The sequence below is a fragment of the Alteromonas sp. ABH4_452 genome, assembly GCF_056311825.1.
On the sequence record NZ_CM149973.1, the window covers coordinates 2,186,099 to 2,243,769 of the forward strand.

General features: G+C 43.3%; 42 protein-coding genes and 1 tRNA gene (1 of these 43 cut by a window edge). 14 read left to right on the forward strand and 29 right to left on the reverse strand.

What is annotated here, in order from left to right:
* Window positions 1-50 precede the first annotated feature (50 nt).
* The 3 genes from ACYX4N_RS09330 to gloB all read right to left on the reverse strand — a co-directional run bounded on the left by ACYX4N_RS09330 (window position 51) and on the right by gloB (window position 3,688).
* A complete protein-coding gene (locus tag ACYX4N_RS09330; RefSeq protein WP_476056358.1) occupies window positions 51-1,088 on the reverse strand; it encodes an ion transporter in 1,038 nt (345 codons plus the stop codon).
* 79 nt (window positions 1,089-1,167) lie between these two features.
* Window positions 1,168-2,832 carry a LysM peptidoglycan-binding domain-containing protein gene (locus tag ACYX4N_RS09335; protein WP_476056359.1) on the reverse strand — a complete coding sequence of 555 codons (1,665 nt, stop codon included), beginning with the start codon at window positions 2,830-2,832 and terminating at the stop codon, window positions 1,168-1,170.
* A 64-nt stretch (window positions 2,833-2,896) separates the two neighbouring features.
* On the reverse strand, window positions 2,897-3,688 hold the full coding sequence (gene gloB / locus ACYX4N_RS09340) for a hydroxyacylglutathione hydrolase (protein ID WP_476056360.1): 792 nt from the start codon (window positions 3,686-3,688) through the stop codon (window positions 2,897-2,899).
* A gap of 84 nt (window positions 3,689-3,772) precedes the next feature.
* On the opposite strand from gloB, the gene ACYX4N_RS09345 reads away from it, so the two are divergent.
* The gene (locus tag ACYX4N_RS09345; protein ID WP_476056433.1) at window positions 3,773-4,630 is read left to right on the forward strand and encodes a class I SAM-dependent methyltransferase; all 858 of its coding nucleotides are present in this window, start codon (window positions 3,773-3,775) and stop codon (window positions 4,628-4,630) included.
* A 185-nt stretch (window positions 4,631-4,815) separates the two neighbouring features.
* Here ACYX4N_RS09345 and ACYX4N_RS09350 read toward each other — a convergent pair whose 3' ends face one another.
* Both ACYX4N_RS09350 and metG read right to left on the reverse strand, forming a co-directional pair.
* Window positions 4,816-5,655: a mechanosensitive ion channel family protein gene (locus tag ACYX4N_RS09350; protein ID WP_476056361.1), complete on the reverse strand. Its 840-nt coding sequence runs from the start codon at window positions 5,653-5,655 to the stop codon at window positions 4,816-4,818.
* A gap of 382 nt (window positions 5,656-6,037) precedes the next feature.
* Complete coding sequence (gene metG / locus ACYX4N_RS09355) at window positions 6,038-8,065, reverse strand: methionine--tRNA ligase (RefSeq protein ID WP_476056362.1); 2,028 nt, start codon at window positions 8,063-8,065, stop codon at window positions 6,038-6,040.
* A gap of 108 nt (window positions 8,066-8,173) precedes the next feature.
* On the opposite strand from metG, the gene apbC reads away from it, so the two are divergent.
* The 4 genes from apbC to ACYX4N_RS09375 all read left to right on the forward strand — a co-directional run bounded on the left by apbC (window position 8,174) and on the right by ACYX4N_RS09375 (window position 11,895).
* The gene (apbC, locus tag ACYX4N_RS09360; protein WP_476056363.1) at window positions 8,174-9,280 is read left to right on the forward strand and encodes an iron-sulfur cluster carrier protein ApbC; all 1,107 of its coding nucleotides are present in this window, start codon (window positions 8,174-8,176) and stop codon (window positions 9,278-9,280) included.
* A gap of 233 nt (window positions 9,281-9,513) precedes the next feature.
* A complete protein-coding gene (gene dcd / locus ACYX4N_RS09365; RefSeq protein ID WP_476056364.1) occupies window positions 9,514-10,107 on the forward strand; it encodes a dCTP deaminase in 594 nt (197 codons plus the stop codon).
* A gap of 138 nt (window positions 10,108-10,245) precedes the next feature.
* Window positions 10,246-11,682 (forward strand): SLC13 family permease, encoded by a 1,437-nt coding sequence (locus tag ACYX4N_RS09370; protein ID WP_476056365.1) that lies wholly within the window; start codon window positions 10,246-10,248, stop codon window positions 11,680-11,682.
* Between the two features lie 136 nt (window positions 11,683-11,818).
* Window positions 11,819-11,895, forward strand: a tRNA-Pro gene (locus tag ACYX4N_RS09375).
* Window positions 11,896-12,820: 925 nt separating this feature from the next.
* Here the strand turns inward: ACYX4N_RS09375 and ACYX4N_RS09380 are convergent.
* The 15 genes from ACYX4N_RS09380 to ACYX4N_RS09450 all read right to left on the reverse strand — a co-directional run bounded on the left by ACYX4N_RS09380 (window position 12,821) and on the right by ACYX4N_RS09450 (window position 30,909).
* Window positions 12,821-14,407, reverse strand: a complete 1,587-nt coding sequence (locus ACYX4N_RS09380; protein ID WP_476056366.1) for an RNA-directed DNA polymerase — start codon at window positions 14,405-14,407, stop codon at window positions 12,821-12,823.
* Between the two features lie 25 nt (window positions 14,408-14,432).
* Complete coding sequence (locus ACYX4N_RS09385) at window positions 14,433-15,140, reverse strand: hypothetical protein (RefSeq protein WP_476056367.1); 708 nt, start codon at window positions 15,138-15,140, stop codon at window positions 14,433-14,435.
* A 171-nt stretch (window positions 15,141-15,311) separates the two neighbouring features.
* Window positions 15,312-16,112, reverse strand: a complete 801-nt coding sequence (locus ACYX4N_RS09390) for a hypothetical protein (RefSeq protein ID WP_476056368.1) — start codon at window positions 16,110-16,112, stop codon at window positions 15,312-15,314.
* On the reverse strand, window positions 16,109-17,503 hold the full coding sequence (locus ACYX4N_RS09395) for a hypothetical protein (RefSeq protein ID WP_476056369.1): 1,395 nt from the start codon (window positions 17,501-17,503) through the stop codon (window positions 16,109-16,111). The genes ACYX4N_RS09390 and ACYX4N_RS09395 overlap by 4 nt, the downstream gene beginning before the upstream one ends.
* 264 nt (window positions 17,504-17,767) lie before the next feature.
* Window positions 17,768-18,322: a recombinase family protein gene (locus ACYX4N_RS09400; protein ID WP_476056370.1), complete on the reverse strand. Its 555-nt coding sequence runs from the start codon at window positions 18,320-18,322 to the stop codon at window positions 17,768-17,770.
* A 165-nt stretch (window positions 18,323-18,487) separates the two neighbouring features.
* Complete coding sequence (locus ACYX4N_RS09405; protein WP_476056371.1) at window positions 18,488-19,492, reverse strand: helix-turn-helix domain-containing protein; 1,005 nt, start codon at window positions 19,490-19,492, stop codon at window positions 18,488-18,490.
* A gap of 222 nt (window positions 19,493-19,714) precedes the next feature.
* A complete protein-coding gene (locus tag ACYX4N_RS09410) occupies window positions 19,715-20,065 on the reverse strand; it encodes a nucleotide pyrophosphohydrolase (protein WP_476056372.1) in 351 nt (116 codons plus the stop codon).
* Complete coding sequence (locus tag ACYX4N_RS09415) at window positions 20,058-20,888, reverse strand: HNH endonuclease (RefSeq protein WP_476056373.1); 831 nt, start codon at window positions 20,886-20,888, stop codon at window positions 20,058-20,060. Before ACYX4N_RS09415 ends, ACYX4N_RS09410 begins: the two co-directional genes overlap by 8 nt.
* Window positions 20,889-20,926: 38 nt before the next feature.
* Window positions 20,927-21,961 carry a DUF3427 domain-containing protein gene (locus ACYX4N_RS09420; protein ID WP_476056374.1) on the reverse strand — a complete coding sequence of 345 codons (1,035 nt, stop codon included), beginning with the start codon at window positions 21,959-21,961 and terminating at the stop codon, window positions 20,927-20,929.
* Window positions 21,962-22,368: 407 nt separating this feature from the next.
* Window positions 22,369-23,916: a hypothetical protein gene (locus ACYX4N_RS09425; RefSeq protein WP_476056375.1), complete on the reverse strand. Its 1,548-nt coding sequence runs from the start codon at window positions 23,914-23,916 to the stop codon at window positions 22,369-22,371.
* Window positions 23,917-24,204: 288 nt separating this feature from the next.
* Window positions 24,205-25,101, reverse strand: a complete 897-nt coding sequence (locus ACYX4N_RS09430; RefSeq protein ID WP_476056376.1) for a site-specific integrase — start codon at window positions 25,099-25,101, stop codon at window positions 24,205-24,207.
* A gap of 187 nt (window positions 25,102-25,288) precedes the next feature.
* Window positions 25,289-26,143 (reverse strand): alpha/beta fold hydrolase, encoded by an 855-nt coding sequence (locus ACYX4N_RS09435; RefSeq protein ID WP_476056434.1) that lies wholly within the window; start codon window positions 26,141-26,143, stop codon window positions 25,289-25,291.
* 141 nt (window positions 26,144-26,284) lie between these two features.
* Window positions 26,285-27,637, reverse strand: a complete 1,353-nt coding sequence (locus tag ACYX4N_RS09440) for a sensor histidine kinase (protein WP_476056377.1) — start codon at window positions 27,635-27,637, stop codon at window positions 26,285-26,287.
* Window positions 27,634-29,163, reverse strand: coding sequence for a DUF3369 domain-containing protein (locus tag ACYX4N_RS09445; protein ID WP_476056378.1), 1,530 nt, complete (start codon window positions 29,161-29,163; stop codon window positions 27,634-27,636). Before ACYX4N_RS09445 ends, ACYX4N_RS09440 begins: the two co-directional genes overlap by 4 nt.
* Window positions 29,164-29,406: 243 nt before the next feature.
* Window positions 29,407-30,909 carry a catalase gene (locus tag ACYX4N_RS09450; RefSeq protein WP_476056379.1) on the reverse strand — a complete coding sequence of 501 codons (1,503 nt, stop codon included), beginning with the start codon at window positions 30,907-30,909 and terminating at the stop codon, window positions 29,407-29,409.
* A 229-nt stretch (window positions 30,910-31,138) separates the two neighbouring features.
* On the opposite strand from ACYX4N_RS09450, the gene ACYX4N_RS09455 reads away from it, so the two are divergent.
* Window positions 31,139-31,810: a nitroreductase gene (locus ACYX4N_RS09455; RefSeq protein ID WP_476056380.1), complete on the forward strand. Its 672-nt coding sequence runs from the start codon at window positions 31,139-31,141 to the stop codon at window positions 31,808-31,810.
* Between the two features lie 95 nt (window positions 31,811-31,905).
* Here the strand turns inward: ACYX4N_RS09455 and ACYX4N_RS09460 are convergent, their stop codons facing one another.
* The 4 genes from ACYX4N_RS09460 to ACYX4N_RS09475 form a co-directional block, all read right to left on the reverse strand.
* Window positions 31,906-33,792, reverse strand: a complete 1,887-nt coding sequence (locus ACYX4N_RS09460; protein ID WP_476056381.1) for a putative bifunctional diguanylate cyclase/phosphodiesterase — start codon at window positions 33,790-33,792, stop codon at window positions 31,906-31,908.
* A 158-nt stretch (window positions 33,793-33,950) separates the two neighbouring features.
* Window positions 33,951-35,057 (reverse strand): NADH:flavin oxidoreductase/NADH oxidase, encoded by a 1,107-nt coding sequence (locus ACYX4N_RS09465; RefSeq protein ID WP_476056382.1) that lies wholly within the window; start codon window positions 35,055-35,057, stop codon window positions 33,951-33,953.
* Between the two features lie 99 nt (window positions 35,058-35,156).
* Complete coding sequence (locus tag ACYX4N_RS09470) at window positions 35,157-36,311, reverse strand: iron-containing alcohol dehydrogenase (protein ID WP_476056383.1); 1,155 nt, start codon at window positions 36,309-36,311, stop codon at window positions 35,157-35,159.
* A 14-nt stretch (window positions 36,312-36,325) separates the two neighbouring features.
* Window positions 36,326-37,192, reverse strand: a complete 867-nt coding sequence (locus ACYX4N_RS09475; RefSeq protein WP_476056384.1) for a type 1 glutamine amidotransferase domain-containing protein — start codon at window positions 37,190-37,192, stop codon at window positions 36,326-36,328.
* A 109-nt stretch (window positions 37,193-37,301) separates the two neighbouring features.
* On the opposite strand from ACYX4N_RS09475, the gene ACYX4N_RS09480 reads away from it, so the two are divergent.
* Complete coding sequence (locus ACYX4N_RS09480; RefSeq protein WP_476056385.1) at window positions 37,302-38,210, forward strand: LysR family transcriptional regulator; 909 nt, start codon at window positions 37,302-37,304, stop codon at window positions 38,208-38,210.
* 75 nt (window positions 38,211-38,285) lie between these two features.
* Here ACYX4N_RS09480 and ACYX4N_RS09485 read toward each other — a convergent pair whose 3' ends face one another.
* Window positions 38,286-38,690 carry a type 2 periplasmic-binding domain-containing protein gene (locus ACYX4N_RS09485; RefSeq protein ID WP_474806144.1) on the reverse strand — a complete coding sequence of 135 codons (405 nt, stop codon included), beginning with the start codon at window positions 38,688-38,690 and terminating at the stop codon, window positions 38,286-38,288.
* A 169-nt stretch (window positions 38,691-38,859) separates the two neighbouring features.
* Here ACYX4N_RS09485 and ACYX4N_RS09490 point away from each other — a divergent pair, with 169 nt between their 5' ends.
* From ACYX4N_RS09490 to ACYX4N_RS09510, 5 genes are all read left to right on the forward strand, one after another.
* Complete coding sequence (locus ACYX4N_RS09490; RefSeq protein WP_474806145.1) at window positions 38,860-39,111, forward strand: hypothetical protein; 252 nt, start codon at window positions 38,860-38,862, stop codon at window positions 39,109-39,111.
* Between the two features lie 239 nt (window positions 39,112-39,350).
* Window positions 39,351-41,270: a methyl-accepting chemotaxis protein gene (locus ACYX4N_RS09495; RefSeq protein ID WP_476056386.1), complete on the forward strand. Its 1,920-nt coding sequence runs from the start codon at window positions 39,351-39,353 to the stop codon at window positions 41,268-41,270.
* A gap of 417 nt (window positions 41,271-41,687) precedes the next feature.
* The gene (locus ACYX4N_RS09500) at window positions 41,688-45,686 is read left to right on the forward strand and encodes an ExeM/NucH family extracellular endonuclease (protein ID WP_476056435.1); all 3,999 of its coding nucleotides are present in this window, start codon (window positions 41,688-41,690) and stop codon (window positions 45,684-45,686) included.
* 12 nt (window positions 45,687-45,698) lie between these two features.
* Window positions 45,699-46,334: a PEP-CTERM sorting domain-containing protein gene (locus ACYX4N_RS09505; protein WP_476056387.1), complete on the forward strand. Its 636-nt coding sequence runs from the start codon at window positions 45,699-45,701 to the stop codon at window positions 46,332-46,334.
* 115 nt (window positions 46,335-46,449) lie between these two features.
* Window positions 46,450-47,337 carry a WYL domain-containing protein gene (locus tag ACYX4N_RS09510; protein ID WP_476056388.1) on the forward strand — a complete coding sequence of 296 codons (888 nt, stop codon included), beginning with the start codon at window positions 46,450-46,452 and terminating at the stop codon, window positions 47,335-47,337.
* A 65-nt stretch (window positions 47,338-47,402) separates the two neighbouring features.
* Here the strand turns inward: ACYX4N_RS09510 and ACYX4N_RS09515 are convergent, their stop codons facing one another.
* The 4 genes from ACYX4N_RS09515 to ACYX4N_RS09530 form a co-directional block, all read right to left on the reverse strand.
* Entirely contained in the window at window positions 47,403-49,526 is a 2,124-nt protein-coding gene (locus ACYX4N_RS09515) for a response regulator (protein ID WP_476056389.1), read from the reverse strand.
* 89 nt (window positions 49,527-49,615) lie between these two features.
* The gene (locus ACYX4N_RS09520) at window positions 49,616-50,806 is read right to left on the reverse strand and encodes a pectinesterase family protein (RefSeq protein ID WP_476056390.1); all 1,191 of its coding nucleotides are present in this window, start codon (window positions 50,804-50,806) and stop codon (window positions 49,616-49,618) included.
* Window positions 50,807-50,816: 10 nt separating this feature from the next.
* Window positions 50,817-52,283 (reverse strand): glycoside hydrolase family 28 protein, encoded by a 1,467-nt coding sequence (locus tag ACYX4N_RS09525; protein WP_476056391.1) that lies wholly within the window; start codon window positions 52,281-52,283, stop codon window positions 50,817-50,819.
* Window positions 52,284-52,315: 32 nt separating this feature from the next.
* A complete protein-coding gene (locus tag ACYX4N_RS09530; RefSeq protein WP_476056392.1) occupies window positions 52,316-53,521 on the reverse strand; it encodes a glycoside hydrolase family 88/105 protein in 1,206 nt (401 codons plus the stop codon).
* Between the two features lie 678 nt (window positions 53,522-54,199).
* On the opposite strand from ACYX4N_RS09530, the gene ACYX4N_RS09535 reads away from it, so the two are divergent.
* Window positions 54,200-56,899 carry a TonB-dependent receptor gene (locus tag ACYX4N_RS09535; RefSeq protein WP_476056393.1) on the forward strand — a complete coding sequence of 900 codons (2,700 nt, stop codon included), beginning with the start codon at window positions 54,200-54,202 and terminating at the stop codon, window positions 56,897-56,899.
* 202 nt (window positions 56,900-57,101) lie between these two features.
* Window positions 57,102-57,671 carry the 5' portion of a rhamnogalacturonan acetylesterase gene (locus tag ACYX4N_RS09540; protein WP_476056394.1) on the forward strand. The gene runs 366 nt beyond the window's last position, so only the first 570 of its 936 coding nucleotides appear in the window; it begins with the start codon at window positions 57,102-57,104; its stop codon lies off the right edge, out of view.

Sequence of the window (57,671 nt, forward strand, 5' to 3'; positions counted from 1 at the left end):
TGATAATAGTTATTGTTAACTATTGAGGTTGTTGTTAATAATCGCCTAATCTATTGATTTACATCTGGCTTACTAGTGGGTATCGTCGACTCTTTTTCAGTTAAATGTGACTTCCAGCGCTGCTGTGCAACGTGCGCTTTTACAAGCTCTAAGCATTCATTTACAACGCTAAGCACTTCTTTATCTAGTGCGTCCGCAGTAGGAGTATAGTCGTGCATACCGACAGAGATGAAATGGTCGATGCGCTCTGCATCCAAGTCGCTTAACAGGTTTACTAGCGATGTGGTAACAATGTCGGTAACTGACTCTTCTAATGTATTTTCAATGGTTTTGCCGATAACAGGAAGGTAATGCAGCGAGGATACTTGTGCATTGCTTCTCACCGCTTTCCCCACGCTTTTTCGTACATGCTCTCGAATTACCTCGCCATGTTCTTCGCTTTGAATAGATTGGCCTAAATGGTTGATGACACCAGCCATCCACTGCGTTATGACGGGTCGACGAGGCGCTAGTACCTGTGCATTGATATCGTCTAATAAAGGCGAACCTGCTGAGATGTCTTTTTGCGCATCGCTTAGCACTTTAACAACAATCCGGTCGCTAAGTTCTTCAACAAACACGTCGTAATAAAAGGCAAAAAAGCGAAAGACGGCGGTTTGATTTAAATCGATAATTTCGAACTTGTGCAAGCGGTGTAGTATGGAGAATATTCGCAAGAAGCGGAATAGACGAGTAGGGCCCGTTGGGATTAAGCCAATAATGTCGTACCAGTGCAAAAACGGAAAGAAGTACCAGCGTAAATGCTCTTTACGAACAATAGCAACGGCCCAACGAAAGCAGAACTCGGTAAAGAATATGGCAATAAAAACTAAATCGACCAACAAAAAGTTGGCGTGAATAGGATCGTAAGCGTTAAGAAAGGCGGGGAAATATGTACCCAAAAGACCGTATACAAAATCGGTAGCATAAAGCGCATCGAAAATAAGCCACGCTAGATTTACAAACAGTATACCTAGCATGACTAAATCTAAAATTAACCAAGGCGTTTCGTGACTATTTCGCAGATTTTCTCGGTTAATTCTTAGCATTTCCATATCCTTTTCGTGATTTAACGTATGATATGACCGTTTAAAGGAAAACGCGTTAATGCTAATCTAGGCCGAGTCACTAGCTCGATGCGTTCAACCTTGTCACGTCTACATACAGTTTAAGTCTTTGACCGGGTTGCAGATAGCGCTTAGTGTTTAGCGAATTCCACTTGCCAATGTCACTTACCTTAACTTTGAACTTGCTGGCGATACGTGATAACGAGTCACCGTTTCTTACCGTGTAGGTTAGTTTTTTAGTAACCCCGGCTTGCGCTTTTCCTTTCTGCCAAATAACCAGAGCTTTTCCTGGTCGAAGCGTATCACCCGGTGCCATACCATTCCATTTAGCTAACTGCTTAGTACTTACTTTGTACTTACGCGCAATATCCCATAGCGTATCACCAGATTTAACGGTGTGACGCACTTTTTGCTGAGACGAGCTGCTATTTTGCAGACTGGCTAAACGTTCCTCTTGCGATAAGGTATAGCTGTCTAACTCTTGAAGCGCTACAGGTACCATTATCGCTTGACCGATTCTGATCATTGATGAGTCTAACTCATTTATTCTTTTCAGCACTTTCACTGTGGTGTGATATTGCTTTGCAATTTTACCTAAGCTATCGCCAGACTTAACGGTGTGACGTACCCAATTAAGACGCTCTTTTTGATCAATCTTAGCAAGGGCTTGCGAAAACGCAGCCGCTTTATCAAGGGGAAGTACTAAGCGGTGCGGACCATCTGGAGATGTGGCCCAGCGGTTGAACCCAGGGTTTAAACCGTGAAGTTCTTTTAAAGACATGCCAGCAAGTTCCGCCGCAAACGCTAAATCGACCTGAGAGCCAATATCGACCACCTCAATAACGGCTACGTTTTCTACCTCTGGCCAAGAGTACGCATATTCATCTTTGTTTTTAAGAATATCAGCAAGGGCTAATAACTTGGGCACATACGCACGGGTTTCTTTAGGTAAGTTTAAGTTCCAGAAGTCGGTAGGTTTTCCTGCACGTTTGTTGGCTTTAACCGCTCGTTGAACACGGCCTTCACCGCTGTTGTAGGCCGCTAATGCGTGCAGCCAATTACCGTCAAACATCTCATTTAAATAGGTAAGATAATCCAGTGCACCTTGTGTTGACGCAACAACGTCGCGGCGCCCGTCGTACCACCAGTTTTGGTCCATCCCAAACCGCTTACCGGTGCCTGGGATAAATTGCCACATACCGGCTGCTCGACCATGAGAATAGGCGAAAGGGTCGAATGCGCTTTCTACGATAGGCAAGAGAATTAGCTCCATCGGCATGTCACGCTTTTCAATTTCTTCTGCAATGTAATAAAGAAAGGGCTTGGCACGCTTAACCACGCGAGCCATATATTCTGGGTGCTTTAAATACCACTTTCTTTGGGCGTTCAGGCGTTTATTGTCAGGTATGGGTAAAGCAAAATTTGCGCTAGCACGTTCCCACACGTCAGTTACAACAGCCTGCGTATGCATGTCAGGTGTCGCGGTAAGTTCGACACCTTCTTCTAGCGTATCGTCATTTGGGTGCACGACTTCAACAACGCCATCTCTTGCTAACTCACAATCAGAAATAGCTTCTTCATTGCTATGAATGTCACTGCACGCTTCTAGCGAAGCATTTTCGTTACTTTCTAATTGTGCATTGTCACTATTATTATCTGTTATCTGACAACCCGTTAAACCTATCGCCAACAATAACGGCGATAGAGGGAAAAACTTCAACTGCATATATGAAGAAACCTCTTGGAGCACTGCAAACCGGCAATATTACGATAATCGGCTTACTTTTGCATCAAAACTCATCTTTCCAGCGGCGAACTGCAGCAAATACCGCTACATCGTCAGCCAGGTTATTTTCGCAATAGGCTTCGGCAGCAGTTTTCACAGAAAGTTCATGAGCTCGTAAAAATGGGTTTATGCTTTTTTGCTCTTTAAGGGTACTCGGTAAAGTGGGTTGATTCTGTTCTCGCTTAGTATTGACCCAATCTGCGTAGTCGTTTAGTGCCGTATTATCAGGCTCAACAGCAAGAGCAAATGCAACATTTGCTTGCGTATACTCGTGGGCGCCGTACACCTTGGTAGTGTCAGGTAATCGCTTTAACTTATTTAAAGAATGATGCATTTGCTCTGGAGAGCCTTCGAATAAACGCCCGCAGCCAGCGGAAAACAACGTATCACCACAAAATAGTGCGCCATGACCAAAAAACGCGATGTGATCTAGCGTGTGACCCGGCACCTCCATAACTTGCAGTGCCATTCTAAACACAGGAAGTGTTACGGTATCGCCCTGTGCCACCGATTTGGTAATACCTCTTATATGATTGCCTCTTGGCCCTATAACTGGTAAATCCGGTACAGTAGATACTAGCTTAGCAATGCCACCAGTATGATCTCTATGATGATGGGTAATAAGAACCGCACTAAGCAATAATTTATTAGCTTTAAGATAAGCCAATACAGGTTCAGCATCACCCGGGTCAACGACAATAGCGCTGTTACCGTTGTGAATGCACCAAATGTAGTTGTCAGTAAAAGCGGGGATAGGATGAATTGTTACTTCTGAAGGAAGCGTTTCTGCCGTCATAAGAGTACCTGCTTGTGTAGGTAGAATTATGCGTTACTATAGGGACTTGTGAACAGCAGAGCAACCTAAGAGCGCGCAGTGTTAATGAGATCGGCCTTTAGAGCCAAACCGCCTCGCTACCCGACAAGCTGGGACGATTTCCCCGCAGGTGAGTACATCCGCGATGCCGTGAATACCGTGTGTAGCGATTATGCTGAGCGCATATTTGGGTATCACTTTGCTAAGCTAGGCTCTTTAAGTGCCGAGATTAATTTAAACACTAGCCCTATTAGGCACCACATCAATCAAGTGCCCTTTGATAATCAATTTGGCTGCCAGTTAGACGGCAACACTGCATCTATTAACACCTCAGACAATAATGTTGAATCTTCACAGTCACTGGATGAAAGCCGCGAATCAACTATTAGCAGAGAAAATACCATTGTAGGGCAGTCGCATTCCTTACCTTTTTCTGAAAATAGTGTTGATGGCTTTCTATTGGCTAACGAGTTAGATTTCGCTCAAGACCCTCACGAGATATTAAGAGAGGTAGACCGTGTTATTACGCAAAACGGTTATGTCATCATCAGTGGCTTTAACCCATTAAGTCTTGCCGGTATCGCCAAGTTCCTACCCGTTAAGCGCGGAAATATTTTGCACGATGCACGTTTTTTTACATCCTATCGCATTAAAGATTGGCTTCAGTTACTTGGTTTTGAAATTGTTGAGCAGCGCCAAGTGCTTTTTTCTACGCTGTTTTTTCAGCAGCGGTGGAAAGGAGCCGCTAAGCTTCAGCACTATTTAGCATCTTACCTGCCTTGGTGCAGTGCGGTGTATGTAATACTTGCGAAAAAGCGGGTAATCCCAATGACGGCCATAAAACCTAAACGTAACTTAAAACCGCGCTTTTCAGCGGTGGGGGCTAGTGTAAGGACTTCCTCGGTAAATCGTACGCTGCGTTAGCGGTTTTAAATATATATGCCATGCGCACGTACAGCGGGCTAGGCTTTTAACTAAAAGGCTGTATCAAGCGTTAACCCTTTTAGAGATTTGCTAACTTGCTGTACCAGAACGCTAGGCTTTAGCGTTCACAAGCGAATTTGAAGGGGAGTGGGAGATAGCTTAGCAGCTATCTCCATATTAAGATTTTAATCGTCGCTTGCTTTATACAAATGCACATCTCGCTGCGGATAAGGGATGCTAATACCTTCTTCATCAAACGCTTTTTTAACCTTTTCCTGCATATCCCAGTAATAAGGCCACAAGTCATCTGTACCGACCCAAGGTCTAAACATCAGGTCGACTGAATTATCACCTAGTCCACCTACACAAATTCTAGGTGCAGGGTCGGTCAATGAGCGTTCGTCCTCTTCAAACAAACGCTGCAAAATATTCTTTGCTTTGTCGATATCGTCATCGTAGCCAATGCCAAAGGTCATGTCGCAGCGGCGTTTATCGTATACGCTAACGTTAGTTAATGTGGCGTTAGATAGGTTCCCGTTGGGAATAACAACACGCCTATTGTCAAAAGTGTTGATTACAGTATAGAGAATTTGTATTTCTGCTACAGACCCTAAATACCCTTCTGCTTCAATGGTGTCACCCACTTTGAAGGGTTTAAAAATCAGTATCAGCACACCGCCAGCAAAATTAGCAAGGCTGCCTTGCAATGCTAAACCAATAGCTAAACCTGCTGCCCCAACTACGGCGATAAATGAGGTGGTTTCAATACCTATCATAGAGGCAACAGAAATCAACAACATGACTTTTAAAACGGCACTAATAAGCCCGCATAAAAATTTGTTTAGTGTAGGGTCCTTTTTACCTATTCGGTGATCTAATAGGTTAACAAAACGATTTACTAACCAAAGACCCACCACCAGAGTAAGGATAGCCAATAGCAATTTGGGGGTGTAAGTCATCACCAGTGATATGGCTTTTTCGGTTAATTCCGATAAATCGATATTAGTCCCGAACAAATCTTCCATAAATACCTCTTTCAATGATTAAACACCGTGACTACGTTATAGAAAGAATGATAGATCGCCTTAAATTACAACGAGTGGAAATGTCCCTTTGATGGTTTGCGGTTGTTAGCTTATTTTGCGATAGGGCGATAGGGCAACATGGAAAAAGGGAAATAACAAGTTACGGAGCAGATTAAAGACTGGGTTAGTAATGATTGAGTTAGATGATGCTGAGGGCGGAACAATGAGCTTGCACGACGATGGAAATGTACCTTCAACCTAACTATACGATTTTGGGCTACATGAATCAGAGAACTCTATTATCAGCTAAACAAAAAAGGTGACATTCCGTCGCTTTAAAGCGCTGAATGTCACCTTTCTTCAATGTTGAACGTTATAAGGTTTACTTAACGCGCATACCAGGCTTTGCACCTTCGTGCGGCTCAAGAATATATAGTTCGTCGCCACCTGGGCCTGCCGCTAACACCATGCCTTCACTTAAACCGAAACGCATCTTACGAGGTGCTAAATTTGCCACCATCACCGTATGCTTACCGATCAGAGCTTCAGGCGAGTAGGCCGACTTAATACCAGCAAAAACTTGCTTAGTTTCGCCGCCCAAATCTAGCTCCAAACGTAAAAGCTTGTCTGCTTTTTCTACGTGTTCTGCGTTAGCAATACGGGCAATACGTAAATCTACTTTCGCGAAATCATCAAACGAGATAGTGTCGCTAATAGGGTCTTTAGCAAGCGGGCTGTCTGGGTCGATAGCTGGCGCTGCTGGCGCTAGGCTTTCTTTTGAATCTTCAACCATGGCGTCGATTTTCTCCATTTCTACACGCTGCATCATCGGCTTAAATTTGTTGATGGCGTGGCCTTTTAATAAGGTTTGCAGTGAATTCCAGTCGAACTTGTCGTTTAGGAATTCTTCTGCTTTTTCTGCAAGTACAGGAAGCACAGGCTTCAAGTAAATCACCAACAGACGGAACATGTTGATACCTAGCGAGCACACATCGTGTGTGAACTGCTGCTTAGTCTCGTCTTTAATGGTTACCCAAGGTGCATTGTTGTCGATGAACTGGTTCGCTTTATCAGCAAGGGCCATAATTTCACGCACAGCTTGGTGGTACTTACGCTTCTCAAATAGTGCAGCAATGTTCTCTGATGCGTTTTGGAACTCAGCAATCAGTTCTGGTTCTATCACGTTTTCAGACAGCTTTCCGTCAAAACGCTTAGTGATAAAGCTTGCACAGCGGCTTGCAATGTTAACCACTTTACCTACTAGGTCTGAATTCACTTTTTGTGCGAAGTCAGTAAAGTTAAGGTCGATGTCGGTAACACCGTCGCCTAACTTAGACGCAAAGTAGTAACGCAGATATTCTGGGTTCAAATGGTCAAGGTAAGTACGGCCTTTAATAAAGGTACCGCGCGACTTTGACATTTTCGCACCGTTTACGGTTACAAAACCGTGTATGTTCACGCCCGTAGGCTTGCGGTATCCCGCGCCTTCTAGCATGGCAGGCCAGAATAGGCAGTGGAAATAAGTAATGTCTTTACCAATAAAGTGGTACAGTTCAGCGTCAGAATCGGCTTTCCAAAAATCGTCAAATTCTAGGTTATTCTGGTCGCAGAAGTTTTTGAAACTAGCCATGTAGCCAACTGGCGCATCTACCCACACGTAGAAGAACTTGTTCGGCGCACCTGGAATTTCAAAACCGAAGTAAGGCGCATCACGGCTGATATCCCACTGCTGAAGACCTTCAGTGAACCACTCTTGTAGCTTGTTTGCCATTTCTTCTTGCAGGGCACCTGAGCGGATCCACTCTTTTAACATGCCTTCAAATTTTGGCAGGTCAAAGAAGAAGTGCTCAGACTCACGTAGTACTGGTGTAGCACCCGATACAACGCTGCGCGGGTTCTTTACTTCTGTTGGGCTATACGTTGCGCCACATAAGTCACAGCTATCGCCGTTTTGATCTTCTGCGCCACAGCTTGGACAAGTACCCTTAACGAAACGATCTGGCAGGAACATTTCTTTTTCAGGGTCGAACAGCTGGTTAATAGTGCGCTTGCTAATGTAACCCGCGTTATCTAAACGTGTGTAAATTTCTTCACACAACGCCTTGTTTTCTGGCGAATGGGTTACATAGTAATTGTCGTAATCAACGTGAAAATCAACAAGGTCTTGATGGTGTTCAGCACGGGTTCTAGCCACCATTTCTTCTGGTGTAATGCCAAGCTCTTGGGCTTTAAGCATAACCGGTGTACCGTGTGCATCGTCGGCGCAAACACTGTAACATTCGTTTCCGCGAAGGCGCTGAAAACGAGTCCAGATGTCGGTTTGAATGTGTTCTAGCAAATGACCTAAATGAATAGAACCATTTGCGTATGGCAACGCACTGGTTACCAGAATTCGGCGTTTTTCTGACATAATGACGTTATTGATTCTTTGCGTTTCAAAATGGCTGCAAATACTAGCGGAAAACCGCGTTTTTTGCATCTCGTAATTCACACAATTCTACCACTAGTAAGGCATTTTATGTTCTTTTCTCGCAAAGCAGAGCCGCTAACGCAAAAGGTTGCTGCTATTTTAGCCAAGTATTTCTCGCTAGACGTAGACGATACCTTGCCTTGGTGTGCTTTTAGTCAGCCAGAAAATGAAGATGCAGGCGTTACAGTTACTTTGCCATTTTGCATTGCTACACAGTTAGACATGCTTAAACAAGAAGCGCTTAATCAGCTTAAGGGTAAGTTAGATGCCGATAAGCTTACTTTTAAGCAAAACGTTGCCAGTGGCGACACTGAAGTTGCCCCTGTTACTAATATCAAAAATATTATTGCGGTAGCCTCGGGTAAAGGTGGTGTGGGCAAATCTACAACCAGTATCAACCTTGCATTTGCACTTATGCAAGAAGGCGCGAAAGTTGGCATTTTAGACGCCGATATTTATGGGCCGTCTATTCCCATTATGTTGGGCAACCCCGATGCACACCCTGAAAGTGAAGACAATAAGCACATGCAGCCGCTTATGGCACATGGGCTGGTAGCAAACTCTATCGGTTATTTAGTACCGCAAGAAGACGCGGCAGTATGGCGCGGCCCCATGGCAAGCAGGGCATTAAAGCAGTTGCTAGATGAAACCCTATGGCCTGTGCTTGATTACTTAATTGTAGATATGCCGCCAGGGACAGGTGATATTCAGCTTACGATGGCGCAACAAGTTCCACTAACCGCTTCTGTGGTAGTGACTACGCCCCAGGACTTAGCGCTAGCCGATGCCCAAAAAGGCATAAGCATGTTTGAAAAGGTCAATGTGCCAGTACTTGGGCTTATCGAGAACATGAGCTATTACCAATGCAGAGCCTGCGGCACCAAAGACTATGTATTTGCAAAAGACGGAGGGGAAGCGCTTGCCGAACGTCATGGGCTTCCGCTTTTAGGTCAGCTACCCCTTGATATTCATATCCGCGAGCATGGTGATGCCGGCATGCCTTTATTAATTTCCTCGCCTGAAAGTGCCTTAAGTGAAAGCTACCGTGAAGCTGCGCGGGCATTGTCTATGCAATTAGCCCTTACCGTTGAACCACGCAAAGGAGCGGTTAAACACATTAAAGGCGACCCAATTGGCATTCTTGGGAAAGATTGAGAAAGAGTAGGGTTTAGTAATAACAGGTAGCGCACAATAGTGATGTACGTTTAGTTTAAAGCCTAGTTAGATGCTGAACCAAAGAAAAATAGAGGCAGGTTTTGGCACTTAAATTCAAAATTAGCTAAAACTTTATAAAAATTGCGCAAAAGCAGATAAAACAAGCCTTTGAGCAGTTGAATGCATGCGGTGACATACGCATAATAGCGGCCTAACGAAATGAGGAATACACCATGCGCTTGTGCGACCGCGATATCTACCAACATCTTCAAGATGGGAAAATAAAAATTGAGCCTACACCTAACTATGATCAGGTTAGCGGTGTAACGGTAGATATCCGCCTTGGTAACAAATTTCGCGTGTTTGAAGACCATCAAGCGCCGTTTATCGATTTAAGTGGCCCAAAAGCACAGGTTCAAGAAGCGCTGGACCACGTAATGAGCGACGAAATTGAACTAGAAGAGGGTAAAGCGTTCTTCTTGCACCCGGGCGAGTTGGCACTAGCTATAACCTACGAATCAGTAACGCTGCCAGACAATATCGTTGGTTGGTTAGACGGGCGTTCTTCACTGGCGCGTTTGGGCTTAATGGTTCACGTAACAGCCCATCGCATCGACCCAGGTTGGTCGGGCAATATCGTTCTTGAGTTTTACAACAGTGGTAAGTTACCGCTGGCGCTTCGCCCTAAAATGAAAATAGGGGCACTTAGCTTTGAGGTGTTATCAGCCCCAGCTGAAAAACCTTACAACGCCAGAGTTGATGCGAAATATAAAGATCAAGCCGGTGCAGTTGCCAGCCGTATTTCGTCAGACGACGAAAGTAAGTAAAACAACTAAAAAATAACTTTTTTGGAAAAGCCTCGTGCGTTTCCCGCTAATTACTGATAGAAAATATAAGAGCAATAATTAGGGCCTATAGCTAAGGCCCTAGCACTTATAATAAAGCGATTAGTAACGGGAAGCGCAATGCACACAAACCCTGAACCTTCTTCAGATATTCAACAACGAAAGCCAACACGTAAGAACAGCATTGTTCTTTTCGCGTTTATCGCCTCTGTTCTTAGCGGTATGGGCCTGTGGGCTATAAATCAGCCTAGCGAAATTATATTTACCGCTGCGATCACTCTTTTTGTGGCCGTACTTTGGGTAACCGAAGCGCTGCCCATTCCCGCTACTTCGCTTCTGCCATTCGCGTTATTTCCATTATTCGGCGTACTGTCACACAGTGAAGCTGCGTCTGCCTTAGGAAGTCATGTCATTATATTGCTAATGGCGGCTTTCATGCTTTCAAAAGGGCTTGAACGTGCCAACTTACACAAGCGATTTGCTATTTACATGCTGCGTGTAACAGGCAGCGGCAGCCCGCTCAAGCTCGTGCTAGGCTTCATGTTAACAACCGCCGTTCTTAGTATGTGGATTAGTAACACCGCCACGGTGTTAATGATGTTGCCAATGGCCATTGCCATTATCAATGCGGTTAATAACCCAAGATTTGGCGTCGCCCTTATTCTGGGTATTGCTTATTCAGCAAGTTTAGGTGGGGTAGGGACGCCTATTGGCACACCGCCGAATATTATCTTCATGAGCGTGTATGAAGAAACGCAGGGTATGGAATACAGCTTTATCGAATGGATGAAAACTGGCGTACCGATAGTCGTTTTAGGTGTGCCTATTATGGCCTTGTGGTTGGCACGCGGAATTAAAGAAGTGGGCAACATCGATTTGCCTGTACCTTGTGCATGGTCAAAAGCAGAAAAGCGTGTACTTGCCATTTTCGGTACGGTAGCAATGGCGTGGATCTTCAGACCTTTTTGGACCGCTTGGATAGGCGTGACCACCATCAGTGATAGCACTATAGCCGTTGCAGGTGTTGCAGCTATGTTTTTCACCAATAGCGGCAATGACAATGGCGAAGTAGACGCTAAAGGTAACAACGACAAGCTGCTCGATTGGAAAACCGCTAACGATATTCCTTGGGGAATGTTACTTTTGTTTGCAGGTGGCATTTGTATTGCGAAAGCGTTTATGTCTTCAGGCTTAAGCGTGCTGATGGGCTCTTGGTTAACAGGGCTCGCTACCTTGCCTGTGTTATTGCTAGTACTGGGTATTTGCTTATTCGTGACTTTCCTAACGGAAATTACTTCTAATACCGCAACATCTACCTTGCTAATGCCAATATTGGCGGCAGCGGGGTTGGCAGTGGGCGTTGACCCTAAGTTACTAATGATTCCTGCGGCAATTAGCGCAAGCTGTGCTTTTATGTTGCCTGTAGCAACAGCGCCTAACGCCATTGCGTACTCAACTGAAAAGTTTGATATTAAAACAATGGCAAGAGAAGGAATAATGCTGAACGTGCTGGTGGCGTTAGTGGTAACTGCGGTGTGCTACGTTACCTTGGCCTGATATAAAATAGCGTGCAACTAGGTGTTTTAATGTAGAATTTTACAAAGATGGTTAGCAATTGAGCGCTTAAACAGGCTTATTGCTAAATTCCGTTGCATTGTGAACAAATTTGAGTAGACTAACTCGCTCTTTCGGTCGGTGTGTAGCGCAGCCTGGTAGCGCACTGTCATGGGGTGTCAGGGGTCGGAGGTTCAAATCCTCTCACACCGACCAACTTCTCTCTTCTAAGTGACACCCAAAGCCTTATCTGGCTTACTCTACAGCAAACCTTAAAGTCAAACTTCAAGACAACACACAGAACTCACATCCACCTTGATATTAGCTAAATTTGTGAACGTTCACAATCTTGTTCACACTTGCGAGTTTGACGTAAATATATTTGAAGTTAAGCAAGCAGCATGGATTAAATAGTCAGGTGAGTGTCAATTAGGGGGAAGTCTAAAATCTCTCTCCAAGAAGAAACCTTTTGTTAGAGTTCCAGAAAACCTGCATTTCATGTTTCTTGTGAGCAGGATTCAACTGTGTCATCTGATTTAAATCATTTCCATGGAGAAGAAAAACTACCGGAGGTCTTGCTGTAGCGTTTATGGATGTATATTTATTCTTACTCTTTCGGACACAAGGTGATTCAATTTCACTCGCTCCATGGTAAATCCTCAATAGCTCAATATGTAGGCTATATACTGTGAACTGTTTGAATTACAGAGCGTTTTAGTCGATATTTCTACTCTGCCGCTCGCCGAGTGCCCTTTAGCGTTAATCAGTCGCTGATGACTGCGCATTGCTTGTAGTTACTACAGCAGAAACTTATTGCTGAATAAACTGAATTTGTTAATCCATATTTCGAAAGCCACTCTTCCGTCGAGGGAGTTACAGTGGCCGTTGGCAATAAACCGAGGTCTACATTTCTGTATTCTATCTTTCCACACTCAAATAAGGGCAAGGTTGATTGTCTTATACAAGAGGGCTACTCTCAATGCTCCTTAATGCCTAATAACTGAGCGCCTCGTACGAATTATGGTGATACAACTTCAAATGAATGGCGGGTTCAAATTGACATAATCTTGTTCTCTTCTTTAGTTCAATAGCATGTGTAGGTTCAAATATCTCTTCCAATTTCTAAGTCAAACAACGAATATCAAAATGATTGATAGCTTGTTGGAATGAAAGAAGAAGGAATTGTCGGCATTGGAACTTGATTATCGCCCCCTGACGATGTTAATGATTCATCGTAGAAGTAGACACCATTTGCTTTCAGGTAACTAAAATTTACATCTGTAGCAACGAAGTCAATGCCGCCTGGATTCGGAAGCCAGCCTTTGTAGTTTGCTTCATATACCAGTAACCAATGTTCATCATAAAGTCCAGATGCGTTCATAAAAGACTCCCAAAGCGTAGTGTCTAATGTTTTGGTTAGTAAGCCTTTTGAGCGGCAGTCGAGGGCTAATAAAGCTATACATGAGTCATCACACTGAGAAATCAGGTCCACGCTTTTATCTGTTATTTTAAGTTGCAGCACTAAACATCCCCAGAGTGCATTTGCAACTTCACTAGAATGCTTTAATGGCGCATGAGTTTCGATAAGACTATTTAATACGTCTTGAATTTCGTTACTTAATGGAGGCATGCCCAAATTTATACGGCTAATTATTTGCTCTAGCGCATATGGTAATGTGGCCGGTTCCGGAGCTATGCATAATAAAATTAGTCTTTGAAATAAATCCCAATTGTTTGAATGTATAGTTACAGAGCGAAGTCTAGCAATGGCAAACTGAAGAACCGGTTCATCTTTGTTCGCTTTGCTTATTTCGAAGACATATGAAAAATAGTCTTCCAAGTCATTTGCTTGACTTTTAACCGACGATCTAAAGGAGAAGTTTTTAAGCTCGCGAACCCAGTTGCTCTCTAGCGCTGAGGGTAGTTCAATTACTTTTGTCTTTTTGGGGTTCAGAGCTAGCTCGTAATCCGATAAACAAGCCTCAAGTTGATGAAACGCTTCTTCTGCTTCTGTTCTAGTTTTGAAACTTAATTCGTAATCGTCGATAAATCTATGGCCTTTTACTGAACTCGATTTCGTAAGTAAAGACTCATCACACTTATTCATTATTAATTCAGCCAAAACTAGAGATGTGTCGGGGCCAATAGGGATTCCAATAGTCTGTCCGTCCTGCCCTTGGCGAACTAGGAAGTCCAACTTGTTCCCTAATAAGTTGAATTTTTTATTTGTCTTTGCTTTGGCTTTTGTATGGAGCGCCCAGGGAATTGAGTGAGTATAAATACTGTGGTAGAAGCGACTGATATCAGTGAACAAGACATAGCGGCTTCCAACTCTTGATTTTACAGCTAATGCTACTCTGTCGTTATGAGAATATTTTCCATCAATTGCTCGGCCTTTTGATTTTTGCACTGGCGAGGTTGCTGCAAGTTTTGACATGTGGGTTGCTGTTTCGAGCACCCTCCAGTTACTTTGAATCTCTCTCGCAAGCAAATAGAAGAGTACGGGATTACATATACTAAGTTTTCGTCTAAGAAGACCACCTCGAGCATGTGAGTATTTGCAGATTTTGGCTTTGGGAATTTTGGTTCTATTTGTAATGTTCTTAGCGAAGTCACCCTCTATTGTTACTGCACTCGAGGTTAAAAGGTTGGAGAATGTCTCGGTAACAAACGGAGCTGGTAGCTCTTTCGGGAAATACCCTCTTTTCAAAATATCCTTTAAAGGCATCTAAATTCCCTCTTTATGTCCCTATTTATAACGGAGTTGCTGTATCTGGTTCGATTGTGCGGGTTAATCTTATTCTGAGCTTTTTCTTTTGATTTTGATAAGAGTTGATGGCCGCAAAGTCATTTACCTTGTTTTTTGGTGGAGTGGGTGACTCGGGCATTTCGTCAACTATTTCTAGTAACCCTTTTTGAATTGTCTCAATATCTTCTTCTGTAGCCAAATTTGAAAGTAGTTTGTCGATTTCTTTATTAGCATCAATTAATTTCTTTACAACATCTGATGCGAGTTGGTTCCCATTCGCTCCCGACTTTATAGTCTCAAGCATATTTATCGCTTTTTGGATAGAGCCAACAATTCCGACTCGGGCTTCGAGGCGAATTACACTTTGTTGCCTTGAGCCTGCGCTAAATACACCTTCAGAAATAATGTAATCGGTAACTCGTTTAGCGTCACTGTATATCAATTGTATACCTTCGCGAAAATCTTTGTAGTTGGATATGCCCTGGAGCAATAAGCTGATGGTTCCAAGAACAGTAACTCGAGCTATCAATGACCCATCTTCAAACTCTACTTCGATTGGAGCATCAGGTGACAAAAAGAAATCAACTCGACTTCGGGCAAAATCGATAATAGAAGACTTGAATTCTTCTAATCTAGTCGAGTCTCCAGCGACATCAGATTCAATATGAATATAAGCTTGGCTTAAGATATTCTTATTTATGTAATCAGCCAATGAAACCTCCTTGTGAAATTAATACACACCCTGAATAAATATAAACAATTGTTTTAACTGAATAACACTACCATACTTTTTTTGAAGTTAATTAAATAGTTTAAGTGGTATGTGAAAGTTTTTAATAACGCATAATTACCGTATTGATAGGCCAAAGTAAGTGCATGTGGCTTAAAAAGGCTCCAGCTCTCCATTCGAGTACTGCCAAAAATATTGGTTTTTTGACATGTCCCACATCAATTTTCGGCCAGCCTCACGTTTCTTCTGAGCTCGTATGCGCTGTCTAGCACTCGCTAAGTGGGCAATTTCACTCTGCGCGTTTTTATTACTCACAATTTGCTTAGCTGTCTTGTTGTTAACTTGTACGAGGACTTCGCGATTAGCCTCCAGTATACCATTGCATGCATCTTCAAGCTTTGTCCCTACCCATCTTGCAAACCGAATGGATAGCTCGCCATAGGGTTTCTCCTTGCCTGTAAATGCGTCCTTGTTGTGAGATGGCAAAGGCTTGATGGTTAATAGTTTTTTAGTGAGGAATATGTATCTGTAATCAGTTGGTTTAAACAGCGATTCGTTCATTTTGCAAGTCCAAAGTAAACCCACCAGTCTGATAGCCAGGTCATTCGAAGTTACATGTAAAGAGTCTAAATGATTAAGGTGCAAAGCCCATAGCTGCTCTCGCGTTAACTCACGTTTATGGCGGTATGGACTTACATGATAGTCCTTGGCTTTCAGAAGTTGGTACTCAAACCATTTTGTAAGCACTGTTAAGTCAGAATGCCGAGCCCAGCGCTCACCGGCCAAGTAGGGCATTCGAATAGCAAGGTCAGAGCGTAGGCTTGGCTGCTTCAACGTAGCGTGTCCATGGCGTTTGTAATGCGTTGCATGGCGTGCGCATAGTTTCGAACGCTGCACGCCGTTACGATCTATACTTGTGCTTCTGGAGCACCCTGAGACTTTACACAGGCTCATTGGTTAACTTCCTGACCATTAAAGCCAGAGATTCCATTAGGGGAGCTCACTTGAATGTCGTGAACCACATTAAATTTAAACATTGTGTAATATGCTTCCTGAATAATTTCAGACAATTCGTGACAATATCTCGTAGAAGTTATGTAACTGTCGTGCACTGGCAAGACTGGGATATCTGCTTCCAGACATTTCTTGAGGATTACTTCAGTTAGCTGGCTATCGGCATACTGAAGTTGCCCCCAGTAGCTATCGAAGAACTTGTGTTGAATAGCTGCGTGTTGACGCATAAAAGCTTGGACATATTGTTTGCTTTGCTCCGAATCTATGCGCCACTTATATGTGAGATTCCTAATGACAAGGCCTTCACTCTCGCTATTAATGAGCAACTGACACAGGTACTTGAAAATATGTCTGTGGCTTTCATCGTAACCGTCGACATAGTAACAATCCTCGGGACACTCTAAGCCCGACATGTTGTAAAGCAGTCTAGGGTGCAAGCATTTAATATCCAGCTCCACGCAGCATTCACCATTAACCGTCATTGTCATGCGCTCGTCTTTACGTAAGCCTTGAGCGGGACAGTAAAATCTACCTCCAGTCCGGAAGTTATTCCGGAAAACTCTCCGGCACTCTAAGTCGCTTTGGAGTAGTGTTCGCCTATGATTTGAGAATACTAAGTAACCACTTTCAAAGTCACATTCACTGTCGATGACAGGGGTATACTCCCAGTGCTGGGCTTGCCTGTGAGCGTTTGTGTCGAGCAAAGTCTGTCTAATGCTATGCGTGGTTTTATTTTCTTCATAATCCAACAGTTCTTTGCTATCTCCATTTAAGACAAGTACTTCACGATTAGCGGTGTTATGAACCAGTGATAAGCGTCCAGCATTTTCAGCCAGCCATACCTTGGCCTTATCAGTTACCAACCAAAGCGTTCTAAGTCCGTGTGTTGAGCGTTTTCCTTTAAATCCTTTATGAACCTTAAGAAAGCCTATGTCAGCTAGTCGCTTGAGCATGTCCACAAAGGTTTTATGTCCGAACTTAACTGCCTTATATCGGGCAATTGGCTCTGAAGATGTATTGCTTGCAGAATGCAGAAACCCATAACGAACTGATGGGTGATGATGTGTCGGTGACATAGCGATGTTAGCCAAGGCCGTTTGTAGCGTGGCGCGAGTGGTTTCACGGTTGCGATTTACTAGTTTGATACCCATCATCTCGATAAGTAAGTCAACTGGCTGACCAGATAGACCAATCTCCATTCTTGGCTCGAAGGTTTTTATAACTATGTCTTGCTGGTGGTGATAGTGGACATACTGTTGCGGTGCCTTGCGAAGACTGCTCGTCCACTGGTGGTTTATCTCTGCTCGTGCAGGAATAACGGATTGATGCATAAAACTTCTTGATTTCCTAAACTACTGGTATATGACTTAAGGGTGACACTGAGATGGCTCAGGCCAGCCGACGCGTCTACTATTAGGTTATTGATGAATAAATTAATTAGGTCACTACTCAAGAGATTCTACTGACTATAGAGTCTGTAAGTTTCTGTTAGTTAAACACTATTCATTGATGAATCACTTACGATATACAATCCAATGATTGAACATCTTAGTCAGTAGCGTACATATCCACTTGATACTCACGCCCATGGTCTCCTATGCGCTGGTGCACAGCTCCTTCTTCACTGTTTGTACTGTAGAAGGGGATATACTTAATTGACGGGCAATCTTTCGAATACTGACCCTTTCAGATAACAACGCGGCAATTCGCTCACGGTCAACGCTTTGTGGCCTGCCTTTGTATTTGCCTTGGCGCTTAGCTATCTCAATGCCTTCACGTTGACGCTCTAGCAACATAGCTCTCTCGAATTGATAAATGCCACCTAGCATTGTCAGCATCAAGTTTTGCATTGCATCAGCCTTGTCTGGAGTGAACGTGAAGTTCTCCTTATGGAATCGCAGAGTCACACCTTTACCTGTAATCGTATCTACGAGCTCAAGCAAGTCAGCAGTGTTTCGAGCCATACGAGATATGTCGTGCACATGAACAATATCGCCAGGTCGAAGAGCTTTGAGCATGCTCTGTAGTTCTGGACGATTCTTGTCCTTGCCTGAACATTTATCTGTGTAGGTTTGTTCGAGTGTCATGCCGTCCAGTTGACGCGCTGTGTTTTGGTCTAGTGTGCTTACTCGAATGTATCCAATTTCCATATTTGTGCTCCCGAATTTGTACCAGTTAAAGTCTTAAACGTTCATAATTTAACCGTGACAATTAATGAAACTGATTTATTTTGATACGAAATTAGCCAAAAAAGTGTACCAATCGACTGCTACATCATGGATATGCCCGACTGGTACAGTCAAACTCTGCCAATGTTAGTTGATTGCTATCAGACTCTTTGTATCGGTCATCAAGTCTGACTCTGGGATTCCCAACTTCTCGCAAATAACCGGTAAAGCGGTTTGCAATTTACGCATTCCAACTAGTAACTCATTCATATAAGTGTCGGGATGAATGGCTCCGGAAAATACGTTTGTGATTGACATTTCAGCGAGCTGACCTAATTCGTATAGAGGTGTGTGTACGAGGTGCATAACTTCTACCTGAAGTGGGACTCGATGGTTGTAAGCAGTCTTTTTGAGCACCCATAAATTCATTGAAAGTTGATGGAGAACTCTTGTCTTGTACAAATCGAAAGACGGGTATTTCAGGCTGTCGATATCCGTTTTGGCCAGTGCTACCTCGAAAAGGTAATCTTCAATGTCTTCTATTTCGGTTGGAAGTTGATAGTCAGTAAGCTTTTCTAGTGCATAAACAGTTTCTTGTATATTGACCTCGTAGAATTCATACACGTCGCAAAGACATTCAAATGCTGCAATAATCGTACTTGCGAGCTCATTGTTATCAATCGCGTGCTTGATATCGTCAAAAACTGACTCGTCCTCAATGATGGATTCTGTTTCAGTAGTAATTCCGACTAGGTCAAGCTCTTTCGGAAATGTATGAGGAATTTGTACCCCGGCCGCGTTTAGGTTACTTAAGACTTCGAATGTAAATTGAGCGACACCAAGTCCCATATCTAGTGGCGCAGGGTGAATGTCAGGCGCAACTGTATTTAATGTATGCTTAGTAAGATAGGATATTAAGTGACACCACTTGTCTGCCTGCTCTTTACTGCCTGTCAATTGGATTAATTCAGGACTTGCCTCTTTATCTAGTCCAATCAAATCCAAAATTTTAACTTCCATATCGCGTGAAATAGTTTCGCCACTTTTCCATTTAGAAATTTGAGCTTTCGACACACCCAGCAAATCAGCTAGTTTTGACTGGTTGCAGGAAAGGGTGCTCATCGCGAGTGTTATCAAAGATTTGGAATTCATATGCCCTCCTTTTGTTAACTAAAATATATTTTCTGTTTACTTAACTTTGGCAATCTTAGAGGAGTAAACTTGCGTGGTCAACAGTTAAGTAAAAATAATTGATAGTTAACTAAACTTTGTGCGCGAATGGAAAATTGGGAGCGCATAGGGTGCAGGGGGGATTTGAGGCCTTCACATTATCGATTTGGCCTCGTAAATTTTTACAGTAAAAGTATTTGGGGATTACTTATTTTTGGATTGTTTTAACGCATTGGAATGGCTGGACTTTACAGAATAAGTTTGTTCGTTTAACTGGATTTTTCGGTTCGCGGCGTCAATTAGGTTGATATCAAGTCTGTCCGCTAAGGTCGTCAGAAATATGAAAATGTCTGCTAACTCTTCTTCAACATTTGCTTGTTGTTCTGTTGTCAGATTGTCAGATTGCTCCTCTGTAAGCCACCGCATTATCTCAGCTAATTCACCACACTCGCTGCATAAAGCCAGAGATAGATTCTTAGGGGAGTGGAAATGCTCCCAGTTACGCGCTGAGTTAAACTCTTTAAGTGTTGCCTTTAGTTTCTCCATGTCATTCATGCTCAATCAACCTTTTCAATTGCTCCACTGTTAACCATTTTTTTGTGCGGTGAATCATTCTGTGGCAATTGGAACATAACAAAGTCAAATCGCTCGGCGATGTTTTTTCATTTTTTTTTCTTTCCGCAAGAGGGTTGTTATGGTGACATTCGATGAATCCTTCACCTAATTCACCGTAGACTTTTTGAAAGTCAAAACCACACGCTTCACAAAATAACTTACCGGCATCCGATGCTAATTTTTTCTTTTTAGCGATGAGCGTCTTATCTCTTTCTCTTAATAGGTGTAGTTTGTAAATTGGCTTACCCTCGAGGGCTTCTGATGCTAGTTCGGAGTCTTGAATAGGCAGATATTCACCATTAAAGTCAATAGCAGCATCTCCAATTGGGACAGCATCACCCTTGGTTAATATAGATTTGAGTAAGTTCTTAACCACCTCATCGCCTTGAAACTCGATTCCTACTGGAACATCCTTCATTGTCTGAATTTCTTCAAAGTCATATCTATATGGGTAGACGTCATCAGGCCAGATTGAGCTAGTGTTCTCGTAAAACCCCTTTGTAACTTTACACACTTTAACTTCACGAGCGAAACCGCCAAGCCTCGCATAATCGACTAACTTTATTCTTAGATTACCTTCTCTTTCGTTACCTTCTGGTGGAGTTAGGCGCTTTATATCGTGGAAAAAATAGACTGTATCTCCTTCCTGGATTTCTCGTAGTCGTGAAGATTTAAATATAGATTTCTGCCCCCAAATGCCATTGTCAAAACCGATCTTGTAATTGAGCTTTGCTTTCTGCCCAACGTATACGCACCATTCCATTTACGCTCTCCTTTTTGAGTATCCAATAAAACTAGAAACTAACTTTTAACTCTTGCTGAATATATCTCGGGCTCTAAATCGAATAATTGGTCTACTGGTCCATTCAGCTTATATACCTGCCAGTTTCCAGTCTTTGCGTTTCTGGAGTGAACCCGATAAATCCAATACTTCTTCCCTAAACCTTTGGAGGTTTCCACTTCATTCTTTGAAATGTAAAAGGCATTACTGGCACTGCCTTTTGTAGTCTTCACTTCTATATAAATTTCGTTCCCGGCATTGTCATACGACCTCACATCGTATCCTGCGTTGGGCTCTTTCAAGGCCACGTGTTCAATTTTATTCGATAAGTGGTTAAGCCCAAGCTTCTTTAAACGGTCTTGTTCATGGGCTATAACCAACTTTTCTCCAATGAGGCCTAGGTTTCTATTTGCTTCATCTTTTGCTGCCCAATCGACCACTTTTGATGTCTTGCCAGCCTTTACTGCTCTCGCTTTGTTACGTTTTGGTGGAGCAGTTTCTATTAAGTTGTTGCCAAGAAGGGAATAGTCATCACTCGGGACTTTATTAGTATCTTCAGGTGTCCATAGATAAAGTTGCTGAAGCTCAGGGGAGGGGGAAGGTACGTAATCATCCACACTGAAAATAACTTCCATGGGTTTGTTAGCTTGTTTAGCATCGAAAAAATACTGATTGCAAGTTAGCTCACCAACATAAATGAAAGGCTGGGTTTTACCTTTAACCTTGCTTTTAACTCTCGCGAAAAGTACCACAGGCTCACGGTTAATAATCATTTGCATGTGAGGCGTTATGGGCGTATTCGTGTTCTGTGATTCCCATTGAAACGACTTCCCATATAGTAGAAACTCATCTTTATACTTATGGTTCACTTCCTTGTCGTCTTTGTTCAGCGTTACGAACAATACTACACAATTACTGAAACGTGTGATGCCAGTGATTTCTCGGCTGTTTGCTGGTGGTGAAACACCTGCTAAAGGTAGCGCTTCCTCGCGCGTGTATGCAGTACCCACAGTTAAGTTCTGATAGGTAAATACTTCAGTAGCTCTCGCTGGCATCTTATTCTCCTTGTGCCTTACTGCGCGTTCAATTCCGTCCAATGATAAAGGTCTACAAGCCCGTAAAAACTGATAATCTGAATTTAAGATGATGATTAGGGTAAATCAATGGAATTCAAAACGCTATTGAAACTCAGAGCGGCGAATAATCGCTTGCCGGACAATTCTTTCTTTGCATACAAGGGGGTTGAAGTGTGGGATTTTGTTTCCGCACCTAAACCAGGTTTGTTACTACGCGATGATAGCTGTCTGCCTATTAACAAAGTTAATTTATCTGAATTCGAATTTTACTTCGACTCGTAACTAAGCGTGATAACTTGTGCGGGCTTGGTTGAAATTTGAACATCTTGAAAGTTTTCTCGATGTAAGTTCAATCCATCATTGGTATTTTAATTTTGAGTCTTCAGTTACTGGACCTCATCAATAAGTGCCTTTTCAACAGACATTGCCTCATTAATAAACTCGTTAAGGCTTTTGTCGATTAATAAATCCTTATTAAAGCATTCAGTCCCCCCACCTAAATAAGAACTTTCATTTAATATATGCATCATGTTTTTCGAGTGCTCGCGATATCGAGTAAGAACATAGTATTCGGTCATACAAGCTTGGTAGTTGGTTTTAGTGATACGATCTTCCCGAACTAACGTTAAGCCTTGCCTTGCCATTTCGAATGGATTGAATCTTACCTTATTCGGTTGTGTGAGACCGATTTTCCAGAATGTGCCTTCATCGATATGATGAAATTCATTAAAGTATAGGTCGCGTGGAGCATTCCATTGATGGGGATTTAGTAATAGGATTTTCCATGAGTGTGTTTCCTCCTTACAGCGACGACAACCTGAAGCAGAGTGACTCCCAAGAAAACTATTTGGGGTTATATAATAGAGTCCATGATGAATGCAATTCAGCGCTGCAGGAGTTTGGTTATTTAAGTAAATATAATCATCGTGCAATGTAATCCCTGGATAAGCCTCTACAGCCTCTTCAAATCTCAATTTTCCTTGTTTCATAGACTCCGCATTTCTGCGTGCTATTCCACAGAGCTGGCATCCATTGTTTCCTGATTTAAGGGTGCTCAAGAAATTACTAGGTTTAACGACAAATTCGCCGTGAACAGCGCAGGTAAGTTTTACGTTGCGTTTGTATCCACTGTAAACATAATCTTTGGAGAATTCGATTCCTTCCAGGCTTGCTATGAAAGTTTCAAATTCCTTCTTTGCGGTATCTTTACGGTGTTGCCCTTTACGGTCATTCCAGCAGCTTGGGCATCTTGTTCCTCGCTTGAAATTGTCGGGTGATGCTCGAAAAATCCCATGTTTCTTACAGATAAAGGTGACTGGAGACCGTGCATCAATATATTTATATTCTGAATGCAGGATAACATCAGGTGTATCGTTGACCTGCAGAATCAGTTCCTGTTCAGAAGCAGTCCTTTTTAATCTCCCACTTGTGGTGTTGCCACATTTTTTGCAGCCATTGTTTCCTTTTTTTCTAGCTTCATTAAATTTGTCACTGCAAGTAATAAACTCGCCATGAATAGCGCAAATTAAACTGACTCTGGTAGATGCATTTTCGTATTTAAAATGAGGTTCTTTGAGTCTTATACTTTCGGTATCGTTGATACGTTTTATGAAAAGCCTATAGCCTTCTTGTCGTTGTAACTCGTGAGTATATTCGTCGCCACATTTCTTGCAGCCGTTACGTAACGCTTTAATGAACGAAGTTGGAGCGACTGATACTTTGCCATGCTTAGCGCAAATCAGCGCAACTTGCTCCCTCGCGTTCTTGTATACGTAACTTTCATGAAATTGAAATCCTCGTTGTACTACTAGATTCTCGAATTTTCGCTGTGCTTCAAGCTTTCGTTTGCCCACTCCTTTCATATTCGCGTGTAGGGTTTTGAACTCGTCTTCGGAAAGCTGATGGACGGTAATGTCTTCAATTACTAATGGCATCTTATACTACGGCCAGAAAAACAAAAAAAGCGTTATAATACTGAACGAAATTATTGGTTCAGTGATTTTTGCTGTCGGTATTTAGTGTATTTCAAACTGGAATTTTAAAGCTCAATCGTTAAAGCGACAAGAAAAAGTGGCCTTTAAATCTACTGTGAGTCTAAAACTTAGTGAAGCCGTTTTAGTTAGGTAACCGTCATTGAAAGAGTCACATTTTGTCTTGTCACTGGTCTACTTATTTCCCCCACTAATAGTTAATTAGTTTTCGAGCTTGTTACTTTACTTATTTCATTCCATTAGGTTTACCACATCATTTATGCCCAAGTGTGTATACCTTTCAAGCATTTCTGTCGAACGATGTCCTGAAATAACTTTTAGCTGATTCACTGAAAGCCCTCTTCGGGCATACTTGGTGATGGCTGAGTGCCGCATAGAATGGAAGGATAAGCCTGATATATTGAGTCGTTTACAAGACCTCCTGAATGCCTTGGAAAGACTCTCCGCTGCTACATTGTAAACTAGCTGCTCTTTCCCACAAGTCCTCAGTCTCTCCTTTAGGACCTTTTCAGCATTGCTGTTTAAAGGTACATATCGTGAATAGCCATTCTTTGCTTCGGGGACATAAAGCCTATTCTGATTGAACTCAATATGGTGTTTCTGAATCTTTACGATTTCACCTCGCCGCATGGCTGTCTCATATGATAGTGCAGCAGCAGACGCGACAAGAGGAGGGAGGTCGGCAATTATCAATTCCAACTCCTGTTCTGTCACAACTCGGTCACGTGGCTGGCATTCAGGTGGATACTTAAAGTCCTTGAACGGAAATGGCCAATCTAACTCGAAGTGCTTAATGCCAAACTTAACAATGCGAGACAGCATCTGTAAGTCTAACCTCGCGGTACTGCTCTTTACTTCTTTGAGTCTTTGCCGTTTAAATGCTTCGATTTCTGGTAGGGTAGGAGGCGACTTAAAGTTTTTCTTCAAGCATCGCACACGGTAGCGCACAGAGTCGCCCATGTGTTCAAGATACTTGTCGCAGACCTCATGAAAGGATAATTCGCTGGAACCCATAAAGGCGAAACGTTCAGCTTCTTGTTGAGTCGGAAAGGTTTTAGAGATTCGCTTGCCTTGCTCACGAATCTGTACGTTCCAGTTACCTGATTTTAGTTGACGGATAGTTGCCATTTCGTTCACTCCAAAGTGCTTAAAAGTTAATGGAAGTGAAATTCTAGAGGCCTTGCCAGTATTGACTTTCGGAGGTGCGTGTAGAGGTGGCAGCGTTATCGCGCAGGTGGGCATGGGGTGTCAGGGGTCGGAGGTTCAAATCCTCTCACACCGACCAACTTCTCTCTTCTAAGTGACACCCACGCACTTAACCTTTAATAAACCCAATAATCGACTCTAAAACCAATTCAGCACTCTCAATCTGCGGATAATGCCCTACATCAGCAAGTTCAACTACGTCAGCATTGGGTATAAGTTTCCTATATCTTTCTACCATATGCGCACCAGAGATGGGGTCTGCCATGCCAGCGGTTAGTCGAACCGGCACGTCGGCATTTTGAAGTGCTCCTACCCAACGCTCTCTGTATTGCTTGCGTTGTTTCATATAGTCCAAAAGCAAGTGCATGTATTTGTGGCCATTGTTTTCAGTAATAAGCGCCCAAAAATCGTTAATGTCTTGGTCTGAAGGGGGTGTATTTGGGCCAAAGATATTGTGCATACTTTTTCGAATGGCGTTTTTGTTTAAAAAAGGAATGAGTAGCCCGCCAATAGGGGAAAGCAGCAGCTTTTGAATAGGTAATGCTTGATGGGTTTCAGGAAAAAGGCCGCCGTTGAGCAAATGCAGCGATTCCATACGAAACGCGAGGTTGCCGTCTAACTGTCGGGCCATTAACTCTTGCGCGACGGTATCACCGTAATCGTGAGACAGCACGTGAGCATGCGTAATTTGAAGGTGCTCCATTAAGGTTTCTATCACCGCGGCTTGTTCTTTTATTTTGTATTTTTGGGGCGCTTTGGTACTAAAACCAAACCCCAGCATATCGAGTGTTATGCAGTGAAATTTCTGAGTAAGTGCAGGCCATAATTTTACCCAATCAAAGCTTGCGGTAGGATATCCATGAATTAACAACAGCACAGGCCCTTCGCCTTGGGTAGTGTAGAAAATTTGCTGACCATTAACGTTTAGAAGTTTGCCTGAGCTACGCCATTGTGAAAGTTGCATCACGAGAAGCCTTATTATGTTTTTACACTCAGCTTGCCCATTGTGAAGCTTTAGGTCTGTCGTAAGCGCGACATTTAAACTATGTCGCGCTTGTTGCGTCAGTTTAAACCCAAACAAATGGGCGATAGGGCGGTAACTGCACTAACTCTCGACAGGTATACAAACCGTTACCGTGGTTCCTTCACCAGGCGACGATACTAAATCAATTTCGCCATTAAATTTTTGGCGAACAAGATTGTACAGTATATTTAGGCCCAAACCGGTGCCGCCTTTATCGCGAGCGGTTGTATAAAAGGGCTCAAACACCTTTTTATGAAATTCTTCAGGAATGCCTTTTCCGTTATCTTGAACGCTTACCACAACGCCCTTGTCGTTTTGGCTACAGCTTACGGCAACTTTATTTACCCCATTATTTACTGATGGGCCAAAAGCATGACGTTGCGCGTTCGATATCAAATTCGTAAGCAACTGGGCGATAATGCCAGGGCAGGTAGTGATAACTAAATCAGGTGTAACATCTATACTAAGCTCTATTTGCTCCTTGCGTAGCATGGGCTTTAATGGATTACAAACCCGCGGTATGTATTCATCCAGCGCGATTTCTTCAATTTCCAGCGATGTTTGGTCGGCAGAGGTTCGCTTAAAGTCTTGAACTAGGTTCGCGGCCCGCATCAGGCTTGTTTCAGCTAACGTTAACCCCTCAGTGCAAATCGCTTCAAAATCTTTAAAACCTTCTTCTGTTAGTTCACCATTTTCGAAATCTCGATAAATCTCTTTGAGTTCTTCTTTGCAGTTACTTACCGAGGTAAGCGCAATGCCTAACGGTGTATTAACTTCGTGTGCAATACCGGCAACAAGGTTACCCAGGGCAGCCATTTTTTCTGATTCAACAAGTTTTTCTTGCGCAGCTTCAAGTTCGGCAGTGCGATCTATGACTTTTTGCTCAAGATTCTGGTTAGCTTCTATAAGCTGTTGCTCATAGTCAGCCCGTTCGTTAGCGCTTACCGCTCGCCCGTAAAGATCGGCAAGCGAAGCCGCAAATACCATTTCATCGTCAAGCCATTCACGAGCCTTACCTTGGTGTTCACAGCAAATTATTCCTATCATCTTACCGCGGTGGCGAATAGGGACATCCAGCATAGAGCTTATGCCCAGAGGCGTAAGATATACTTCGGCAAATTCAAATGTCGCAACATCGGTGAGCGCGTCGTGAGCGGCGATTGTCCTACCTGAATCAAGCGCTTCAAAGTAATGCGGAAAATCCCTTCGAGTTAGCACTAAACTCTCGTTATCAAGATCATTGCCTTTGTCTATAAGCAATGTGCACTGCACTAGAGTTTGGTTTTCATCATATAACCAAATACCTGCTCGAGTAATTTCCAAGCCTTCACACACAGAGTTGATAATCAGTCTTGAGGCAACGTCTAATTCACCTTTATCAATGTCTGGGCTTTGGCTAACGCGTAGTAAAATTAACTCTAGGTTTTCTTTCATTCATCTTCGTCCGGTTCTGTGGCACGGATCTCAAGTATTCTATCGAAGTGCTCTAGCATTATATGGGTTATTAGCGGGTCGAATTGTTTTCCTGCGTTTTCTTCAAGGTAAGCTTTTACCTCATCAACGCTCCATGCAGGTTTGTAACACCGTTTAGAAAGCAGGGCGTCGACTACGTCAACAATCGCCATAATACGCCCTTCAACGGGGATGTTGTCTCCGGCAAGCCCGTCAGGGTAGCCTTTACCGTCCCATCTTTCATGGTGTGTTTTGGCGATGATTGCACCCATCTTGGCAACAATGCGATCAGAGCCGGCAAGCAGTTCATAACCTTTCTGAGCGTGAGTTTTCATAATTTCCCACTCTTCAGGGTCAAGCTTTCCTGGCTTGTGTAGAATAGATTCTGGTATGCTGATTTTACCCACGTCGTGGAGGGCTGCAGAGTAGCGAATGGTATCTATGAACTCTCTGCTCATGTGCAGCTTTTCTGCTAGAAACTCTGTCATTAATATAACGCGTCTAACGTGGCCGCCAGTTTCCTTACTACGCATCTCGATTGCGTCGCTTAGCACCATGATGAGTTCTTTCTGTGTTTTTTGTATATCTTCTTTTTGCGTGAGATTCTGAAAAATAACCGCTACATTGGATGCAAACATTTCCAGTGTTTTTCTTTGCATTGCATCTAAAGGTTGGTCTAGCTTTACATACAAAATATTATGACTGTCTTCACCTGTGGGGTAATAGCCGATAAATACTGTATCGCTTTGATAGTGCGATTTATTCGCCAGTACCTGTTTAACCTCTTCTTCAATGTCTTCTGGTATACGTGTTGAGATACCTGGTTCACATAAACCAACGAGGTCTCCGCTTGCCCCCAATACGGTCATACTCGTATCGCCATACAGATCGGTATGCTGGGTAGACAGGTATAACACAGAGTTGTTTAAATTGAGGAGGGTAAGCGTTTGTTTGAGTACCGCAGTACCGAATTGAGCTAGCGACTGGCTTGCCAGTACAGAGGAAGATGATTTTAATACATCTTCCATACCACGCTTACCTTGCTCTATGGTTTGTATATCACGATAAGAGCGAATAGCGGTATAAACGCATGACTTTAACTTTAATGAAGAAAGCTCCGTCTTGGCTTTATAGTCATTGATGTCATACCGTCTAATAACATCCTCTTCAGGCGCTTGCCCGGGCTGGCCTGTTCGCAGTATTAGTCGAGTAACGTGGTTTTGTAGTTCGTTGCGAATAGCATCTACCAGTTTCAATCCAGCGTCGTCGGTTTCCATCACTACGTCAACAAACGCAAGCGCAATATCAGGGTTAGCTTTGAATAGCGCTAAACCTTCTTCGCCACTATGGGCAGATAAAAACTCTACGCCACGCTTCTCAAAATTGAATTTGCGCAGTGTGAGTTTGGTAACCTCATGAACGCCTTCTTCATCATCAATAATGGCAATTTTCCACGGCGCTAAACGCGGGGTGTTTTGTTCAGTTTTAGACTTTTTGAATAACGACATACACAGTGCAGTGAACGATTAGATACCCTAAACGTAAGCCACAAAATTCAATCTCGCAAATTTGCGAGTTAAGTTTTGTTCTAAAGTTGAATGCCGTTGATTTATTAAGAAAAGTCGAATGCTGCAAATGTAAGCAAGAGGGGAGATACGTTAAAAATTCGTCATCTTTAATAACTAAATTACCCAGTTGGTACCTGCAATAGATACCAACCAGGTAAGAGTGTTAAACAATAACAAGCTAGTTTAACTATCTTCGATAGGGGTGTTCTCTGTAATGGGTACAGTGTTTACGTCAGTATCTAGGCTTTCAACCGCGTTGCGAACACCTGCTGCGTAGTCTGGATGAACCTTTTCTAACACAGCGTACCAGCGTTCTTTTACGCTATCAGAGCATGGGCCCATTGCGGCAGCGTAATTTTTGTACAGCCGTTCCTTTTGATCGTCTGAGAACATTTCGTACAGCTTGCGCGGCTGCACGTAATCGACATCAACATCATCTTGATGATATCTGTCGGCATCGCCATCAATACGAAGCGGCGGCTCTTTCACTGAAAAATCTGCCACTGGGCCTTCGTATTGATTAGGCTCGTAATAGGCATCTGGATTACCAAAGTCGTTGGTAAAGAAGCGCATCGAACCGTCTTTGTGATAGTGATTCACTTTACTGTTTTTTGGCGCATTAGCCGGTAGAGCCTCGTAGTGCGTGCCCAAGCGGTACCTGTGTGCATCAGCATATGAAAAAATACGGGCTTGAAGCATTTTGTCTGGGCTGAAACCAATACCAGGCACGACATTCGACGGGCTAAAAGCTGCGTTTTCAACCAACTGGAAGTAGTTTTCTGGGTTTCTGTTCATCTCCAGTTCGCCTACTTCAATAAGTGGGTAGTCATCGTGTGGCCAAACTTTAGTTAGGTCAAATGGGTTATAGCTTTGCTGGCCAGCTTCTTCTTCAGGCATAGCCTGAATATACATGGTCCATTTTGGGAAGTTACCTTCGTCTATAGCGTTGTACAACTCTTCTTGGTATTTTTCGCGCGTGCTACCAATGATTTTTTCAGATGTTTCATTAGTGTAGTTTTTGATGCCCTGTTGGGTTTTGAAGTGGAATTTCACCCAGTGACGTTTGCCGTCTTTATTCCACATGCTAAAGGTGTGGCTGCCATAACCATTCATGTGCATTGGCGATACAGGAATACCACGGTCTGACATTAAAATAGTGACTTGGTGTACACTTTCTGGTTGGCCAGCCCAAAAGTCAAACATGGCTTCTGGAGAACGCAGGTTAGTTTTAGGGTGACGTTTCTGCGTGCGAATGAAATCTGGGAACTTGTATCCGTCGCGGATAAAGAAGATAGGGGTGTTATTACCTACCATGTCCCAGTTACCTTGCTCTGTGTAAAACTTCAGGCTAAAGCCGCGTACATCACGTTCGGTATCAGCGGCACCAGATTCACCTGCTACAGTTGACCAGCGACTTAGGACTTCTGTTTGTTTACCGACTTCTGAGAACAAGTCGGCACATGTATAGTCGGTAATGTCATGTGTAACAGTAAATGTGCCTTGGGCACCCCAGCCTTTTGCATGGACTACGCGCTCTGGAATGCGTTCACGGTTCTGGTGGGCTAACTTTTCAATGAGCTGATAATCTTGTAAAAGGGCGGGGCCACGCTCTCCGGCCGTTTTAGTGGTTTCGTTACTTACTACAGGGGCGCCTGCCGACGTGGTTAATTGCGGTTTCTTAGCCATTATAAAACTCCTTTCATATGCTTTTTTTTAAAGCCAAACGTCCATAAACATCATGTGTGATTGACTCATGATATGCATTTGCTACGGGGGGCTTTGTGAAAGGGTTTACAAACTTCTATATATATCTATAAAAACAATCAATCTTAATAAGCATGCCTGCCTATTGAAGACATATCTTCTCGTGTTTACTCTAAATTAACAGTTCTAATAACCGCGTTTAAGGAAGTGTATGAATTTTGCGGAGTTTGCAGCATCAAGAAAAAGTGTTCGAGGGTTTACTAAGCAGCCGGTAACTAAGGAAACAGTAGACGCCATTATTAACGCAGCGAAGTGGGCGCCGTCTTCATACAACACGCAAACATGGAAAATACACGCAGTAACAGGCGACGTGTTAGACAAGATTCGCGAGGGCAACACCAAAAACACATTGGAGGGTAAGCCTCACGTTCGAGACTTTCCTTATAAAGAGGACTACGAGGGTATTCATCGTCAGCGTCAAATTGATGTAGCTATACAATTATTCGATGTAATGGGCATAGCCCGTGAAGACAAAGAAAAGCGTATGGATTGGATGATGCGAGGCTTTAGGCAATTTGATGCGCCGGTATCTCTTGTGCTTACTTACGACAAGTCTTTAGAGCCTGCGGGCATAACACAGTTTGGCTTGGGTTCTTTGGCCTACGGTATTGTTCTCGCAGCGTGGGATTTAGGTCTGGGTTGCGTTATCAATGGACAAGGTATTATGCAGTCTGAAGTAGTACATAAGCACGCTAATATTCCAGATGATGAAGCCATTATGATTTGTATTGCGCTAGGTTACCCAGACCCAGATTTCCCCGCAAACGATGTTCGCTCAACTCGTGCTGACAACGAAGAGTTTGTGACGTATCACGGGTTTTAAACAATGAATTTTTCAAATTGATGGTTTTTTAAACGGCTTTTTATTTTTAATGTAAGGCGCTAAGAACAGTGATTGAAGCAAAATGTGGCAAAGCCTTACAAAGCGTAAGATTGCGATGCGATAAGTGCTTCAATCTGTTTTTCGGGAACAGGTTTACTCCAATAGAAACCTTGTCCAACGTCACATCCCATTTCCTCTAATTTTCTGAGCGCTGCTTCATGTTCAATTCCTTCTGCAACAGTCACCATTCCCAAACTTTCCGCAATATTGATAATTGCTGAAACCAAGGGGGCATCGTTTTCGTCAAGACCTAATGTGTTAATAAAAATTCGGTCTATTTTAAGCTTGTTCGCATTGAATTTGCGAAGGTAATTTAAATTGGAGTAACCCGTACCAAAGTCGTCGATAGCAAATTGAACACCAAGATTTTTCATTTTTTCAAGCTGCTCAGGAATACTTCCGTATTCGTCAGCGAGAATTGATTCAGTAAGCTCAAGTTCTAAAAATTTGGGATTAAGTTGTGTTAAATCTAGCGCGCGCTTTACAATGCTGGGAAGGTTTCCGTCTTTAAACTGCGCGAATGATAAGTTAACGGCAACCGATATTTCACTGTGTCCATTGCGATGCAGTTTAGCGCAGAAAAGGCATGCTTGAATTAGCACCCATTCACCTAATGGGTTGATGAGCCCGCTACTTTCTGCCAATGGAATAAACTTATCGGGAAACACTAGTGACCCATCTTCTTGTGGCCAGCGCACTAATGCTTCAACCGAACAAATCTGGCCAGACTTTAAATCAATCAGGGGCTGGTAATACACTTCAAATTGGTTGGCAAGAACAGCAGGTCGTAGCCGCTGAATCAGCGAAAACTTTTCATCGCTTTCTTCGTCAAACTTCACATCGTAAAATTCAAAGCGGTTTCTACCATTTCGCTTGGCCTCATACATGGCTACATCTGCTTTTCTACAGAGCTGTTTGAACTTAGCCCCGTCATTTGGTGCTATTGCTACGCCAATTGAGGCTGAAACCACTATGTTAGTTTGAAATACTTCAAACTCAGAAGAGCACCACTCAATTAAACGCTCACACAAGGTTTCTATGTGCTTGCGGTCGGTAATATTTGCAGCAAGCACAATAAACTCGTCACCACCGAATCGAATAAGACATTCATCGTCAGAAAGCTTCTCATTTATTAATTGCGAAATATGCTGTAAGAAACGGTCTCCAGCGGAGTGACCCAACGCGTCATTTACAGGTTTGAAATTATCTAAGTCAATAAAAGCTAGTGCCAATTGCAATCCATTAGCTTCGCTTTGCGCTAGTTTTTCGTTAAATAAGCGTTCTCCCAAGAGCCTATTGGGTAAGTTTGTAAGTGGGTCATGATGGGCTAAATACTGGATATGCTCTCTATTTTTCTTAACCTTTGTGTATTCAAGTTGTAGAGATGTCATAAGCCGACGAATATCCTGCACAAGTATGAACACACAGAAACCTGTGATCACAAAAATGATCATAATAAAAGTTAAATGAGACCACGTTAGTTTAGGCGTATTGGGCGTAATGACGCCTTTCATAACGAGCCATGTAAGGAAAATACATTGCACTAATACGAGAGATAACACCGTGCCAAAGAGCCCAATGCCGCCGAGTAGAGCCGCAAAAATAATAATGGCTGGATATCCAAGCATCGCGATATCGAAAGTGCCTGCACCTGTTGCTGATAGGGCAAACAGCATAGACGACAGGGCGACTAAAAGTAGGTAACTGCTGGCGACAACAAAATGTTTGTAAGCGAGTATTGCCGCAGTGAACATTGCTGCTAACGCTACGAGCATTATATCGAAGGTGATGTCTCTAGCAGCGAATAATGAGATAAACAGCCCAAAGCATGTCATTGTACTTATTTGAGTAACGCGATGCCTTCTAATTGTTATCAGGTCATCTGTGTCTAAAGATGGGGAAAGTATTTTGCCAGCCTTCATTCGCTAAGTTTTTGAAGTAAGTGAATGTCAACTTTAAACTTAACCTTATAAAAAGCAAGTGTATATAAGTCTATGTATTACGCCGTAAATTAAAGCGAATAATGTATGGAGTTAAAGAAAGACAGTAAAACGTTCTGTTTTACTGCCTGAATTAAGCGCTATCTCTCGTCAGACGGCGCGTAGCGCTCCAACCAGTGTGCGTAAGGCGCAGGCATAACCCATGATGGTTTTTCAACGCCTAACTGTTTTGCTGCAAAGTAGGTCCAATGTGGGTTGGTAAGGTGCATTCTGCCTACCATCACAACGTCAAGCTGTTGGTTTTCGATAGTCTCGTTAGCTAGCTCTGGTGTGTCTACACCCCAAGCCGTTGCAACAGGGATATCAGCTTCGTCTCGTACGCGTTTTGCAACAGGCGCTAAGAAAGCTGGGCCCCACGGAATATTGGCCTCAGGGGTATTGAAGCCCACGCTAACACTTACAAAATCAGCACCAATTTCTTTAAACTGTTTAATGAGTTCGATAGATTCGCTTAGTGTTTGCTCGTCTTCACCATCGTATTCGATAACGCCAAAACGCACTGTTAGCGGTAGGTTTTCTGGCCAAACTTCACGCACTGCGCTTAGTGTTTCAAGCAAGAAGCGTCCGCGACCTTGTGCGTCACCGCCGTATTCATCTGTACGCTTGTTCGCGTGTTTCGAGAAAAAGCTTTGAGCTAAATAACCGTGAGCAAAGTGAAGTTCTAGCCACTCATACCCAGCTTCAAGTGCACGCTCGGCGCCTTTAACAAAGTCGGCCTTAACGCGTTCAATGTCGGCTTTAGTCATTTCGGTAGGTGTTACCGGCAGGTGCGCGCCAAACGCTTCTGCAGAAGGAGCAATAGGCTGCCAACCATTTTCTTTACTTGACTGTATGTGATCGTCGCCTTCCCAAGGACGGTTAGCGCTAGCTTTTCGTCCTGCATGAGCAATTTGAATACCTGCAACCGCGCCGTGACTTTTGATGCGCTCTGCGATGTTTTTAAGGCCACTAACGTGATCGTCTTTCCAAATGCCTAAGCAATTTGGCGTAATACGACCTTCCGGAGAAACCGCTGTAGCTTCAACGATTACAAGCCCTGCGCCACCACGGGCGAACGACTGATAGTTTGCTTCATGCCATTGGTTGGTAAAGCCGTCTTCTGCCGAATATTGGCACATAGGAGGTACAGCAATACGATTGCGAAGCGTGACGTCTTTTAGCGAAAACTGTTCAAATAGTGCAGTCATATTTCTCTCTAAATAGGATAAGAATAAAAAGTACCCAGACTATGCTGGGTACTTAAATGTATAAAAAACATATGCGCGTTGCGTCATATGCAACCAGGCTTATGCTGCGAGGGTTAAAATTTCGCGGGCTTTTGCCAGGTCGATATCGCCATGCTCACCAAGCGCTGTTAATCCGTTGCGCTCTAAGTTGTCGATAAGCCCATCAATTGCAGACTTTTCAATGTCGTAGTCTGATAGGCGGGTTTTTACCTGCATGGTTTCGAAAAAGTCTTGTACAGCCTTAATGGTCAAGTCGATGGCTTTTTCTTTGTCATCTTCTTGAATACCGAAGACGCGCTCGCCTAGCTGCAGTATTTTTTCCTGCTTCTTGTCGCGCTGCACGAATATAAGCGAAGGCAACACAATAGCTAACGTTGCGGCGTGATCTAAACCGTGTAAGGCCGTTAGTTCGTGGCCAATCATGTGAGTACCCCAGTCTTGTGGTACGCCTTTTCCAATAAGGCCATTAAGTGCCATAGTTGCTGACCACATCACATTTGCACGTACGTCGTAGTCTTCAGGTGTTGCTAGGGCCTTTGGACCTTCTTGGATTAAGGTTTGTAAAATACCTTCTGCAAAACGGTCTTGAAGCGGCGCATTCACTGGGTAAGTTAGGTACTGCTCGATTACGTGAACAAATGCATCAACTACACCGTTAGAAACTTGGCGAGGCGGTAGTGAATATGTGAATTCCGGGTCAAGTACAGCAAATACTGGCTGTACCGTTTCCGATGAAAACGCGCGCTTCTGTGAAGTTTCCTTTCTGTTTACTACCGAGTTGCCGTTACTCTCAGAGCCTGTTGCAGGCAGTGTAAGCACTGCGCCAATAGGTAGTGGATTTTCGAAAGATGCACCCTTGATTAATATATCCCATGGGTCTCCTTCAAAGTTTACTGCCGCTGCCACAAATTTTGCGCCGTCGATAACACTTCCGCCGCCTACAGCAAGAATGAAGTTAACGTCATTTTCACGGGCCACATTCACCGCTTTCATCAATGTTTCGAATTCTGGGTTTGGTTCGACGCCTTGAAATTCAATAACGTCAGCGCCTTCCAGCGCGGCATTTACTTTATCGTAAATACCATTTTTCTTAATTGAGCCGCCACCATACAGGAAGAGGACTTTTGCTTGTTCCGGCAAACGTGAAGACACTTCACTTAGTTGACCTTTGCCGAACAAAATTTCGGTTTGATTTTTAAATGTAAAATTAAGCATCGTGTTGCCTGCCCTTAATTAGTTTGTGAATTTAGCTGTTGTAATAGCTTCTCAGCTAGCAGTTCGTCAGAGAATGGGTTTTGGCCAGTAATAAGTTCACGGTCTACTACTACATTTGGCGCCCACATTTCTTTGTATTCCATATTTCCACCCGCTTGCGTCATGGCATCTGCTGGGTAGTATAATAGCTTTGCATCATCTAAAGTGCTTTCAAAATACTCTTCTTCTGGTGTAGAGAAGATTGTCATTTTGTAGCCTTCATAAATCCAATTGTCAGATGTGGCTTGCTCGTCTGTTTTCAATGCCAGCTCAAATGCCTTTGGGTTAGATTGCCCAGAAAGTAAGGCGATTGGGCCATGGCAAATTGCGGCAGTGGGTTTTCCTTCATTGTGAAAGTGAGACAAAATCTCGCCCACTTGAGGGTTGTTTGCTAAATCGATAAGCGGAGCATGCCCACCGGGGATAAATACACCCTCAAACTCATCAAGCCCTTTTGCAATAACTTCATTTAATGACAATGTGTCATTAATTCCATCTATTGATGCAACAAATGTTTGAATATCTCGCATTTGTGATTCGCCGCCATCAAAGTACTGTGGAATAACAGACTTTTTATCTACCGCTGGCGCATTGCCTTTAGGTGTTGCCAATACTAGCTTGTAGCCCGCATCTACTAAAGCCTTAGCTGGCACGCCAAACTCGTTGAGGTAGTAGCCGGTAGGTTCGGTTTTCCCTTCTGCAAGCTGCATTACATTTTCGCTTGAAAGTAGAACAAGCACTTCGCCTTTACTGGCTTTTGATGACTGAGCGTCTGCAGCATATGCCGACTGTGATAACCCAGCGATGATGGCAAGTGATAGAATTGATGATGATGTTTTCATGTGCATTTCCTGTCGCATTTGAAAGTGCGTGCATCTTAGAGTTATTGGTTTAAAAGCAGAAGTCAGATAAATTATGATGAGTCATCAAAAATCTGATGGGTGGAAAGTCATGTCTTACCTAACACAGTTAAAAACCTTTGTAGAAGTTTATCGAAGCGGCAACATCACACGTGCAGCATCGCGGCTTCATATGTCGCAGCCTGCAGTGACTTCACATATTCAGGCAATGGAGCATATTGTCGGTAAAGAGTTGTTTGTACGCAAAGCTCGGGGCGTTGAGCCTACCGCAATTGCCGATGATTTAGCGCTACAAGTAGCCAGTCACATAGATACACTAGAACAAAAAGTAGCATCTATTCGAAGTCGCGCATCTACCGACCACGGTACCTTGCACTTAGCCGGCCCAGCAGAGTATTTAAGCTTTGTTGCGGGCCCTGCGTTGGCCAATTTACTTCAAGCAGATAAAGTAAATTTAGTAATCCATACAGGTAATAAAAATAACACTTATCAACTGTTAGAAGACGACGTCGCTGAACTTGCCATCACCGCATCTGAGCCTACAGAAGCCACGTATGAATATCAGATGTTGGACAAAGAGCGTTTAATTTTAGTGATGAACCGGGTTCAAGGTAAATTAATTGGCGATAAAGAGATTACGGCGTCATTATTGAATCAACACAAGGTAGTAAGCTATGACGAGCAACTACCGCTTATTCGCCGATATTTTTCAGAAGTGTTTAATGCACCATGCGAGTCACCTGTAGCCGCAATATGCCCAGATATTCGCGCCATAAGTAGTATTATAAAGGCTGGTATAGGCTATTCCGTGTTGCCGGATTACCTTTGTAAAGAAGCCATCGCCAAAGGTGAACTTATTCCACTTGGAAAGAGTGGGCCTGAAAACGAGATTTACTTGGTATGGAAGAAAGGTGCGCTGCGACATCCTAGAGTAGACTTTGCGAAAGACGTGATAATGGCATTTGCCAATATTAATTATCTAGCCAGTTACCCAGACTAACTTGGAGATACACAGTGCGACACGCAGAAATGTGTGTTGCACTGTGACTAAAATAAGCTTTTTATAGGGGGCAGTTTAAAACGTGCCAACAACCTTTACTTGGTCGTCAACTTTGCTCTCATCGATAAATCCAATTGTATTTGGATTTGTCGCAACTAATTTCAACATTTCATCTTCCGATGCAATCATCTCAGGTGGTGTACCGCGACCAGTAAAAACTAGCTTCGACCAAAATGCAGAATATTGTGATTCCGATTTTCCTAACACACTGTTATTAAAAGCATCTCTCGCTGCATTACCTTGCTCGAACGTGAGTGGAATGGCGCGGTTGCCATCTGGAAATGCTTTCACCTTTCCCAGGTAAATCTTTTTCACTGTGTCGATATCTATACCTGAATTGTTGTTGGCATTTACAATTACAGCAGTGCCCGCATAAAGTGGTGCCGATAAAATTAAAAACAGGGCTGCAATTATCTTCATTGGTATTACCTTTAGTCCTTTCTCTGTCAGCTAAATTGCTACGTTGATAAACTGCAGAGACATTATTGTGAAAGGGCACATCACCCTTTGAGAAGTATAACCAAGATTTGTAATTTGTCGCACTTCAACAAAAGGTGAAATTTCCAATTTAAGGAGAGAAAAAAACGCTATGGCAAAACCCAATGCAAAAGGGCCGGTGAAAACCGTTCAGATCTTTTGCGCCAAATGTAGATTCCAACTACTTAAATACCGAAAAGGTGGCAAGGGAGCTTTGGTGAAATGCTTTAAAGAGCGGATTGTTGAAGACTACACTAATGAAGAGGGGATCTGCCCATCATGTAATGTTCAGTTTGCCAGAAATACAATGATTCGGGGAACTCCCGCGCTTAAAATAGTGGGCGGTAAAGTGCATATGAAGTGACATTTTGAGATTGTGACAAGGTTTCAAGAAAGGTGTCGTAACGCACAAATAAAGTCATTATTTTTGTTTTTGCGGAAATTTTGAAAAATTAATCATTTGGGCAATTTGCACTGACACAAAAATTGCCTAGATTTATAAAATAACTCGTGAGCCCGCTAAAACGAAAAGGCAAGCGTGTATGGTATGGATTAAAAGTCAAAGGAGTGAGTTATTACCTAACTGTTAACCTGAGATGTTGCATGTCCATTCAAAGAAAATTTCTGTTCTCGGTTTCTGCAGTCATTGCCTTGTTCGCACTGATTGTAGCAATTATCACTGTGGTCACCACCTCGTCGTCTATTTCTGAGCTTGTTAAAGAGCAGAAGAAAAACACTGCCGACCGCTTAGTCAACATTCTAACTGTGACCGACGCCATTATGCTTGAGCGAGTGAAGAGCAGTATGGCGCTACTGAAGCAGCGAGGAGAAGCCTTAGGTGCTCCCAATCAGGGTGACTACATCAATGTAAAAGCAACGCAGGCACTAGAGTTAAGGCTAGGGAATGTTCCGCAAGCAAACGATTTTGAGTTAGTTGATGGGTTGACCAGCGTAATGGGAGGTACAGCAACGCTTTTCAGTAAAACCGGTGATGACTATATACGAGTGAGCACAAACGTCATCAAAAATGGTGAGCGAGCAATAGGCACTAAATTAGCACCGTCGGGGAAAGCGATTCAGAAAATAAATCAGCAGCAAGCTTACTATGGTGCAGTGGATATTCTAGGTAGCCCCTATCTGACAGGTTACGAACCCATGTTTGACGCCAGCGGACAAGTGGTAGGTATATGGTATGTGGGATATTCTGCAGACCTTCATGTTTTAGAGCAAGCGATAAAGCAAAGTCATGTTTTAGAGGATGGATTCGTAGCGCTACGAGATGCAAAGGGTAACATTCGCATGCATTCATCGCATGTTACCGATGCAAACGTAACCCAAGCCTTGAATCAAAATGAAAATTGGATTGTAGAAGTGGTGCCTTTTTCTAAATGGGGCTATGACATCATATTAGCTGCGTCAGCTTCCGAGAAAGCGGCGATGGTTAGCAGATCGGTGATAACTGTAGTGCTCAAAATTGTGCTGGCCAGCGCGGGGGTTTTACTCACTGTTTGGTTATTGGTGAAATATATCGTTGGAAAACCACTCGATGAGTTTATTGGTGTGGTTAATAACCTTTCAACCGGTGAAGGAGATCTTACCTTTCGCTTTGAGGCAAGCCGCAGTGACGAGTTTGGTACCATGGCTAAAGCCTTCAATGGTTTACTTACTCAACTACAACAAACACTTCAAAGCGTGGATGAAGCCACTGATAATATGTTGGCAAAATCAGAAGCGCTAAATACTACTGCAATGAGTTCTAAGGAGACCGTTTCGAAGCTTAGTCAAGAAACCGAATCCATCGACAACGCGATAACGTTGATGCAGCAAAACGCACAAAGTGTTTCTACTACTATAAGAAGCTCGAGTGACGCAGCTAGTGCTGCTGATACGGATACAAGAAACAGCGTGACCGTTTTGTCTGAAACTATCAAAGATATCCAATCGCAAGCGAATGACGTCGACGCATCAGTGCAAGTAATCAATGAACTAGCACAGGCCAGCGAGGAAATCAGTGGCGTTATGGAAGTCATTAGAAACATTGCAGAGCAAACCAATCTGCTTGCACTCAACGCGGCAATTGAAGCGGCCAGAGCAGGCGAACAGGGGCGGGGCTTCGCTGTGGTTGCAGATGAAGTGCGTTCACTAGCTAGTCGTACGCAGGCTTCAACGGAAGAGATCCGCATTATGATAGAAAGGCTACAGCAAGGAAGCCGTATTGCTTCTGAAAAAATGCAACTAAACAAAGAAACCGCGTTTAAGACTGTGGAAACCACAAAGCACGCAGGTGAGTCGTTAAACCAAGCGCTAGAGGCTGTCGCTAGAATCACTGCGCTGAACGAGGATGCCGCTAATTTGGCAGAAGGACAAACTTCAGTTGCTGCCGATGTAAACAGAGGGGTGAGCAGTATCCAGCAGGTAGGCCAAGCCAATACAGACTACGCTAAAGAGGTCGTTGATAATTGTGAAGCACTAGTGCAGCAAATAAAGACCATGCAAATGCAATTGCGCCGCTATCGGTTCTAAATTCCCATTCGAGGGAAAAACCATTATTCAGTGAAAAAGCTGTAAAAACTGTTTTCCTGCAAATCCGTAAGCGACAAAGAGGCATCATTAATAAAAGTAAGTCAGTGCGTCTAATGTCCATCACAGAATTAAAGAGTGCTTTATAGGTGCTCTTTTTTTGTGCATTTAAATTGTAACATGTGCAAGATTACAGCATGGAAATGTTTCAAAACTGAAACAACTTAGTAATGTTACAAATCAGCTTTTCCTGTACCAAAGTTTAGTCGAGTTAATGAATAAGTAAACTTATTTTAAAGCTGTAACTTGTTGATATATATAGCGTGTGACGTTTATATTATTATTTTCATTAAGTGCTTGCTGCGCATACGTATGTATAAGAATTTATACCTTCCTTATACAAATAAAGCGGAAAGCAAAATGGTTAATGAGGGTAACACACAAAAGTATAAGCTGAGTAAATCAGCGAAAGTTGTCAACGCGTTGTTGGCAGGGGCATTGTCACTGGGCGTAGTATCACTTAATGCATCGGCCGACACGGTTTGGCAGGAAGATTTTGAAGCGGCCGAGCTACAAGATAAAGGCGCAACTGGGTCTAATCCAGGCGGAGCAGTTCTAGATCTTGAAGGCGTAGAGCGTTGGTCAATTGACGTTTCCGCAGGCGCATTAACTGCAGCTACAGATTGGTTTCGTGTAGAAAATGGCGCCATGCAAGCCCGCGATGTGGATGGCGAAGTTGTTTGGTTGAGTGAATCAATCGATATTGCTAGTGCCGGTGAAATCACTATTAATGCAGCACTTTCTCAAAGTGGTACGTTTGAAGCGGCAGATTACGTCGACGTATTTTACTCACTAGATGGCGGTGCTTTCGAGCTTATAACGCTTACTGAAGGTACATCCAACACTGTACAAGATGATTTCGGTAGTGCCACGATTAATAAAACAATTGGAAGTGGTAGCTCATTAGTATTAAAAGTTGCCATGTCTAATAACGCTGGCTCAGAATACTTAAATTTGGACAGTATTTCAGTTATCGGCGATGGCGCCACCGGTGGTGGTGACAACGGCGATGGGGGCGATAACCCCGATAATGGTGGTGAACCTTCTAACGAACTCCTTTTCTTAAGCGGTACGTGCTTTAACTGCCCAGATTTAGAAGCAGTTAATATTGCGAGCGATTTTGTGGCGTCGGACTACTATGCCGCTTTAGATGCCGCTATTGCAAACGGCGATAGTGCACAAACCCTTAAAGAAACAACACACAACATCATTGAAAACGGTCATCGCACACTATCATACTCTGAGGTGTGGACTGCACTTACCTATACCGATGAAGACCCTGCAGATACTGACAATGTTATCCTATTTTACAAAGGGATATCACAAGGTAAGTTTACGAACGGAAGCGGTAGCCAAAGCTCTAACCAAGAAAATTGGAACCGCGAACATGTTTGGGCAAAAAGCCACGGTTTTTCAAGTACAAGCTTAACTGCATACAGCGATATTCTTCATCTGCGTCCCACAGATATTTCAGTAAATAGCTCGCGCGGTAATCTAGACTTTGACTTCAGCGATAGCGCACTTGCCGAAGCGCCTGAAAACCGTGTTGATAGCGATTCTTTCGAGCCGCGCGATGCAGTGAAGGGTGACGTAGCTCGCTCTATGCTTTATATGGATGTGCGTTACGACGGTAACACCGCAGGTGATACCGAAGAAGATTTAGTATTGCTAAACCGCTTAACGTCTACCGACGAAGCGGCATTTGGTAAGCTTTGTGTGCTGCTTCAGTGGCACGAGAGCGATCCAGTCGATGAATTTGAGCGCCGCCGTAACGAGCGTGTGTTTGAATTCCAAGGGAACCGTAACCCGTTTATTGATAAGCCCGAACTTGCTTCACTTATTTATAACGACAGTTGCGACGGTACAGGTGGTGATACCGGCGGTGACACAGGCGGCGATACAGGTGGTGACACAGGTGGTGAAACTGGGCCGTCAACCAATAGTGTTTACATTTCAGAGTATATTGAGGGTGGTAGCTTTAATAAAGCGATAGAGCTTTTCAATAGCTCGACTCAACCTGTGAGCTTGTCTGGCTACGAGTTAGTTTTACTTTCAAACGGTGATACTGCCGACGCCGACCGTAAAGTACTGGCGCTTGAGGGTGAAATTCCTGCAGGTGGCGTAGCAACATTCGCTCACGCCGACGCTGATGCCTTACTTACAACTGGCTCTACACTCAGCAGTTTCGTAATGAACTTCAACGGCGACGATTACGTTGAGCTTGTTTACAACGGGCAAGTAGTAGATGCATTAGGTACTTTTGGCGTTAAGACTAATTGGGGTAAAGATGTCACGTTAGTACGTAAGAGTTCAGTAACAGGCGGAAACCCTAATCGAAACCCTGCTTTTACTCTTGATGAGTGGGATAGCTTTGCAAAAGATACGCTAAGTAATTTTGGTTCTCACAACGGTTCAGTAAGTGAGCCAACAGACCCAACCGACCCTACAGACCCAACCGATCCAATTGCTGAAGTAGTACTTATCAGCGCAATTCAAGGCGACGGTGAAGAATCAGCGCTAGTCGGCACGGATGTGTTTGTTGAAGCAGTAGTCACCAAAGTTGTACCTGCCATGAGCGGTTTCTTTGTTCAGGAAGAAGCAAGTGATTCAGACGATAACCCGGCAACTTCTGAAGGTGTGTTCGTTTACGCAGGCTCATTTAATCTGCCAGAAGCAGGGGATGCGGTGCGTTTGCAAGGTACAGTAGGCGAGCGCTTTGGTGTAACCCAATTAACCCTGTCTGCAGAACTCGAGGTTACGGGTGTAGGTAGTAATGTGCTTTACACACCTGTTGCTATGCCATTTAGCCTTGATACTGATTTAGAAGCACTAGAGGGCATGCATATTAATTTTGAGCAAACCCTTAAAGTTTCTGATATCTACAATCTTGGACGTTATGGTCAGTTCAACGTGTCTTCAGAACGCTTATTCATTCCTACTAATCAGTTTGTAGCGGGTTCACAAGAAGCGTTGGCACTAGCCGAAATCAATGCACGAAATACCTTATTGGTTGATGACGGAGAAACATCACAGAATTTGGATGATATTCCTTTCCCTGTAGGTGGTTTGTCGCACAACAACCCTCTACGTTTGGGCAACAGTATCGAAGCTTTGGAAGGTGTTTTACATTACGCCTTTGGTGCTTACAACCTTATTCCTGTTGGTGATATTCAAACCGTAGGCACTAACCCACGAATTGCTGCACCACAGCTCAATGCTATCGGTGATGTAAAAGTGGCTAGCTTTAATGTGCTTAACTACTTCAATGGCCCGGAATTCCCCACATCTCGTGGCGCAGATTCAGTTGCTGAATTCGAGCGTCAGAAAGCGAAAACCATTGCAGCTATTGTAGCTATGAATGCTGACGTACTTGGCCTTGTTGAAATTGAAAACGATGGTTACAGCAGTGAATCGGCGATTGCGACATTGGTTGACAGCGTTAACGCTGAACTCGGCAGCGATGAGTACAGCTATGTTGCATTAGAGTCTCAACTAGGCGGTGATGAAATTGCTGTAGGTATTATCTATAAACCAGCAGTAGTTTCGCTACAGGGTAACCCTGTGACTTCATCTGACGCGCCATTTGACTATGGCAACCGTCAACCTTTACTACAAAGCTTTAATGTAAACAGTAACGGCGAAGACTTTACCTTAGCGATAAACCACTTTAAGTCAAAAGGAAGCTGTGGCAGTGCTACAGGCAATAATGCTGATTTAGGTGACGGTCAAGGCTGTTGGAACGAACTTCGTACCCAAGCAGCACAAGGCCTAATTTCTCTTGTTGAGCAAAACAGTGATGTCTTGTCTGACCGCGTTGTCGTAATGGGTGATTTGAATGCCTATGCGAAAGAGGAACCTATCCTTGCGCTTGAAGAGGCTGGCTACAGTAACTTGGTTAACTTCTTTGATGGCGATAGTGCATATTCGTATAGCTTCGGCGGAGAAGTAGGTTATCTCGATCATGCCTTATCAAGCCCTTCATTAACTGAATATGTGGTAGATGCAACGGTATGGCACATTAATGCCGATGAACCTCGCGTGTTCGACTATAACGTTGAATATAAGACTGAAACCCAGCTTTCTAGTTACTACGGCGCTGATGCGTATCGCTCGTCAGATCACGACCCAGTACTTGTCGTATTGGATTTCCCTGAAGCGAGTGAGCCAGAGCCTGTAGTAGGCGACATGGATGGTGATGCAGATGTAGATTACAACGACATCACTGCTTTATATGGTCTTTTACTAACCAGGCAGGCATCGCTACAGGCTCACGATTTCAACAATGACGGCGTGTTAAATATCTTCGATCTCTATGCACTAATGTCATTGTGTACACGCAACGCTTGTGCAGTTGGTTAATAGGATAAAAAGATGAAAAAGTTATTTTTAATGCTTATAGCAGCGGTAACGCTAAATGCTAATGCTGCAATAATTGAAATATCAACAGACAAAGCCAGCTACGATATTGGTGAAACCATTACGGCCACTATAAGTTTGTCTAGTTTGTCTAATGTTGGGTCATTGCCCACGTTGTTTGATGTATACAATACTGTATTTAGTTTTGATACATCATTACTGAGTTATGTTGCGGGTAGTGCAGCGTCTCAAGGCCCATTTGGTGTACTTGGGCAAATCGCTGATCCGTTTGGGTTACCTATGCCATCACCAGTGATAGAGTTATTTCTTCCACTGATTGAGGGTAACATAGCGACGGTAGGCTCTTTTGCTGTCCAAGGGCCTGGCATCGATATAGGGTATCAGTTTCAAAACGTGATAAACGACCTGTACACAGTGCAGTTTATCGCAAATGCAGTAGGGAGAGCATCATTTAGTCCGCTTTCAGCTTCGCTTGGCTTTGGCGGAACGCTAGGTGGGGGCATTCCTCAAGATATCGAATTTAAAGGGGCGAACTTTGATATTACCCAAGTACCTGCACCAGGTACCTTTGTGCTATCGCTACTGGCGTTAGGTGGTATGTTTTTCGCTCGTAAGCGTGCGAAGTCATAAACCATAAATGCTAAAAGTTTAAGCCCAGCCAAGTGCTGGGCTTTTTTATGTCTTTTGCTATTTACATGCGGCTTTAAATGAACCACACTGAATAAAAATACAATAAGTGCGCACCATGTTAGAAACCATTTCTTTTTCTCAACGCCAACGACTGGCGTATATCGATTTCTGCCTTTTGTTTAAAGGGGCTATTCATCGCCAGGATTTAATAAATCGTTTTGAGGTAGGGCTATCGGCAGGCTCTCGTGACTTTACTCTGTATAAAGAGCTCGCGCCCGATAACTTAATCTACGATCCAAGGGAAAAGCGTTATTTTCAAACAGAAAGCTTCGTTCCGGTTTTTGAACACGATGCAAAACGTACATTGGTAAAGCTTGCTAACGATATATCGGACGGTTTCGATGCTATTGGCGATGTACATTTCCCCGTAGAAAGTGCGTCTTCGCTGAACGTACCTGATATTTTTGTGGTAGCGAAAGTAGTACAAGCCATAGTCAACAAAAAGGCGATGAGCGTTATTTACACATCGCTGTCTAGTGGCAGTGGCGCACGTGAACTCGTGCCTCATAGTATTGTTGATAACGGTCAGCGCTGGCATGTGCGCGCCTTCGATAGAAAATCACAAAGTTTTCGCGATTTTGTGCTCACAAGAATTAGTAAGGTTACAGTTAAAACTGAGCCTGAAACTCGTGAATGCATTGAACACGATGAAGAGTGGGGAAGACTTATTTCTCTTGAAATAGTGCCTCACCCGAAGAATATTAAATATTCTACTGCGATAGAGCTCGACTACGCCATGGAAGAGGGAGTACTCAAATTAGAGGTACGTGCGGCTATGGCAGGGTATTTGTTAAGGCGTTGGAATGTTGACTGTACAAAGCATGCCAGTTTACGCACCGGTGAATACCAGCTTTGGCTTAGAAATCAGCAGAGCCTAGCAGACACTGATAACCTTGCTATTGCCCCAGGATATATAGGGGAACAAGAAGCCTACACTGTGTAGCAGTCGATTGCTTGAGTTAAGACTAACGGCTAAACATAACTAAGCCCGGAGTATTATTGTGTACGTCACCCAATATATTTTTTAACGGTAGTTAATAGGGTGTCTTTATCCAATGGTTTTGCTAGGAAGTCATCCATGCCTGCGGCCAAGCATTCTTCTTTGTCCTCGGCAAATGCGTTAGCGGTTAGTGCTATGATGGGGGTGTTGGACTCTAAGGTTTTTCTCAAAATAATTGAGGCTTCAATACCGCCCATAATCGGCATGTTACAATCCATAAGTATCAGGTCGAAGTTGTGTCGTTTACATATTTCAACGGCATCTTGGCCGTTCTTAACATGCAGATATTTGTACCCTTCAGTCTGCAATATAGCTTTGACAATCTCAGCGTTAATTTCGTTATCTTCAGCCAATAGTATCCGTTTCTTTTTATTGAGTTCTTGAATCTCTTGGCGGCTAACAGGCTTTGTTTCAATCAACTTACTTAAATCATTTTCCAGTTCACGTCGGTTGATTGGTTTTGCATGAGTCTTCCAAATACTTTCGAGTATTTCGTGTTCGTCTTCCAATCTTTCTAGCTCAGCCGAAATTAATATTACTTTAGGAAATTTGGGCGGTTTTAAATTTTTAAGATGATGAAGTAAATCTACGCCGCTCATTCCTGGCATAGAAAGGTCAAGAATTATGACATCAAAATTAAACGGTTTGTCATCTAAAAATGCTTTCGCACTTTCATAGCTACAGGGCTTAATCGACATAGACGCAACGATGTGCTCAAAGTATTCGCGACTGGTTTGTAGGTCGTCAATGATTGCACAACGCAAGTTAACGCTAGGCACAATATCGATTTCTGGGAGCTGTGCTTCTCTTGTCAGCATTGTGAAGGTAAATGTACTGCCTTGACCTGAGAATGAGACCACATTTATGTCGCCACCCATTAAGTTAGCTAGCTGTTTTGCGATACTTAGCCCTAGCCCTGTGCCACCAAATTCTCGTGTTGTAGATTGGTCAGCTTGTTCAAATTTTTTAAAAATGTTCTCTAGCTTAGAAGAGGGAATGCCAATGCCTGTATCGATAACATCAAAGATAAGGCGATTGCCATTTTCATGTTTAGCGTGTGTCACTTTTAGCGTTACCGAGCCTTCGGCCGTAAACTTAATCGCGTTGCTTAGCAGGTTGTGTAAGATTTGCGCTATTCGCGTTATATCACCTTGAATAACATGGGGAAGATTAGCGTCTTTTAAATAGTGAAATTCGAGCCCTTTACGCTGGCAATAAACCCGTTGTAACGACACCACATCGTCTAGTATTTGTAATAAATCAACAGGGGCTTGTTCTATCTTGATTTTGCCAGCCTCTATCTTAGATATGTCGAGAATGTCATTAATCAAAACTAATAGCTGCCGGCCGGCTGTTTTAGCCTTTTTTAAGTACAAGTTACTTTTTTCCGGATTATCGATCGCCAGCTCTATCATGCCAAATAAACCATTCATAGGCGTACGTAACTCATGGCTCATGCTTGAAAGGAATTCTGATTTTGCTTTACTGGCTTTCTCGGCTTTTTCTGCGGCATTTTGTGCTAATTCTTTCGAGTGCTCTAGCGCGTTAATAGAGCGTTTAACCTGACGCTCCATAGGAAAGAAAATAAGCGCGGCTTCTATAACCAGTAGAGCAAGTGCTGCAAGCCACAGGTACATTTCAATAGTAAGGACGGTATCTACACGTGATGTTGCGTCCTGTTCGAATTGGTTCACAACATTGTCTAGCTGCTGTAGAAGCGACGTAAGCTCTTCAACCGGCATAAGGGAAGTCGTTTCGCAACGTGCATTTGTTAACAAGGTCTCAGCTCTATCGACGAAGTTTTTAACTTTTGCATCTAGCTGTCCTTGCTGAAAATAAGTATTAAAGATTTGAATTGGCAGATGTTCTAAAGAGGTAAGATACTTATGATTTTGTTCAAATTTAGCAAGGTCTTGCTTTAAATAGCCTAATTCTTGGCTGTTTCCACACAATGTCGATGAAGTTGCCAGCATCGCTATGCGTTGCGACAGCATACGCTGCTGGCCTGCAATATTGATAATTTCACCATCTTGCTTTTGTTCTTTAATTAACCCTGAAAGAATTAAAAAAGACAAGGTAATCAGCGATGCTGTTAGCGCTAAAGCAACAATATATCGAAAACGTATGGACATAAGGTAAAGAAATGCACAGTGGTAACTAAAAGATAATAGATGCCAAGTGGTTACGCAATGTGCTGAGCAAATTACTTTTTTAAGTGACCCTATTCATCATCGCTTGGAAAAACGTTTGGCTCCCAGCCACGCAATACCGCGTCCTTAGTGTAAAACTCTGCTTCTTTATCGTTTAGAAAATGGGAATCAATTGCAGGTGATGCGGCTTCTTTAGATGCACCATCTCCAAAAGATTGGTATTCGGAAAACCGTGCTTCTGTGTGGGGACTAAATGGTCTCTTTGTACCTTTTGGTGTAGTCCCTCCCATAGTAGTCCATCGAGTTGGAGTAATATGAGTGTCCATATAGGTATTAATAAAGGTCGCTTTGCCTACAGCGAAAGGGTTTGCATAACGGCCATCTGAAAAGGTGGTTGTTGGGTGCCAAGGCCTTCCTAGTGCCACGCTTTCATCTGGAACATCGTTTTCTCTTTCAAGCCTACAGTTATTGAAAGTAAGTCCATATGGGCGCTGTAAATGGGTGCTTGGGGCGGTTATGTAGCCCGTAAGTCCTTCGCTGTCACCACCTGAATGACGTGCTCGTGAGACAATTGAAACGCTCTCAAAAAATGCTGTGCCCTCACCAAAAATGAAGTCAATATGTCCTGCTATTGTTCCGCCTTCAATCAAAGCGCGGTCACCTTTTAAATAGAGGGTGTCTTGATAACCCCAGAGTGCCACATTTTTAAGGTAAGTGCGATCTGAGTTCACATCGGTTTTAAGCGCTACTGCCTGCGTACCTGATAACCGAGTAGGGTCATCTTTTGCTTTGACCTCGTTACCGGGATAATCAAAGTCATTGGCGATTGTAATATTTTCGATAGTGATGTTATCACCTAAAATCTCTACCGTGGCAGTGCGGCGGGTTCCCCATTTTTCTTCAGAGTTCTCTGCGACCTTTTGACCTGCATATCGATTGAAAACGACAGTCGTTGTTTCTTGCGACTGGCCTACCAAGTGGACATTATTAGCGTTAATGACGACACGTTCTCGATAGATGCCTTCGCTTATAAAAACGGTCCACACTTTGTCTTTTTGTGGCTCGTGAGATTCGATATAAGCAACAGCTTCGGACACAGAGTTAAAATGAGGTAACGATTCATTAGTCAAGTTACTGTCATGTGATTTAGCTACCACTACATCCGTCGTTGCTGGCATTGCCACGCTTAATCCACTGAAAAATATACCCGCCAGTAACACAAAGGCTAAACTGAGAGTGACTCGTGCTTTATCAAATTCCATAGTATTTATTCTACAACCCACGCTCGTTAAACGGTTGATTATTAATAAACACATTATTTATAGAAAGGTGCGCTACATTTTCGATAACGGTATCTTTAAGCGCACGCTTTATCGTTATGTTATTTAACGTCAAGCCGGAAATGGGCGTATGGTCATACCCGCGAAGTACAAAGGCTCGGTTAGCAGAAGCAACGTTCAAGTTCTCTATGGTGATATCTTCTAATACAGGAGGGAAGTTGCCTGCATCACCTTCTTCGTAAAAGAAATTCACGACAACGGCGTCTTTCACCGTCCCAATATCGATATTGCGATAGTTTAGATTTTTTAGGTGACCACCCCGAATACTGTTGGTTTTAATTCTAATGCCGCGGTCTAAATCTGGGCTACTCATGGTGCAATACTGCGCATAGAGATTCTCTACACCGCCGGATATCTCACTGCCGATTACAACACCGCCATGCCCCGCCTTCATCTCGCAATGTTCTATGACAATATTGCTGCAGGGAACATTGACCCTTCTGCCGTCTGCATTACGTCCAGATTTAATGGCAATACAATCGTCCCCTGTATCAAATGTACAGTTAGATATAAGTACGTTTGTGCAGCTTTCGGGGTCGCACCCGTCGGAATTTGGGCCGAAACTTTTACAGTACACATCGTTTACGGTGACGTTCTTGCAAAGCACAGGGTTAACTAACCAAAATGGAGAACGCAGAATGGTAACGCCCTCAATAAGTACATTTTCACAGCGGTAAGGTTGTATAAACGGAGGGCGCAGGTAATTATTTTCAAAAACGCGGTCACTAACGGGTGTTCCGTTTTCTACCATTTGCTGAAGCGTATCTCTGGTGTATTTTTGGTTTTCAACCGGATCGTCACCCCATGTTGAAGCCTTCCACTTACCTTTCCATGGCCACCAATTGTCTTTCGCCGCGCTACCGTCAAGCGTACCCTTGCCGGTAATTGCGATATTACTTTGCTCAAAAGCATAAATAAGAGGGGAGTAACCCATCAACTCCATACCTTCCCAGCGAGTAAAAACGTATGGTTTGTAATCATCAGGGTTTGTAGAAAATCGAATTGTTGCGCCTGCGTCAATATGCAAGTTTATATTCGACTGTAAGTGAATTGGGCCGCTGCATAGCCAGTCGCCTTTTGGCACAACCACTTTGCCACCACCTTGGCGTGCGACTTGGTCGATAGCTGCATGTAATGCTTGCTTAAAGTCACTGCCATTTTCATTTGAAAAGTCGGTAACATTAGCTTCGCGCTTTGCAAAGGTAGGGCGCTTTATCATCCCTTTAATAAGGTTTGCTTCAGCGTCCCACTGGCGTTGAGTCCTTCCCGTTTCGGTCACACTTGCACATCCAGATAGAAATGTAGGAACACTTACAGCCATCCCAGAAGCTGCTACAGTGGTGGCGAGACCGGACTTTAAAAAATGTCGTCTAGTGCTCGTTGACTTAGGTTGGGCCATCATAGACTCCTTGCATTACGATATAGTGCTTTCTACTTATTTAGGTAGTGTGCGGCCAGAATAAATGGGCCTACACCTTTCGCGTCGTTTGCTCTGATTGGCTCGCTCATGTAGTAGTCGAATGAACCATCTCTATATGGATTTCCACCAAGGCCAGCAACAGCGCAAACCTGTTCAAGGCTGATTACGTTAGTTTCTGGATTAACCGAAATCATTTGATCAAGGAGTCCTGCAAACCCTTTTTCTGCATGAGCTTTGTATTCCTTAGAAAGAAACTTAAGGCTTGCACCTTTAGCCATAGCGTAGGTCAACATTGCTGTACCTGATGCTTCAAGGTAGTTTCCTTCACGGCTTCCCAAGTCAGTAACCTGATACCAGGTGCCTGAATTATGTTGATAGGTAAGCGTAGCGTCGATAAACGCTTTAAAGCGCGCTTTTAGCCACGGTGTTTTTGGGTGCTCTGCAGGAACAACTTCTAGCACATCCGCCATTGCCATAGCATACCAACCTAGCGAACGTGACCAGTGATGTTGAGAAAGACCTGTTTCTTTATCAGCCCACTTTTGCTTTTTAGATGCGTCCCAGCCATGCAAGGGGAGGCCTGTTTTTTCGTCGTAAAGGTGCTCTTCAATGAGTTCAAATTGCAAAAATACGTCGTCTAGCTCTTTCATATCGCCGTACTTAATAATGTATTCAGCGTAGAAGGGAGCCCCCATGTATAGGCCATCAAGCCACATTTGGTCTGGATAGCGTTTCTTGTGCCAAAAACCGCCTTGCTCTGTACGCGGGTGGTCAGTGAGTTGAGTTCTTAAAAGATCGGCTGCCTTTTTGTATTTAGGGTTGCCAGTTTCTTCATAAAGAAAAAATAACACCTTACCCGGGTTAACCATATCAATATTGAACTTGTTGATATCGTATGTCTTAATACTTCCGTCATCTTGAACCAGCATGTCGTAGTAGCCTTTTACATAAGACAGAAGGCGAGGATCTTTAGTATCTTGATACACTTCTGTTATCGCGAGAAGGTTGAGACCATGAACGTAGTCCCATTGTGGCGTCTCGTCCCAATCGATTTGCCAAGCTTCAGGAAAGCGCACCATTTCAGACTCTATCATTCTCATAGACCACGATTGCGTGTTATCAAGAGGCATTTTCACCCAATCATTTGCATCAGCAGCCGAAGAAACAAACGCCGTGCAAGCTATAACGGAAGCGGCGCGTAGAATACCTTTTAGCATAACAAACCCTTATTTTTATAACATTGTAAATACACTCTGTGCTACCGGTAGCATAATGATTTTTATTTGCCTGCATGTCAACGAAATTATTTATATTTTTTAACTTTTATTTTACGTCAAGTAAAAGCTGTAAGTTTTAACTAAGTATATGTATATAAGAGATTAAATTTAATCTTTTCTCTTCATTTGGCTTAGGTCTAGATTGCCTTTTGCGATCAATATTATCTTCTGAACTTATACATATAATAAATTTTTTCAATAAAATAGTTGCCACCGGTAGCATAACTAATTAGGATGTAAATCAAATGTAAAGCTTGAGTGTTTTTTCGGGGTTTACATTATTGCCGAAGGGAAGTTTTTGCGTTGATAAAAAATAGAGCTGTACCCTGCAATGCTTCTTATTCATGGTTTTGGTGGTTACAAAACCACTGTAGAGAATTAATTAGAATTGACGCGTTTTCGCTTCCTTAACAGCCAAAGCGTGCTATTGGTTAATATAGATTATTGGCGGCAATGACCTCCAAAATGTTATCCGGTGGCATAAAGGGAAGTGAAATGGTTAAATACGGTAAATGTTGAATTTGTGTTAATTTGAAAGGTCCACACGCGTTTCAGAAGCATTTTCACTTTTTCTTAGTATGTGCGTCGCTTATAAATATAAAAACCGGAGAAACAACAATGTTACCAAAGAAAAAGCAACTCGCTGTTCTTGTTACGCTAGCGTTGTCAGGCGCACATATTCATGCGCAAGAAGCCACAGACGAACAAGCCAGTGAAACCGAAGCGCAAAATATGGAGGTCATAGAGGTATCTGGCTTTCGTGGATCACTTAATAAATCACTGATGGAAAAGCGAACATCAGTTAACAGTAAAGAATCAATTGTTGCGCAAGACATTGGTAAATTCCCGGACTTAAATATTGCAGAGTCTATTCAGCGCGTTCCAGGCGTAGCGATTTCTCGTGAGGGTGGAGAAGGCCGTCAAATTACCTTGCGCGGTTTAAGCCCATCATTTACCCGTACAACACTTAATGGCATGGAAGTACCAGCAAGTACAGATGGAACAGATTCAGGCGGTGGCGTAAACGGTGGACGTGGCTTTGATTTTAATATTTTCGCTTCTGAACTGTTTAATCGTGTAGATATTCAGAAGTCGCCTACAGCTTCAATGGAAGAAGGCGGTATTGCAGGTACCGTTGATTTGTACTCCGCAAAACCTTTCGATTATGACGGCTTTAAATTCGTATCGTCCCTTCAAGGTGGCTATAACAGCATTACTGAAGAGACCGATCCTCGCGCAGCTTTCATGATCAGTAACCGTTTCGCTGACGACAAGGTGGGCGTGCTTTTCTCGGCCGCTTTCTCAGAGCGCACAGTAAGGCAAGAAGGCTTCGGTACCGTTCGTTGGACAACACCGGTTCGTGATGGCGGCGGTATTTTTGCAGACACGTCTGATACTGTGGTGAACGGCGCGCCAGACGTGGGTAATTGCGAGTTTCAAGGCGAATCTGTTGATCCCATCAACTGCTTGTGGACGCCACGCCTTCCACGACCTGATTACTTTGGTAATGACCAAGAGCGTACCGGTTTTACGGGTTCTATCCAGTGGGCTGCCACTGATAATTTCACTTTAACCTTAGACGGTTTGGTATCTAAACTAGATAACACCCGTACTATGTACAATTTCTTCCATATGTTTAGAAGTACGTTTTCAGAGATTACACCCACTTCTATTACAGTACATCCTAATGGCAAACAGGTTCTAGCCGGAAGTTACGACGGTATCAAGTCACGTATAGAGAGTCGTTTGCAGGAATCAACCACTGACTTTAGTCAATTTGTGATTTCTGGCGAGTGGTTTATTGGTGAAAATATTAAATTAGATATGATGGCCGGCACTGCAGAATCTGATGCTCGTTCAGAGCAGTATCGTTACAACATGACGCTGTTAGAAGAAACCAGCTACGGTTTTGATTTTAGTAATAACATTAACGCTCCGCAGCTCACTTACGGTTATGACGTTAACGATGCAAGTAACTATAATCTTTCAGATGGTCGTTTACGCGCTACTGATGTATTGCGCGAAAACGATACGGTTAAGTTTGATGCCACTTACCTTGGCGACGAAGTAACTATCAAGGCGGGCTTCGCCTACAACGACCGCGTAGTAACCTACAGTGAAGAGCAAATTAATGGCTTCCCAGATCAAGATTCGGCGGTCGGCTTTGCTGAAATGATGCCGGTAGACGATTTCGGTAGTGGCTTTGATGGTCCTCTAGACCCATTTCTTGTTGCTGACTTTGACGCAATAAATAGTCAGCTTCTAGACGTAGTTTGGACACCGCGCTCTGCACAAAGCTGGCAAGTAGGCGAAGAAACTTCTGCTGCTTATATTGAGATGGACACGAGTTATGAGATTGGCGATATGCTGCTTCGCGCTAACTACGGTGTACGCTATGTGAAAACAACCACCACCTCTGAAGGCTTTATTCAAGGCGAAACGGTACAAATTGAAAATGACTACAATAACTTTTTGCCGGCAGTTAACTTAGCACTTGAGGCCACTGATGACGTTGTTGTACGCCTTGGTCTAACCCAGTCAATGACGCGCCCAAGCCTGAACTCATTAAACCCTGGTAACCCTAGCTTTGATTATATTAACGGCTCGGTAAGCGTGGGTAACCCGTTCCTTGACCCGTTCACTTCAGACAACGTAGATTTTGGTGTTGAATGGTACTTCGACGACGAAGCGCTACTGGCAGCAACCGTGTTCTACAAAGACATTGATAACTGGATTGTTCGCGCATCTGAAGAGCGTCTAGTTGATAGTGCCTACTACGACTTTATCGATAACGATGCACAGTTTGACCCTGTAATTGCGCTAGACCCTCGTACTATTCCATACGAGCACAGTAGCCCAATCAACGCTGAGGACAGAAGTGTAAGCGGTTATGAGCTTATTTATCAGCAGCCGTTAAGTTTCTTACCAGGCCTGTTCGAAAACATGGGTATTGTGTCGAACTACACTCACGTTAACGCAGACGACATCGAAGGTATGAGTGAAACATCGTACAACTTTACGGTGTATTACGAAACAGACCAATACGGCGCGCGTGTGTCAGTTAACAAACGTGACGATTACCTGACAGACTTTACTGGCAGCAATGGTAACGTTGCACACGGCACGACAGGGCCAACGCAGGTAGATTTCTCGTCATTTTATAACGTAAACGACGAACTCACGTTAACCTTTGAAGTAATTAACCTAACTGACGAGTACGAGCGTTTGTTTACCACGGGTGATGGCTCATTGGATTTGGTACGTGAATACAACCATACGGGCCGTCAGTTCTTCTTGGGCGCGCGTTATACTATGTAAAATAACAGACTGACCAAGCATATTGGTGAGCCTAAGATAATAATTAAATGTTGTGTTCCGTGAAGACGGGTGTGTTTGGCCATCGTAATGATGGCCTTTTTTATTTGTGACAAGGTGACATTGCGGATTGTTCCTGATGCGTCTATCTGCTTTATCACTTAATTGGAGCGCAACTCTACTAATATTGAGAAGGAGAAAAGGTGTGAGAAATTCAAGTAACTCCACCGCAGGAAAAATATTCAACGCGCTTCGCTACAGTTTTGCAAGCGTTATTGCTGTAGCCAGTAGTTTTGCATTGGCAGGCCAAGAAAGTACGACGGCTCTTCAAAACAGCTACGTGCCTCATTCGAGCACTTTGGTTCTCGCTAGCTCAAATGCCCACATTGCTAAGGAACAAAGTGCCGGAATTGTAGAGAACGAAGGAAGTGCAAAAGCTCCGCCTTACAAAAAGCCGGTTACCCTACATTTGGTTGGCGATTCAACCATGTCAGACAAGCCAATGTTGGCATATCCAGAACGTGGTTGGGGGCAATTACTTCCTGAATTCATGCTGCCAAATCTAAATATCAAAAACCACGCGGCTAACGGCAGGAGCACAAAGCGATTTGTTGACGAAGGGCGTTGGCAAGTGCTGTTATCTGATCTTTCTGAAGGTGACTTTGTGGTAATTCAGTTTGGTCACAACGATCAAAAACAGTCGGACCCCGCTCGCTATGCTGACCCGGAAAATGCCTATCCTGCTTACTTAAACCAGTTTGTGCAAGACGTTGAA

What these genes read in the sequence shown, in the direction of transcription:
- ACYX4N_RS09330 (WP_476056358.1), bottom strand. Translation starts at nt 1,088, where the DNA reads ATGCTAAGAATTAACCGAGAAAATCTGCGAAATAGTCACGAAACGCCT.
- ACYX4N_RS09335 (WP_476056359.1), bottom strand. Translation starts at nt 2,832, where the DNA reads ATGCAGTTGAAGTTTTTCCCTCTATCGCCGTTATTGTTGGCGATAGGT.
- gloB (WP_476056360.1), bottom strand. Translation starts at nt 3,688, where the DNA reads ATGACGGCAGAAACGCTTCCTTCAGAAGTAACAATTCATCCTATCCCC.
- ACYX4N_RS09345 (WP_476056433.1), top strand. Translation starts at nt 3,773, where the DNA reads ATGAGATCGGCCTTTAGAGCCAAACCGCCTCGCTACCCGACAAGCTGG.
- ACYX4N_RS09350 (WP_476056361.1), bottom strand. Translation starts at nt 5,655, where the DNA reads ATGGAAGATTTGTTCGGGACTAATATCGATTTATCGGAATTAACCGAA.
- metG (WP_476056362.1), bottom strand. Translation starts at nt 8,065, where the DNA reads ATGTCAGAAAAACGCCGAATTCTGGTAACCAGTGCGTTGCCATACGCA.
- apbC (WP_476056363.1), top strand. Translation starts at nt 8,174, where the DNA reads ATGTTCTTTTCTCGCAAAGCAGAGCCGCTAACGCAAAAGGTTGCTGCT.
- dcd (WP_476056364.1), top strand. Translation starts at nt 9,514, where the DNA reads ATGCGCTTGTGCGACCGCGATATCTACCAACATCTTCAAGATGGGAAA.
- ACYX4N_RS09370 (WP_476056365.1), top strand. Translation starts at nt 10,246, where the DNA reads ATGCACACAAACCCTGAACCTTCTTCAGATATTCAACAACGAAAGCCA.
- ACYX4N_RS09380 (WP_476056366.1), bottom strand. Translation starts at nt 14,407, where the DNA reads ATGCCTTTAAAGGATATTTTGAAAAGAGGGTATTTCCCGAAAGAGCTA.
- ACYX4N_RS09390 (WP_476056368.1), bottom strand. Translation starts at nt 16,112, where the DNA reads ATGAGCCTGTGTAAAGTCTCAGGGTGCTCCAGAAGCACAAGTATAGAT.
- ACYX4N_RS09395 (WP_476056369.1), bottom strand. Translation starts at nt 17,503, where the DNA reads ATGCATCAATCCGTTATTCCTGCACGAGCAGAGATAAACCACCAGTGG.
- ACYX4N_RS09400 (WP_476056370.1), bottom strand. Translation starts at nt 18,322, where the DNA reads ATGGAAATTGGATACATTCGAGTAAGCACACTAGACCAAAACACAGCG.
- ACYX4N_RS09405 (WP_476056371.1), bottom strand. Translation starts at nt 19,492, where the DNA reads ATGAATTCCAAATCTTTGATAACACTCGCGATGAGCACCCTTTCCTGC.
- ACYX4N_RS09410 (WP_476056372.1), bottom strand. Translation starts at nt 20,065, where the DNA reads ATGAATGACATGGAGAAACTAAAGGCAACACTTAAAGAGTTTAACTCA.
- ACYX4N_RS09415 (WP_476056373.1), bottom strand. Translation starts at nt 20,888, where the DNA reads ATGGAATGGTGCGTATACGTTGGGCAGAAAGCAAAGCTCAATTACAAG.
- ACYX4N_RS09420 (WP_476056374.1), bottom strand. Translation starts at nt 21,961, where the DNA reads ATGCCAGCGAGAGCTACTGAAGTATTTACCTATCAGAACTTAACTGTG.
- ACYX4N_RS09425 (WP_476056375.1), bottom strand. Translation starts at nt 23,916, where the DNA reads ATGCCATTAGTAATTGAAGACATTACCGTCCATCAGCTTTCCGAAGAC.
- ACYX4N_RS09430 (WP_476056376.1), bottom strand. Translation starts at nt 25,101, where the DNA reads ATGGCAACTATCCGTCAACTAAAATCAGGTAACTGGAACGTACAGATT.
- ACYX4N_RS09435 (WP_476056434.1), bottom strand. Translation starts at nt 26,143, where the DNA reads ATGCAACTTTCACAATGGCGTAGCTCAGGCAAACTTCTAAACGTTAAT.
- ACYX4N_RS09440 (WP_476056377.1), bottom strand. Translation starts at nt 27,637, where the DNA reads ATGAAAGAAAACCTAGAGTTAATTTTACTACGCGTTAGCCAAAGCCCA.
- ACYX4N_RS09445 (WP_476056378.1), bottom strand. Translation starts at nt 29,163, where the DNA reads ATGTCGTTATTCAAAAAGTCTAAAACTGAACAAAACACCCCGCGTTTA.
- ACYX4N_RS09450 (WP_476056379.1), bottom strand. Translation starts at nt 30,909, where the DNA reads ATGGCTAAGAAACCGCAATTAACCACGTCGGCAGGCGCCCCTGTAGTA.
- ACYX4N_RS09455 (WP_476056380.1), top strand. Translation starts at nt 31,139, where the DNA reads ATGAATTTTGCGGAGTTTGCAGCATCAAGAAAAAGTGTTCGAGGGTTT.
- ACYX4N_RS09460 (WP_476056381.1), bottom strand. Translation starts at nt 33,792, where the DNA reads ATGAAGGCTGGCAAAATACTTTCCCCATCTTTAGACACAGATGACCTG.
- ACYX4N_RS09465 (WP_476056382.1), bottom strand. Translation starts at nt 35,057, where the DNA reads ATGACTGCACTATTTGAACAGTTTTCGCTAAAAGACGTCACGCTTCGC.
- ACYX4N_RS09470 (WP_476056383.1), bottom strand. Translation starts at nt 36,311, where the DNA reads ATGCTTAATTTTACATTTAAAAATCAAACCGAAATTTTGTTCGGCAAA.
- ACYX4N_RS09475 (WP_476056384.1), bottom strand. Translation starts at nt 37,192, where the DNA reads ATGAAAACATCATCATCAATTCTATCACTTGCCATCATCGCTGGGTTA.
- ACYX4N_RS09480 (WP_476056385.1), top strand. Translation starts at nt 37,302, where the DNA reads ATGTCTTACCTAACACAGTTAAAAACCTTTGTAGAAGTTTATCGAAGC.
- ACYX4N_RS09485 (WP_474806144.1), bottom strand. Translation starts at nt 38,690, where the DNA reads ATGAAGATAATTGCAGCCCTGTTTTTAATTTTATCGGCACCACTTTAT.
- ACYX4N_RS09490 (WP_474806145.1), top strand. Translation starts at nt 38,860, where the DNA reads ATGGCAAAACCCAATGCAAAAGGGCCGGTGAAAACCGTTCAGATCTTT.
- ACYX4N_RS09495 (WP_476056386.1), top strand. Translation starts at nt 39,351, where the DNA reads ATGTCCATTCAAAGAAAATTTCTGTTCTCGGTTTCTGCAGTCATTGCC.
- ACYX4N_RS09500 (WP_476056435.1), top strand. Translation starts at nt 41,688, where the DNA reads ATGGTTAATGAGGGTAACACACAAAAGTATAAGCTGAGTAAATCAGCG.
- ACYX4N_RS09505 (WP_476056387.1), top strand. Translation starts at nt 45,699, where the DNA reads ATGAAAAAGTTATTTTTAATGCTTATAGCAGCGGTAACGCTAAATGCT.
- ACYX4N_RS09510 (WP_476056388.1), top strand. Translation starts at nt 46,450, where the DNA reads ATGTTAGAAACCATTTCTTTTTCTCAACGCCAACGACTGGCGTATATC.
- ACYX4N_RS09515 (WP_476056389.1), bottom strand. Translation starts at nt 49,526, where the DNA reads ATGTCCATACGTTTTCGATATATTGTTGCTTTAGCGCTAACAGCATCG.
- ACYX4N_RS09520 (WP_476056390.1), bottom strand. Translation starts at nt 50,806, where the DNA reads ATGGAATTTGATAAAGCACGAGTCACTCTCAGTTTAGCCTTTGTGTTA.
- ACYX4N_RS09525 (WP_476056391.1), bottom strand. Translation starts at nt 52,283, where the DNA reads ATGGCCCAACCTAAGTCAACGAGCACTAGACGACATTTTTTAAAGTCC.
- ACYX4N_RS09530 (WP_476056392.1), bottom strand. Translation starts at nt 53,521, where the DNA reads ATGCTAAAAGGTATTCTACGCGCCGCTTCCGTTATAGCTTGCACGGCG.
- ACYX4N_RS09535 (WP_476056393.1), top strand. Translation starts at nt 54,200, where the DNA reads ATGTTACCAAAGAAAAAGCAACTCGCTGTTCTTGTTACGCTAGCGTTG.